The sequence below is a fragment of the Actinophytocola sp. genome (assembly GCF_050699935.1).
Taxonomy (GTDB): Bacteria; Actinomycetota; Actinomycetes; order Mycobacteriales; family Pseudonocardiaceae; genus Actinophytocola.
Map to the genome: position 1 here is coordinate 1 of NZ_JBOHGB010000031.1, position 57,125 is coordinate 57,125.

The 57,125-nt window shown below is 69.3% G+C and carries 51 protein-coding genes and 2 pseudogenes; 49 read left to right on the forward strand and 4 right to left on the reverse strand.

Annotated features, from left to right (window positions below; genetic code table 11):
* Nucleotides 1-1,840: BTAD domain-containing putative transcriptional regulator (locus ACRDTB_RS13250; protein WP_431430466.1), on the reverse strand; the 1,840-nt coding region annotated here is incomplete at its 3' end.
* Nucleotides 1,841-2,038: 198 nt separating this feature from the next.
* Here ACRDTB_RS13250 and ACRDTB_RS13255 point away from each other — a divergent pair.
* The 31 genes and pseudogenes from ACRDTB_RS13255 (at nucleotide 2,039) to ACRDTB_RS13405 (ending at nucleotide 31,619) form a co-directional block, all read left to right on the forward strand.
* On the forward strand, nucleotides 2,039-2,527 hold the full coding sequence (locus ACRDTB_RS13255) for a hypothetical protein (RefSeq protein WP_431430467.1): 489 nt from the start codon (nucleotides 2,039-2,041) through the stop codon (nucleotides 2,525-2,527).
* 49 nt (nucleotides 2,528-2,576) lie between these two features.
* Nucleotides 2,577-3,485: an AfsR/SARP family transcriptional regulator gene (locus tag ACRDTB_RS13260; protein ID WP_431430468.1), complete on the forward strand. Its 909-nt coding sequence runs from the start codon at nucleotides 2,577-2,579 to the stop codon at nucleotides 3,483-3,485.
* A 277-nt stretch (nucleotides 3,486-3,762) separates the two neighbouring features.
* Nucleotides 3,763-4,347, forward strand: coding sequence for a MauE/DoxX family redox-associated membrane protein (locus ACRDTB_RS13265; protein WP_431430469.1), 585 nt, complete (start codon nucleotides 3,763-3,765; stop codon nucleotides 4,345-4,347).
* A gap of 1 nt (nucleotide 4,348) precedes the next feature.
* Complete coding sequence (locus ACRDTB_RS13270) at nucleotides 4,349-4,891, forward strand: TlpA family protein disulfide reductase (protein WP_431430470.1); 543 nt, start codon at nucleotides 4,349-4,351, stop codon at nucleotides 4,889-4,891.
* 8 nt (nucleotides 4,892-4,899) lie between these two features.
* Complete coding sequence (locus tag ACRDTB_RS13275) at nucleotides 4,900-6,756, forward strand: ABC transporter ATP-binding protein (protein WP_431430472.1); 1,857 nt, start codon at nucleotides 4,900-4,902, stop codon at nucleotides 6,754-6,756.
* Nucleotides 6,753-7,199 carry a S26 family signal peptidase gene (locus tag ACRDTB_RS13280; RefSeq protein ID WP_431430473.1) on the forward strand — a complete coding sequence of 149 codons (447 nt, stop codon included), beginning with the start codon at nucleotides 6,753-6,755 and terminating at the stop codon, nucleotides 7,197-7,199. The genes ACRDTB_RS13275 and ACRDTB_RS13280 overlap by 4 nt, the downstream gene beginning before the upstream one ends.
* A gap of 301 nt (nucleotides 7,200-7,500) precedes the next feature.
* Nucleotides 7,501-7,611 (forward strand): annotated as a pseudogene (locus ACRDTB_RS13285) (alanine racemase); the annotation flags it as partial.
* A gap of 109 nt (nucleotides 7,612-7,720) precedes the next feature.
* Nucleotides 7,721-8,671, forward strand: coding sequence for a D-alanine--D-alanine ligase (locus tag ACRDTB_RS13290; protein ID WP_431430474.1), 951 nt, complete (start codon nucleotides 7,721-7,723; stop codon nucleotides 8,669-8,671).
* Nucleotides 8,668-8,790, forward strand: a complete 123-nt coding sequence (locus tag ACRDTB_RS13295; protein ID WP_431430476.1) for a hypothetical protein — start codon at nucleotides 8,668-8,670, stop codon at nucleotides 8,788-8,790. Before ACRDTB_RS13290 ends, ACRDTB_RS13295 begins: the two co-directional genes overlap by 4 nt.
* Nucleotides 8,787-9,035 (forward strand): hypothetical protein, encoded by a 249-nt coding sequence (locus ACRDTB_RS13300; RefSeq protein ID WP_431430477.1) that lies wholly within the window; start codon nucleotides 8,787-8,789, stop codon nucleotides 9,033-9,035. The genes ACRDTB_RS13295 and ACRDTB_RS13300 overlap by 4 nt, the downstream gene beginning before the upstream one ends.
* A 137-nt stretch (nucleotides 9,036-9,172) precedes the next feature.
* Nucleotides 9,173-9,367: a ferredoxin gene (locus tag ACRDTB_RS13305; RefSeq protein WP_431430478.1), complete on the forward strand. Its 195-nt coding sequence runs from the start codon at nucleotides 9,173-9,175 to the stop codon at nucleotides 9,365-9,367.
* 76 nt (nucleotides 9,368-9,443) lie between these two features.
* A complete protein-coding gene (locus ACRDTB_RS13310; RefSeq protein WP_431430479.1) occupies nucleotides 9,444-10,076 on the forward strand; it encodes a TetR/AcrR family transcriptional regulator in 633 nt (210 codons plus the stop codon).
* A gap of 416 nt (nucleotides 10,077-10,492) precedes the next feature.
* The gene (locus ACRDTB_RS13315) at nucleotides 10,493-11,608 is read left to right on the forward strand and encodes an FAS1-like dehydratase domain-containing protein (RefSeq protein WP_431430481.1); all 1,116 of its coding nucleotides are present in this window, start codon (nucleotides 10,493-10,495) and stop codon (nucleotides 11,606-11,608) included.
* A gap of 16 nt (nucleotides 11,609-11,624) precedes the next feature.
* On the forward strand, nucleotides 11,625-12,506 hold the full coding sequence (locus tag ACRDTB_RS13320) for an SDR family NAD(P)-dependent oxidoreductase (protein ID WP_431430483.1): 882 nt from the start codon (nucleotides 11,625-11,627) through the stop codon (nucleotides 12,504-12,506).
* Between the two features lie 3 nt (nucleotides 12,507-12,509).
* Nucleotides 12,510-13,493, forward strand: coding sequence for a TIGR03619 family F420-dependent LLM class oxidoreductase (locus ACRDTB_RS13325; protein ID WP_431430484.1), 984 nt, complete (start codon nucleotides 12,510-12,512; stop codon nucleotides 13,491-13,493).
* The gene (locus tag ACRDTB_RS13330; protein WP_431430485.1) at nucleotides 13,466-14,353 is read left to right on the forward strand and encodes a TIGR03620 family F420-dependent LLM class oxidoreductase; all 888 of its coding nucleotides are present in this window, start codon (nucleotides 13,466-13,468) and stop codon (nucleotides 14,351-14,353) included. The genes ACRDTB_RS13325 and ACRDTB_RS13330 overlap by 28 nt, the downstream gene beginning before the upstream one ends.
* A 321-nt stretch (nucleotides 14,354-14,674) precedes the next feature.
* Nucleotides 14,675-15,739, forward strand: a complete 1,065-nt coding sequence (locus ACRDTB_RS13335) for an extracellular solute-binding protein (RefSeq protein ID WP_431430486.1) — start codon at nucleotides 14,675-14,677, stop codon at nucleotides 15,737-15,739.
* A gap of 22 nt (nucleotides 15,740-15,761) precedes the next feature.
* Nucleotides 15,762-16,964 carry an ABC transporter ATP-binding protein gene (locus ACRDTB_RS13340; RefSeq protein ID WP_431430487.1) on the forward strand — a complete coding sequence of 401 codons (1,203 nt, stop codon included), beginning with the start codon at nucleotides 15,762-15,764 and terminating at the stop codon, nucleotides 16,962-16,964.
* A gap of 2 nt (nucleotides 16,965-16,966) precedes the next feature.
* Nucleotides 16,967-18,754: an ABC transporter permease gene (locus ACRDTB_RS13345; protein WP_431430489.1), complete on the forward strand. Its 1,788-nt coding sequence runs from the start codon at nucleotides 16,967-16,969 to the stop codon at nucleotides 18,752-18,754.
* Between the two features lie 16 nt (nucleotides 18,755-18,770).
* Nucleotides 18,771-19,778, forward strand: coding sequence for an LLM class flavin-dependent oxidoreductase (locus tag ACRDTB_RS13350; RefSeq protein WP_431430490.1), 1,008 nt, complete (start codon nucleotides 18,771-18,773; stop codon nucleotides 19,776-19,778).
* 196 nt (nucleotides 19,779-19,974) lie between these two features.
* On the forward strand, nucleotides 19,975-20,493 hold the full coding sequence (locus ACRDTB_RS13355) for a MaoC/PaaZ C-terminal domain-containing protein (protein WP_431430491.1): 519 nt from the start codon (nucleotides 19,975-19,977) through the stop codon (nucleotides 20,491-20,493).
* Complete coding sequence (locus ACRDTB_RS13360) at nucleotides 20,490-21,656, forward strand: thiolase family protein (RefSeq protein WP_431430492.1); 1,167 nt, start codon at nucleotides 20,490-20,492, stop codon at nucleotides 21,654-21,656. Before ACRDTB_RS13355 ends, ACRDTB_RS13360 begins: the two co-directional genes overlap by 4 nt.
* A complete protein-coding gene (locus tag ACRDTB_RS13365) occupies nucleotides 21,649-22,095 on the forward strand; it encodes a Zn-ribbon domain-containing OB-fold protein (protein ID WP_431430493.1) in 447 nt (148 codons plus the stop codon). Before ACRDTB_RS13360 ends, ACRDTB_RS13365 begins: the two co-directional genes overlap by 8 nt.
* Nucleotides 22,096-23,613, forward strand: a complete 1,518-nt coding sequence (locus tag ACRDTB_RS13370) for an acyl-CoA synthetase (protein ID WP_431430494.1) — start codon at nucleotides 22,096-22,098, stop codon at nucleotides 23,611-23,613.
* On the forward strand, nucleotides 23,610-24,056 hold the full coding sequence (locus tag ACRDTB_RS13375; RefSeq protein WP_431430495.1) for an FAS1-like dehydratase domain-containing protein: 447 nt from the start codon (nucleotides 23,610-23,612) through the stop codon (nucleotides 24,054-24,056). Before ACRDTB_RS13370 ends, ACRDTB_RS13375 begins: the two co-directional genes overlap by 4 nt.
* A gap of 210 nt (nucleotides 24,057-24,266) precedes the next feature.
* The gene (locus ACRDTB_RS13380; protein ID WP_431430496.1) at nucleotides 24,267-25,502 is read left to right on the forward strand and encodes a cytochrome P450; all 1,236 of its coding nucleotides are present in this window, start codon (nucleotides 24,267-24,269) and stop codon (nucleotides 25,500-25,502) included.
* 51 nt (nucleotides 25,503-25,553) lie between these two features.
* On the forward strand, nucleotides 25,554-26,813 hold the full coding sequence (locus tag ACRDTB_RS13385; protein ID WP_431430497.1) for a CaiB/BaiF CoA transferase family protein: 1,260 nt from the start codon (nucleotides 25,554-25,556) through the stop codon (nucleotides 26,811-26,813).
* Nucleotides 26,814-26,823: 10 nt separating this feature from the next.
* A complete protein-coding gene (locus tag ACRDTB_RS13390) occupies nucleotides 26,824-28,056 on the forward strand; it encodes an acetyl-CoA acetyltransferase (protein ID WP_431430498.1) in 1,233 nt (410 codons plus the stop codon).
* The gene (locus tag ACRDTB_RS13395) at nucleotides 28,053-29,000 is read left to right on the forward strand and encodes a cyclase family protein (RefSeq protein ID WP_431430499.1); all 948 of its coding nucleotides are present in this window, start codon (nucleotides 28,053-28,055) and stop codon (nucleotides 28,998-29,000) included. Before ACRDTB_RS13390 ends, ACRDTB_RS13395 begins: the two co-directional genes overlap by 4 nt.
* Before the next feature lie 22 nt (nucleotides 29,001-29,022).
* Nucleotides 29,023-30,828 (forward strand): flavin-containing monooxygenase, encoded by a 1,806-nt coding sequence (locus ACRDTB_RS13400; RefSeq protein ID WP_431430500.1) that lies wholly within the window; start codon nucleotides 29,023-29,025, stop codon nucleotides 30,826-30,828.
* A gap of 35 nt (nucleotides 30,829-30,863) precedes the next feature.
* Nucleotides 30,864-31,619 (forward strand): SDR family NAD(P)-dependent oxidoreductase, encoded by a 756-nt coding sequence (locus tag ACRDTB_RS13405; RefSeq protein ID WP_431430502.1) that lies wholly within the window; start codon nucleotides 30,864-30,866, stop codon nucleotides 31,617-31,619.
* Here the strand turns inward: ACRDTB_RS13405 and ACRDTB_RS13410 are convergent.
* Nucleotides 31,603-32,184: a hypothetical protein gene (locus tag ACRDTB_RS13410; protein ID WP_431430503.1), complete on the reverse strand. Its 582-nt coding sequence runs from the start codon at nucleotides 32,182-32,184 to the stop codon at nucleotides 31,603-31,605. The two genes, ACRDTB_RS13405 and ACRDTB_RS13410, sit on opposite strands and share 17 nt — an antisense overlap.
* 587 nt (nucleotides 32,185-32,771) lie before the next feature.
* Here ACRDTB_RS13410 and ACRDTB_RS13415 point away from each other — a divergent pair.
* From ACRDTB_RS13415 to ACRDTB_RS13500, 18 genes and pseudogenes are all read left to right on the forward strand, one after another.
* The gene (locus ACRDTB_RS13415; RefSeq protein ID WP_431430504.1) at nucleotides 32,772-33,707 is read left to right on the forward strand and encodes a methyltransferase; all 936 of its coding nucleotides are present in this window, start codon (nucleotides 32,772-32,774) and stop codon (nucleotides 33,705-33,707) included.
* A gap of 7 nt (nucleotides 33,708-33,714) precedes the next feature.
* The gene (locus ACRDTB_RS13420) at nucleotides 33,715-34,560 is read left to right on the forward strand and encodes a hypothetical protein (RefSeq protein ID WP_431430506.1); all 846 of its coding nucleotides are present in this window, start codon (nucleotides 33,715-33,717) and stop codon (nucleotides 34,558-34,560) included.
* Nucleotide 34,561: 1 nt separating this feature from the next.
* Complete coding sequence (locus ACRDTB_RS13425) at nucleotides 34,562-35,920, forward strand: aldehyde dehydrogenase family protein (protein WP_431430507.1); 1,359 nt, start codon at nucleotides 34,562-34,564, stop codon at nucleotides 35,918-35,920.
* Entirely contained in the window at nucleotides 35,917-41,667 is a 5,751-nt protein-coding gene (locus ACRDTB_RS13430; protein ID WP_431430509.1) for an amino acid adenylation domain-containing protein, read from the forward strand. Before ACRDTB_RS13425 ends, ACRDTB_RS13430 begins: the two co-directional genes overlap by 4 nt.
* A complete protein-coding gene (locus ACRDTB_RS13435; RefSeq protein ID WP_431430510.1) occupies nucleotides 41,660-41,875 on the forward strand; it encodes an MbtH family protein in 216 nt (71 codons plus the stop codon). Before ACRDTB_RS13430 ends, ACRDTB_RS13435 begins: the two co-directional genes overlap by 8 nt.
* Entirely contained in the window at nucleotides 41,872-43,158 is a 1,287-nt protein-coding gene (locus ACRDTB_RS13440; protein WP_431430512.1) for an MFS transporter, read from the forward strand. Before ACRDTB_RS13435 ends, ACRDTB_RS13440 begins: the two co-directional genes overlap by 4 nt.
* Before the next feature lie 19 nt (nucleotides 43,159-43,177).
* Complete coding sequence (locus ACRDTB_RS13445) at nucleotides 43,178-44,290, forward strand: PLP-dependent aminotransferase family protein (RefSeq protein WP_431430528.1); 1,113 nt, start codon at nucleotides 43,178-43,180, stop codon at nucleotides 44,288-44,290.
* Nucleotides 44,287-45,027: a thioesterase II family protein gene (locus ACRDTB_RS13450; RefSeq protein WP_431430513.1), complete on the forward strand. Its 741-nt coding sequence runs from the start codon at nucleotides 44,287-44,289 to the stop codon at nucleotides 45,025-45,027. Before ACRDTB_RS13445 ends, ACRDTB_RS13450 begins: the two co-directional genes overlap by 4 nt.
* Before the next feature lies 1 nt (nucleotide 45,028).
* Nucleotides 45,029-46,747 (forward strand): amino acid adenylation domain-containing protein, encoded by a 1,719-nt coding sequence (locus tag ACRDTB_RS13455; RefSeq protein WP_431430514.1) that lies wholly within the window; start codon nucleotides 45,029-45,031, stop codon nucleotides 46,745-46,747.
* On the forward strand, nucleotides 46,744-47,988 hold the full coding sequence (locus ACRDTB_RS13460) for a cytochrome P450 (RefSeq protein ID WP_431430515.1): 1,245 nt from the start codon (nucleotides 46,744-46,746) through the stop codon (nucleotides 47,986-47,988). Before ACRDTB_RS13455 ends, ACRDTB_RS13460 begins: the two co-directional genes overlap by 4 nt.
* Nucleotides 47,978-49,531, forward strand: coding sequence for a condensation domain-containing protein (locus ACRDTB_RS13465; protein ID WP_431430516.1), 1,554 nt, complete (start codon nucleotides 47,978-47,980; stop codon nucleotides 49,529-49,531). The genes ACRDTB_RS13460 and ACRDTB_RS13465 overlap by 11 nt, the downstream gene beginning before the upstream one ends.
* Complete coding sequence (locus ACRDTB_RS13470) at nucleotides 49,524-50,759, forward strand: ATP-grasp domain-containing protein (protein ID WP_431430517.1); 1,236 nt, start codon at nucleotides 49,524-49,526, stop codon at nucleotides 50,757-50,759. The genes ACRDTB_RS13465 and ACRDTB_RS13470 overlap by 8 nt, the downstream gene beginning before the upstream one ends.
* The gene (locus tag ACRDTB_RS13475; RefSeq protein ID WP_431430518.1) at nucleotides 50,756-51,130 is read left to right on the forward strand and encodes a nuclear transport factor 2 family protein; all 375 of its coding nucleotides are present in this window, start codon (nucleotides 50,756-50,758) and stop codon (nucleotides 51,128-51,130) included. The genes ACRDTB_RS13470 and ACRDTB_RS13475 overlap by 4 nt, the downstream gene beginning before the upstream one ends.
* 997 nt (nucleotides 51,131-52,127) lie before the next feature.
* Nucleotides 52,128-52,775: an ABC transporter permease gene (locus ACRDTB_RS13480; protein ID WP_431430519.1), complete on the forward strand. Its 648-nt coding sequence runs from the start codon at nucleotides 52,128-52,130 to the stop codon at nucleotides 52,773-52,775.
* A complete protein-coding gene (locus ACRDTB_RS13485) occupies nucleotides 52,768-53,766 on the forward strand; it encodes an ABC transporter ATP-binding protein (RefSeq protein ID WP_431430521.1) in 999 nt (332 codons plus the stop codon). Before ACRDTB_RS13480 ends, ACRDTB_RS13485 begins: the two co-directional genes overlap by 8 nt.
* The gene (locus tag ACRDTB_RS13490; RefSeq protein WP_431430522.1) at nucleotides 53,763-54,539 is read left to right on the forward strand and encodes an ABC transporter permease; all 777 of its coding nucleotides are present in this window, start codon (nucleotides 53,763-53,765) and stop codon (nucleotides 54,537-54,539) included. Before ACRDTB_RS13485 ends, ACRDTB_RS13490 begins: the two co-directional genes overlap by 4 nt.
* A 58-nt stretch (nucleotides 54,540-54,597) precedes the next feature.
* Nucleotides 54,598-55,560 carry a glycine betaine ABC transporter substrate-binding protein gene (locus tag ACRDTB_RS13495; RefSeq protein WP_431430524.1) on the forward strand — a complete coding sequence of 321 codons (963 nt, stop codon included), beginning with the start codon at nucleotides 54,598-54,600 and terminating at the stop codon, nucleotides 55,558-55,560.
* A 341-nt stretch (nucleotides 55,561-55,901) separates the two neighbouring features.
* Nucleotides 55,902-56,030: pseudogene (locus ACRDTB_RS13500) on the forward strand (hypothetical protein); the annotation flags it as partial.
* On the opposite strand, the gene ACRDTB_RS13505 reads toward ACRDTB_RS13500, so the two are convergent.
* Both ACRDTB_RS13505 and ACRDTB_RS13510 read right to left on the reverse strand, forming a co-directional pair.
* Nucleotides 56,024-56,881 carry a thioesterase II family protein gene (locus ACRDTB_RS13505; RefSeq protein ID WP_431430526.1) on the reverse strand — a complete coding sequence of 286 codons (858 nt, stop codon included), beginning with the start codon at nucleotides 56,879-56,881 and terminating at the stop codon, nucleotides 56,024-56,026. The pseudogene ACRDTB_RS13500 and the gene ACRDTB_RS13505 overlap by 7 nt on opposite strands.
* Before the next feature lie 40 nt (nucleotides 56,882-56,921).
* A partial coding sequence (locus tag ACRDTB_RS13510; RefSeq protein ID WP_431430527.1) for a phosphopantetheine-binding protein occupies nucleotides 56,922-57,125 on the reverse strand: 204 nt, incomplete at its 5' end.

The window sequence follows — 57,125 nt, forward strand, 5'->3', positions numbered from 1 at the left end:
CATCCTCGCGCCGCGCCCGGTCGGCGGCGTACCGGCGGAGCAGGTCGTGGCAGGCGTACCGGCCGTGCGCCACCTCGTCGACCAGGTGCGCGCCGGCGAGGGCCGCCAGCCGACGGCCGGCCTCCGTGGTCGTGGTGCCGGTGAGCGCCGCGGCGGCCGCGGTGCCGACATCGACGCCTGGCGCCAGGGCCAGCCGGCGGAACAGCCGCCGCGCGCCGCCGGGCAGGCGGTCGTAGGACAGGTCGAACGTCGCGGACACGGCGCTGCCGGGGTCACCGGGTACGGCCAGCGCCGCCAGCCGGTCGCTGTCTTGCAGCCGCACCACGTAGTCGGCGACGGGTTCCCGTGCGCGGCCGGACAGGTTGGCCGCGGCGATCCGCAGCGCCAACGGCAGGTACCCGCACAGCCGGGCGAGTTCGGTGACCTCCGCCGGCTCGGCCCGCACCCGCTCGACGCCCAGGGCAGCGCGGAGCAGCGCCTCGGCCTCCTCCGGTGTCAGGACCTCCAGGGGCAGCGACCGCGCACCGTCCCTGGCCACCAAGCCGCCGAGGTGGTCGCGGCTGGTCACCAGGACCAGCGACCCGCCACCGCCGGGCAGCAGCGGCCGCACCTGGTCGGCGGCGGCGGCGTTGTCGAGCAGCACCAGCACCCGCCGGTCGGCGAGCAGGCTGCGGTACAGCGCCGCCGCTTCGTCCACATCGGACGGAACGCGCTCGGCGGGCACGCCGAGCGCGTGCAGGAACCGGGCCAGCGCGTCGAGCGGCCGCAGCGGGGGAGCGCCCTGCGCGTAGCCGCGAAGGTTGACGTGCAGCTGGCCGTCTGGGAAGACCTCGCGGACCCGGTGCGCCCAGTGCACCGCGAGCGCGGTCTTGCCCACCCCGGCGGTGCCGTCGATCATCGAGAGCACCACGGCGGCCGGCGGTTCGGTCGTGGCCAGCAGTGAGTCCAGCCGGGCCAGGTCGGACTCGCGGCCGGCGAAGCCCGGCACGTCGGCCGGCAGCTGCGCTGGCGTCGTCACGGGCATGTCGCCGGTCTCCGTCCGGCCGGCGTGCGTGGGAGCCGGCCGGTCCAGTGCCGGATCGCGGCGCAGGACCTGCTCGTGCAGCTGCCTCAACGGGCCACCGGGCTCGTCGCCGAGCGCCTCGACGAGTTGGCGCCGCAGCCGTGCGTAGACTCCGAGGGCCTCGGCCTGGCGCCCGCAGCGGTACAGCGCGAGCATCAGCATGCCGGCGACCGGCTCGGCCATCGGACTGTCGGCGAGCAGGTCCGACAGCGGTCCGACTACCGAGGCGTGCTGGCCCAGCCGTAGCCGCGCGGCGTACCCGTCGGAGAGCAGCGCCAGCCGTTCGTGACCGAGCCCCTCCCGGGTCCGCTCCACCCAGCCGCCGCTCAGCCCGGCGAGTGGCACGCCGTGCCACTGCCGGCTGGCCTCGACCATTAGCTCCACGGCCCGCAGGTCGCCGTCCCAGTCCCGGCCGGCGAGCGCCCGCGCGCGGGCCGTGAGCCGACGGGCGCGGTACAGATCGATCGCATCCTCTTCGACGTCCAGCAGATACCCGCCGCTGACCCGCCGCAGCACGGATCGCCCACCATCTCGCCCGCCGTCCGGGTCGGCCGCGGCCAGCGCTCGCCGCAGCCGTGAGACGTGGGTGTAGAGCACGTTGCGCGGATCGCCGGGCAGCGCCTCGCCCCACACGCGGGACACGAGCTGATCCACCCCGACCGGCTCGCCGGGTGTCATGGCCAGCACGGCCAGAACGCACCGCTGCCGTGGCCGGCCGAGAGGAACCTCCCGGCCACGGTGCCACAGTCGCACCGCGCCCAGCAGCCGCAGTTCCATCGTCTGGCCAGTACGTTGAGGCGCCACGCTGCCCTCCCCTGGGCGTGGACATCGCCGCCACCGAGGTCGGCTGAGGTGGCGCTTCAGCCTAGCCGGATCCGTGACCGTACATCCCCATCCGTGTGCGCGGAATGTGCCCGCATGCCGTCAAGTTCTCGTCAAGGTTCCTGACCAGACCGACCCGGCACGCTCCACCCGATGAGGGATCGGATCGCGATCGGCAACCGCGCGGCGAAGCGGTGGCGGCCCGGGCGGGCCATGATCGGCGTGCTCGCGGTCTTGGTCGCCGTGGGTGTCACCGCCGGGATCCTCGTCACGAACCTCGCCGAAGACGACGACGATGCGCTGGTGGCCGCCGTCCGCGCGTACGTCGACGCCATCGCACGTGGCGATGCGTCACGCGCCAACGCCATGGTGGATCCGGTCGCGGCGGTCGCGGCCGTGTCGTCGATCGGTTCGGCGCTCGCCGCGCACGCGGAGGCCCGCGCCGTGCTCGCCGGGCTGAGCGATGCGTCCGCCCTCGGCGCGATCTGCGTGATCGCCGGCGTCGGCACCACCAGCGCCCCGGAGGACCGCGCCCCGATCGTCGGCCTGCTCCCTCCGGCCGTCGGTGGGGAGTTCGTCGCGCTGCTGCTCACCGCCGTCATCACCGATGCCCGCGCCGACACCCACGGCAGAGCTCGCTGAGACGACCCTCCATTGTGGACTCTGGTGGAGAGGGGACGGAACTCGGAACATGTCGCAACGACTGTATTTCTCGGTGCTGGGGACCGTGCGAGTGACCCGCGCCGGGCAACCGGTCCGGCTCGGCGGCCCCAGGCTGCGCACCTTGCTGGCCACTCTGCTGTTGTGCGCCGGCCGGCCGGTCTCGTTGGAGCGAATCGGCGACCGACTCTGGGAGCACACGCCGCCCGCGCAGGTTCGGCGCGTGATCCAGACCTACATTGTGCGGCTGCGCCAGGTCCTGGACGGGCACGACCTCATCCAGACCGACCCCGGCGGTTACCTGATCCGCGTCGACCCGGATCAGCTCGACGTGCTGAGGTTCGACACGCTGCTCGGCGTCGCCACCGCCACATCCGACGTTGCCCGGCGGGCCGCGCTGCTGAGCGAGGCGCTGAGCCTGTGGCGGGGCCCGGCCTGTGCCGACATCGTTTCGAGCGTGCTGCAGTCTCGCGACGTCGCACCGATCGGGGAGCGGCGGCTCGATGCCGAAGAGCGGCTCATCGACGCGGAACTGGCCCTCGGCCGGCATGTCGCGCGAGTACCCCACCTGCGCAGGCTCGTCGTCGAGTACCCGTTGCGGGAACGGTTCACCGCACAGCTGATGCTCGCGCTGTACCGGTCGGGTCGGCGGGCGGACGCGCTCACCGCGTATCTGCGTACCCGCGACGTCCTGGTCGAGGAGTTCGGCATCGAGCCCGGTGCCGAGCTGCAACAGGTGCATCGCCAGGTGCTCGGTGCCGGCCCCGGGACAGACCCGCCCGGCCCGGTGGCCGAACGACTGCACGTCTACGCGCTCCACATCGCCCGCGCGATCGGGGACCACGCCGTCGAACGCGTTGCGCTGGCCGGCCTCGCGGAGATCCGGCAGCTGCGGCAGGGCACCGCGACCGTCAACGGAACGGCGGTGAAGCAGATCTGAAGGCGGGGTTTGCCAGACTCCACCTTGGCGGCGAGCTGGACGTTCGGCCGGCTCGAGAACCTCCCGGAGGGAGTCGTGATGCGCGCAATCATCGGAAGTATGGCGGACCGCTTGGTGAGTTTCGTGGTCCCGAAGACGACGGCCGGGGCATGTCCGTGCGGTGACTGCGTGGTCCAGAGCTGCGGCACCTGCTCAGGTGGCCGTCGTAGGCGCCAGTGCTACAACTGCAACTGTCAGCCGACCGGGTCGTCGTGCGTCGCGTGCTAATGACACTGGCTTGTCCTACCTGCTGATCGGCCTGCTGGCCGTACCCACTGTCGTCTTTGGACTGTCCGCGTGGAGCAAGCTGGTGGCGCAGCGCGCCTTCGCGGCATCGCTGCGGCCGTTGCGGATGATGCCGCAGCGCCTCATCCGGCCGGTGGCCGTGGTGGTCACGGCCGCGGAGCTGGCCGTGGCGGTCGGACTCGGCTGGACCATTCTGGCCGGCATCGGCCTGGCACCGGCCGGGCCGGCTGTCGGCCTGGTGTCACTGATCATGGCTGGTGTGCTGCTCGCGGTCCTGACCGTGGGGATCGCCTTGGCGTTGCGGCGCGGCGCGCGGGCCACGTGCGCGTGCTTCGGAGCGACCGCGCGGCCGCTCGGCGGCCGTCACCTCGTCCGCAACGGGTTCCTGATCGCGGTGGTGCTCGCCGGGTTGGTGGTGCGCGCGCTGACCGGCGACGGGACCGCCGAGTTCGCCGGCGCTGTGGTCGGCCTGGCGGGCGGAGCCCTCGGTGCGCTGATCCTGGTCCGCCTCGACGACCTGGTCGAGCTGTTCGCGCCGACCCGTCCCACGCAACCGGTTTCGCCTACGAGGAGCTGAGATGGCAGCACTCACCGCCGCGGTCGTCCTGGTCGGTCTGCTCGGCGTGGTCAACCTGCTGTTTTCGTTCGGGATCATCCGCCGGCTGAGCGAACACACCGAACTGCTCGACGGGTTCGGCCGACGTCCGGCGAGCGAGCCGATCGTCCTCGAAGCGGGTCGCGCCGTCGCGGACTTCGACGCCCGCACGGTGGACGGCGCGCGGGTGAGCCGGGACGACCTCGCCGGCACCACCCTGGTCGGTGTGTTCTCGCCGGGTTGCGCGGCCTGCGAGGTTCAGTTGGACGAGTTCGTCGCCTATGCGCGGACGCATCCGGGCGGCCGGCGCCAGGCGCTGGCGGTCGTGGTCGGTTCCGAGGCGGAGTCCGCGTCGTACGTCGAGCGGCTCGCCGCGGCGGCACAGGTGGTGCGGGAGCCGGTGGACGGACCGGTGAGCGAATCGCTTGCGGTGCGAGGGTTTCCCGCGTTCGTATTGCTCGACGGCGACATCGCGCGGGTGAGCGGCTCCGCGGTCGGCGAGCTGCCCGCCGCGGTCGCCGGCTGACTCGCCTGATGAACGACGCTCCGGACGCCGGTGCAGGGAGGCTCGCCGCCAACGTGTGCTCGGCGGTCCGGCTGGCCTGGCGGGCTGCCCCGCTCTGGTTGGTCGGCTATGTCGCGGGGACCGTCGTGGCCGGTGCGCTGCCGGTGGCCGGTGTATGGCTGCTCAAGGACGTGCTGGATGCCCTGGCTGCCGGTGGCGGAGCCTGGCTGACCGGCGCGATCGGCTTGGCGGCGGCCGGTTTCGGCACCGCCGTGCTGCCGGCGATCACGACGTACGTCCACAACCAGGCTGGCCGCCGGATCGGCTGGCACGCGCAGTCGGACCTCTACCTGGCCACCGCCCGGCAGGTAGGGCTGGCGCGGTTGGAGGACCCGGCCTTCCAGGACCGGCTGCGGATGGCGCAGACGGCCGGCCGGTCCGTGCCGGCGCAGGTCGTCGATGGCCTGATCGCGATGACCCAGAGCACCATCACCCTCGTCGGGCTGGTCGGCGTGCTCGCGGTGATCAGCCCTCTCGCCGCGGCGTTCGCAATACTCGGCGGCGTACCGGCGCTGGTAGCGCAGATCCAACTCAGCCGCGCCCGCGCGCAGCTCCTGTGGCGGATCAGCCCGGTCGAGCGCCGCGAGCTGTTCTACATGGAGCTGCAGACCAGTCTCGCCGCGGCGAAGGAGCTGCGCTTGCTCGGACTGTTCGAGCTGTTCCGGATGCGGATGCTCGGAGAGCTGGCGGTCGCCGATCGGGAACGCCGGCGGCTGGACGGTCGGGAACTCCGGCTGCAGGTCGGTCTCAGCGTGCTGAGCGCGGCGGTGGGCGGCGGTGGTCTGGTCTGGGCGATCATCTCCGCCAGCCGAGGCGGTCTGACCCTCGGTGAGGTATCCGCGTTCGTCGCCGGGATGACCGGGCTGCTGGCCGGCATGGGCACCATCGTCGATCAGGTCGCCATGGTCCACCACGCGCTGCTGATGTACGGCCACTTCCGGACGGTGCTGGAGGCCGAGCCTGACCTCGCGCTCGCGGCGGACCCGGTGCCCGTGCCGGCGCTTGGCCGCGGGATCGAGCTGCGCGACGTGTGGTTCCGGTACGCCCCGGACCAGGACTGGGTGTTGCGCGGGGTCGACCTGGTGATCCCGCACGGCCAGGCGACGGCGCTGGTCGGACTCAACGGCGCGGGCAAGAGCACCCTGGTCAAGCTGCTGTGCCGGTTCTACGACCCCGAGCGAGGAGCGATCCTGTGGGACGGGGTCGACCTGCGGAAGCTGTCGGTGGTGCAGCTGCGGGAACACATCGGCGCGCTGTTCCAGGACTACATGAGCTACGACCTGTCGGCGGCGGAGAACATCGGCCTCGGAGACGTGACCGGCCTCGACGACGACACCCGAATCCGTGCCGCCGCCGGGCGCGCCGGCGTCCACCAGATCGTCAGGTCGCTGCCGCGCGGATACGGCACCCTGTTGTCCCGGCTGTTCGCCCCGGAGCCCGGTTCGGTTGAGGAAGGGTCGGGGACGGGCGTGTTGCTGTCGGGTGGGCAGTGGCAGCGGCTGGCGTTGGCTCGGGCGTTCATGCGGGACCGGAGAGACCTGCTCATCCTGGACGAGCCGAGCTCCGGTCTCGACGCGGCCGCCGAGTACGAGATTCATCGAGAGTTGCGGCGGCATCGGGCAGGCGCCACCAGCGTGCTGATCTCGCACCGCCTCGGCGCCATCCGCGATGCCGACCGGATCGTCGTGCTGTCCGGTGGACGGATCACCGAACACGGGTCGCACGACGCCCTGCTGACGGCCGGCGGCGAGTATGCCCGGTTGTTTCACATGCAGGCCGAGGGCTACCAACCCGGGACGGTTGATGCGCGGGTCGTCCCGGGATGATCGGGGCGACCATCGGCGCGGCACTGGCGGTCTCCCTGGCCGCCGCGGTGATCGCGTTGCGGCGCCGGTTCGTCTCCGTGCTCGTCGAGGGCACCAGCATGGAGCCGACGCTGAGCGCCGGTCAGCGCGTGCTGGTCCGCCGCACCGGTGCCGAGCGCATCCACTGCGGACAGTTGGTCGTACTGGCCCGCCCAACCGGAGCGGTCACCCGGCCCGAGCCGGGTGACCCACCCTGGCTGATCAAACGGGTCGCCGCCGTGGCTGGGGACCCGGTCCCCCGAGACACCGTGCCGGCGCTGCGGTACGCCAGCGAGCCGCGGGTCCCGGCCGGCCGGCTGGTTGTGCTCGGCGACAACCAGGCCGCCAGCTACGACTCACGCCGAGCCGGATACTTCACCGCAAGCACCGTGCTCGGCGTCGTCGTCCGCTTGCCGCGAGCCTGACCCGACGGTCTGAGGCGTCGGCCTGGCGGCCGGCAGGAGCGCCCAGACCTGAAGCCGATTACACGCCACCGCGCCAGCCGCCGACCCTTCCACGTTGATCTCGTCATGTTGTTGCTGCTCGTCGGCGGAGTCGGGTGCGGTGGTGGAACCTTCGGGCGCGGGCTTGGTGGCGGCGTCGCCGCCAGACTCAGTGCGGATGGTGGGCTTGGGACTGTTGGTGGCGGGTGGCCGGTAGGAACAAGTGTTGATCTCGGCGACGGTTAGGGCGATCAGCCCGGGATCGTCAGGTGGCTGCTCGTCGATGGACCAGGCCGTGGTGGATCTGGGGGACGAGCCGGTCGATCCGGGCGCCGAGGCGGTGGTGTTCGGCCCGGGCGACGGCGGTGAGCCGACCGTCGACGACTGGGCGGGCTGGGCAGGCACCATCCCGCACGAGATCGTGACTCGAATCGGTCCCCGCGTGCGGCGGAGCGTCCGGTGGCGAGCTTGCGAGCGAACCATTCAACACCGGGCGACTCCGGGTGGCGGTGATCGGCGGCGGACAGAACTGCGAGCACGCCGTCTCCCTCGCCTCCGCGGCCTCGGTGCGCGCGGCGCTCGACCCGGCCCGGTACGAGGTCGTGGCGCTGACCATCCGCCGCGACGGCAGGTGGCTGGGCCCGGACGAGCAGCCGCTCGGCTCCTCGACGGCCGGCAGCCTCGCTGCCGCGCTCGCGGTGATGGCCGAGTGCGACATGGTGATGCCTCTGGTGCACGGACCACGAGGTGAGGGACGGGACCCTCGCGGCATTGTGCGAGCTGGCGGGCATCCCCTGCGTCGGGGCGCCGGTGCACTCGCGATGGACAAGTGGGCGACCAAGCTGGTGGCCGAGGCCGTCGGCGTGCGCACCGCGCCGGGCCGGCTGGTCACCGAGGCCAACCTACCGACCGTGGTCTTCGACGGGCGAGTGGTGGTCAAGCCGGTCGCCGCGGGGTCGAGCTTCGGAGTGCGCCTGGTCGCCACCGAGGAGGAGCTCGAACCGGCACTGCGGGCGGCGCCGGCCCTGGACGACCGGGTGCTGGTGGAGCAGGTGGTGGTCGGCCGGGAGGTCGACGTCGCGGTGCTCGACGACCCGGACGGCGGGCGCCGGGGTAGGGCCGCCGCTGGAGATTCTCTCGTCGACGGGCACCTGTTCGACACCGCGACGAAGTACGACGGAAGCGCCGCATTCGTGATCCCGGCTCAGCTGACCGAAACCGAGGCCGAGGCGCTGACAGACTCGGCCCTGCGGGTGTACGACGCGCTCGGCTGCCGCCGCATCGCGAGGGTCGACTTCTTCCTGACCCCGGACGGGCTGGTGCTCAACGAGGTCAACACGATGCCGGGGATGACCGCCGAGTCCCAGGTGCCCAAGATGTTCGCCGCCGACGGGCTGACCTACCCGGAGTTCTTGGACCGGCTCGTCCGGTCGGTGCCGGGGATCGTCAGGTGAGTGTCTCAGGTGGACGGATCGTCGGCCTCGACGTGTCGCGGGGGATCACGATCCTGCTCGTGATGTTGCGTCACGCGTTCCCCGACACCTCCCCGGCGCCGGTGTCGTTGGTGTCGTGACGATCTTCGCGCTCAGCGGCTACCTGATCACGGGCGTGCTGACCACGGACCTGACCACGACCGGCCGGGTCGACTACCGGCGGTTCCATCTCCGCCGCGCCCGTAGGCTCTTGCCCGCACTGTCCACGGTGAACGGAGTGTCCAGGTCGACCACCCGTACGGCGAGCCCGACAACCCGGTCAGCGACCGTGACCTGGAACGGACGTTCCTCGGTTTCGCGAGCCCGGTCGTCGGCGCGCACCTGACGTCATCGCGCACGCACGAACCGTGAGCCGGCGCGGCCAACCCCCGCCCGCGACGGCTCGTCACCTGCCGGGCGCGCGTCGCGAAAGTTTAGGTCGACCGGTCGAACTGTAGCCTGTCCGCGTGGGAGAATACGACGATGCGAGTTGACGTGGCGCGGGACAGATGCTGCGGATACGGGGCGTGCGTGAGCGTCGCGCCCGAGGTGTTCGACATCGGTGACGACGAGATCGCGGTCGTGCTGATCGGTGGTGAGTTGAGGGCCGACCTGCATGGCCGGGTGACGGACGCGGCACATGCCTGCCCGAACGACGCGGTCCTCATCGAGGAATGAATGGTCCGAAGAAGCGATTTCCGTCCGAGTTGGACGGGTACGATGCGTACCTCGGGGCGTCATACAGGGAGACAGCATGGTGGGTCGCACGCGGAAGCAACGTCCGAGCAATACTCAGTACGCAATCCGCCGGAATGAGATAGTAGACCAGGCCGCAGAGTTGTTCGCTCGAAACGGCTACGCCGCCACGGGCATCCGCGAGATCGGTGACGCCGCACAGCTCGCCCGGGGAGCCCTCTACTACTACATCAACTCGAAAGAGGCGCTCCTGGAAGAGATCCACGACCGCGTCATGGATCCCCTGCTCGAAGAGGCCCGCAAAATCAAGGCCCTGGAGTGCAGCCCGTCCGCACGCCTGAGGATGATCTCCGAGGTCCTGCTGCGCGCGATCATCGAACGTCGGGACCACGTCTGGGTCTTCCTGCACGAGTACCGGTCGTTGACGGGGCAGCGGCGGGTCAACTTCAAACGCAAGCGGGCCGTATTCGAGAAAATCGTCGGTGACCTGCTGGCTGAGGGCGTCGACGAGGGGGAGTTCGAGATAGACGACCCGCCGATGACCTCGTTGGCCTTTCTCGGTATGCACCACTACACCTACCAGTGGGTGCAGCGCCACCCGGACATGGACCCGAAGATCGTGTCCGACATCTATTGCGGAATATTCTTCGACGGTATTCGGGTGGGTCGCGACAAGAAGGCCGGTTCGTAGTCCGGCGGTGACCGTACGGAGGCCGCGGGAGCCACGGCTCCCGCGGCCTCCGCGTGTCTCCCGGGAGTCCTCTGCGCCCACATGCGCGCCCACCCGCCCGTGACGGATGCGCATGTGGACGGTCACCGTATGCGAGGACGTCGCACGTCAACGCCGATATGAAGGGTTGGCACCCCTTGCGTTCTCGACGGGTGGCACCCATACTGTTGAGCAGTCAGTACAAAGCTCGTCGTCGAGATGGGAGTCCGCCATGGGCTTCGCGGCGCTGGACGCGACGTAGGGCGTCAGTGGCGACGGGGTGACCGCTCCGAAATGCCATGTCGCAGCCCATCCCGGGCTGTGTGATTCGTGCTGGAAATACGCGGGAATGAGCTGTTGGATCCGGCCGGTCGCGCACGTCATGAGAGGTGTCGTAATTGTTCCAGACGACCAGTGGAATCGAGGACGAGGAGCTGGCCGAGGCTCGCAAGCTGATTGGTGAGAAGGTCCGGCTCCCGGAGCTGTTCAACACGATCGCGACGCGGGAGTCGATCAGGCACTTCGCCTACGGGTGCGGCGATGACAACCCGCTCTGGTGCGACAAGGCGTACGCACGTGAGCACGGGCACGACCGGATCATGGCCCCGCCGACGTACCTGTACAGCGTGTTCCCCCCGGGCGTCTGTCCGGCTTTCCCTGGACTGCAAGGCTTTCACGCCGGAAGCCGATGGGAGTTCGAGACGCCCGTGCTCGAGGACGAGCAGATCGACGTCAGCGCGGAGCTGGACGACATCAAGGACGTCATGGGGAAGCGGTCGGGTCGGACGCTGATCATGTGCGGTCGCACCGAGTACCGGGACACGAACGGCCGGCTCCTCGCGGTGAACCACTCCAAGACGTTCCGAAAGCCGCGACCGGGCTCGCCTGGCGGGCTCAAGGTCGAACGGCCTCGCTTCCAGCCGAGCGAGTCGGAGATCGAGGCCATCGAGAACGAGATCGTGAGCTACCGGCGGCGCGGTGCCGAGCCGCGGTACGGCGACAGCGTCACCGTCGGCGAAGCCTTGCCGCGCAGGCTCAAGGGCCCACTGGTGATCGAGGACATCATCGCGTTCGCCATGGCCATCGGAAACGTGATGAGCGGGGAGCTGGCGGTCAAGAACCGGCACTTCTACCGCCAGCATCCCGAGCAGGCGCCCACCCACCGGCCGCTCGGCTGGCTGCTCGAGCGCGTGCCGCCGGCGGCCGGGCACATGAACCCCGACGTCGCCAAAGCCGTGGGCATGCCCGCCGTCTACGACAACGGCTGGTTGCGCATGTGCTGGATGGGGCAGTTCGTCACGGACTGGATGGGCGACGCCGGCCGGTTGCGGGTGCTGGACGTGCGGCTCAGGTTGCCGAACCTCGTCGGTGACCTGCTGAAGATCACCGGCGAGGTCGTGTCGGTCTCACCGGGGCAGGACAGCACCCGGGTCGAGTTGGCGATCCGGGCACACCGGCAGGACGACGAGCTCAGTTGCCACGGAACGGCGACTGTCGAGCTACCACATCGATGAGAAGGTAAGCCAGCCAATGAGTATTGATCTGACCGGAAAAGCCGCGGTGGTCACGGGAGCCGGGCGGGGGCTCGGCGCGGCGATCGCGAAGGCGCTGGCCGCGGCCGGCGCACGGGTGGTGGTCAACGACATCGGTGTGGAGGTCGACGGGTCCGGGCCGTCGGCGGGACCCGCCGAGGAGGTCGTGAAGGCGATCATCGATACCGGTGGTGAGGCGATCGTGTCCACGGACTCCGTCGCGACCATGGACGGCGGCCGGCGCATCATCGGCACCGCGGTCGAGGCGTTCGGCAGCCTCGACGTCGTCGCCTGTGCGGCCGGGATCATGCGGCCGGCGTCGATCTTCGAGATGTCCGAGGACGACTGGGACCTGGTGCTGACCACCAACCTCAAGGGCCACTTCACCGTGCTGCAGCCCGCGTGCGTTCAGATGCGGGAGCAGCAGTCCGGCTCGATCATGACGTTCAGCTCGTCCGGTGGCCTGGAAGGGAACCCGAACCAGCCGAACTACTCCGCGTCGAAGGAAGGCATTCTCGGGCTCACGCGCGCGGTGGCACTCTCGATCGCCCCCTACGCGAGGTGCAACGCCATCGTGCCGTCCGGCCGGAGCCGGATGACCGACCATCCCAAGCTGGCCACTCCGGGCCGCGTGGTGCCGGGCCCGGAACTCGTGGCTCCGCTCGCGCTGTTCCTCGCCAGCGACGCCAGCGCCCACATCACGGGGCAGGCGATCGCCATCGGCGGCGAGCGGTTGGCGACGTTCCCGCAGCCGAGGCCGAGCCGAGTCTCCTATCGCGACAGTGGGTGGACCGCCGAGACGGTGCGGGCGGCGTTCGCGGGGAACAACCTCGTCGCCGACGAGCTGGTGCGGTACCGCCGCTACTTCCCGCAGGGCTGACGCGTGCTGCCGCGGGTCGGGCTGAACATCGCGCCGCTGCCGGCGCACCTGATGCTGGCGGCGGGGCGCCGGGCCGAGGAGCTCGGGTTCGAGTCGCTCTGGCTCGGGGAGCACCTCGCCGTGCCGGTGGCGGCCGAGTCCGAGTACCCGGCCGGTGGGGGAGCACAGCCGTTCACCGTGACGACGGCGTGGCTGGATCCCATGCTGGTGCTGTCACACGTCGCCGCGGCGACCTCGACGATCCGGCTCGGCGTCGGCATCTACATCGCCCCGCTGCGCAGCCCGGTCATCACGGCCAAGGCGTTCACGACGCTCGACCACCTCTGCGGCGGTCGGCTGGAGTTCGCCTGGGGCGTGGGGTGGATGCGGGAGGAGTTCGACCTCGCCGGGGCGGACTTCACCACCCGAGGCCGGCGGATGGACGAGATCCTCGACATCTTCGAGGTGCTGTTCTCCGACGAGTCGTTCCCGTCGTATGGCGGCACGTACTACTCGTTCCCGCCGATCGGCTTCTATCCGAAGCCGGTCGTGGGTCCGCGGCGGTCACGAATCGTCGGCGGCGGGTACTCCGAGGCCGCGTTCCGCCGGTCCGCGCGCTGCGACGGCTGGTACGGGCACCTCGACCGGCTGGACACGTCTCCGCCGAGGCAGGGAATCTGCTCGCCGGAGGTGGCTCGGGAGTTCACGCACCGGTTCCGGACGATCCGGCGGGAACGGGGCGGAAACCCGGAGGACTTCGAGATCAGCGGTGCGGTGCGTGGGCTGGCGAGCCGCGACGAGCTCCACGACCTCGGCGAGGCGGGGATCGACCGGGTCGTGGTGAATCCGTGGGCTCATCGGGGTGAGCCGGAGGTCGGCAGTGCCACCTCCTTCGAACCGGCCGAGGAGTACGCGGCCGACATCGGCCTGCGACCGGTACTCACCCATGACGTGTGCCGGCCGAACGACGAGGAGCCGAAGTGGACAGTGACGAGCGGCCAGGCGTGATCACGTCGATGGCCGAACGGCTTGGCCGGACGGGCCTCTGGACGTCCATGCGCCACGTGCCCGACCGCGAGGCCGCCGTGAAGCTCGCGGTCGAGTGCGAGACGGCGAGCGTGCCGGCACTCTGGCTCCCCGGCAGCATCGACAACAGGTCGCTGCGCTACTTCGAGGACATGCTCGCGGCCACCGAGAACCTGGTCGTCGCGAGTGGCGTGGCGAACATCGCGGCCGAACCGCCCCGCGCGGTGGTCGACGTGCTGACCGGCGCGCTCGACCGGTTTCCGCAGCGGTTTCTACTCGGGCTCGGGGTGAGCCATGCGAAGCCGATCGCCGAGCACGGTCTCGGGTCCGCGAAGGCGCCGCTGCGGCGGATGCGGTCCTATCTGGACGGCCTGGCCGCCGCGGGAATGCCGAGCTCGTCGGTCGTGCTCGGCGCGCAGGGGCCGAAGATGCTCGGTATGGCGGCCGAGCGCTGTGCCGGGTGCCATCCCTACCTCGTGACTCCCGAGCACACGGGATTGGCGCGGCGGATCGTCGGTGCCGGGCTCGTCATGCCGGAGCAGACCGTCGCGGTTGGTAGCGATCCCGCCAGCGCCCGGGCCACGGCTCGAGCGTTCCTCACTCGGTACCTCCAGTTCCCGAACTACACGCGGAACTGGGAGAAACTCGGCTTGACGGAGGATCTTTCGGGGGCTCCGAGCGACCGGCTGGTCGATGCCATCGTGGTGTCGGGGTCGCCAGCCCGGGTCGCCGAGCGAATACGTCGGCACCATGACGCGGGGGCCGACCACGTCGCGATCCAGTTCCTCGGTGAGCCAGCTGCCGCGCTGGACGCATATCGTGAAATAGCCACACTCGTCTGAAAATGGTTGGTGCGGAACCGCCGCCGGAAATACCGTCAGCCACCGACTCGACCGTTTCCGTCGCGCCGGTTGTGAAATGGCGTTCAAATTCCAGAATAGCAACGAACGCGACTCGATTTACGAGCATCCAGAAGATTGGTAGTTGCTTTGTACAGAGTGGTCGATTAGGATTGCGCAATCGGTCGTCCATATGAGACGACGTGTCAGTTCCGGCGGAACCTGCGCGCCGCGCTGAGCTTAGTGAAGCATGAGTCGTCGAGCACTCGCATTGTAACAGCAGCTCGATTTCAAACACATCGACGTGATATTGGAGAAGGCTCGATGAGTGGCAGTATGGGCGCTCGAATCGGCAGTAGAATTCGATGGGTCGTCGTCCCCCTGGCCGCGGCTCTCGTTGCCGCGTGCGGTAGCAGTGCGGACGAGGCGGCCGGGACCGTGGGCAGCAGTTCGGCCGACATCGAGGAGTTGGCCAAGGAGGAGGGGCAACTCGTCTGGTACTCGGGTAGTGACCCGGGCGCGGCCGAGCAGATCGTGAAGGCTTTCACCGAGAAGTACGGGATCGAGGTCGAGAACGTACGCCTCTCGAGTGGTCCGCTCGTCCAGCGGTTCAAGTCCGAGGTCTCCGCCGGCGCGCCGAGCGCGGACGTCATTCTCACGGTGGACAAGGCGTTCTTCGACGAGGCGGACAAGGAAGGTTGGATCACTCCGCTGAAGACCGAAGAGGTCGTGCTTCCGGAGATCGCCGAGTGGTCCGACGACGAGATGGCGAACCCTTCCGCGATGATCGTCGCGTACAACGTCTTCGTCGGGTCGTACAACACGAAGGTGGTGGGCGACTTCGAGCCGAAGACGTGGAAGGACCTGCTCGATCCGAGGCTCAAGGACAAGCTCATCGTGAGCGATCCGCGGAACTCGACGGCATGGGCGAGCTTCTTCAACATGGTGCTGCACGACCCCGAGCTCGGGGAGTCCTATCTCGAGGGCATTGGCGCGCAGAACCCGCGGGTGACCGACACGCTCACCGGTGTGCAGCTGCTCGGCGCGGGTGAGGGCGGTGCGCTGATCGGCAGCCCGCAGGTGAGCCTTGCGCCACTGCTCGACAAGGGAGCGCCGATCAAGAGTTTCGTGTTCCAAGATCCGGCCATTCGCAGCCCGCACTTCCAGGCGGCCGTGACCGACGCCCAGCACCCGAACGCGGCTCGGCTGTTCATCGCCTTCATGGCGAGTGAGGAAGGCCAGCAGATCTACAACGCGGCACACAAGACCGCGTCGCCTCTCGGCCCTCTCGAAGGCGCGCTGGAAATGCCGTCCGGAACCGTCGACCCACCCGTCGACCAGGTGAAGGCCGAACTGCCGAAGATCCTCGACCTGCTGGGCATCACCTGAGGCGAACGTGCGGAGTATTGGGATGACACACGTGGCGACCGCGACGCCCACTGGGCACGTCGTCGAGGAGCGGGACGAACCTCCCGCACTCACCGTGCAGGGTCTGACGAAGTCCTTCAGGCGCGCCAACGGATCCGTCGTGACACCTGTCGACGACATCTCGCTGACGATCCGCGAGGGTGAGTTCGTCGTGCTCCTCGGCCCGAGTGGCTGTGGCAAGACGACGCTGCTCCGCTGCATCGCGGGCCTCGAGATCCCGGACCGCGGGAGCATCGCCCTGGGTGACACCGCGGTCTTCGACGCCTCGGCAGGGGTCAACCGGCCCCCCGAGCGTCGAGGGATCGCGATGATGTTCCAGTCCTACGCGTTGTTCCCGCACATGACCGTGGAGGACAACGTCGCCTATCCGCTGCGGGCCGCCCGGGTGCCGAAGGAGGAGCGGCGCCGGCGAGTGGACGACGCGCTGCGACTGGTCGGTGTGTCGGAGATCGCCACCCAGTTGCCGGGCAAGCTCAGCGGTGGCCAGCAGCAGCGGGTCTCGTTGGCCAGAGCACTGGTCGCCGAGCCGAAGATCATCCTGTTCGACGAGCCACTGTCCAATGTGGATGCGAAGGTTCGGGAGGAGCTGCGCGTCCAGCTCCTCGAGATGCAGAAGCGCGTCAACTTCACGGCGGTCTACGTCACCCACGACCAGGTCGAGGCGCTGGAGTTGGCGGACCGGATCGCGGTGCTCCGCGACGGCGTGGTCCAGCAGCTCGACTCGCCGAGTGAGGTCTACGACCGTCCGGTGTCCCGGTACGTCGCGAACTTCATCGGCTCGGTGAACGAGGTGCCCGGCACGATCATGTCTGTGGGCGAGCGGTCCGTGGACGTCAGGTTCGACGGTGACACGGGAGCCGGCGACGAGGTCCGGCTCCCGCTGCCCACCGGACAGGTACCCGAGCCGGGCTCGACCGTCCACCTGGCATGGCGCCCGGAGCGCACCGTCCTGCTCGCGGCGCCGACGGACGTGTCCGAGGACAGGAGCGTGTCCGGCCCCACGTTCGCGGGTGAGCTCCTGTTCAAGCGCTTCTTCGGCATCTACCACGACGCGATCTTCCGGCTCCCCAACGGGATCGAGATCCGCGCGCTGTCCTCGCGGGAGATCCCGCACCAGCCCGGTGAGGTCGTCCACCTCGGCACCGAGGTGGACGACGTCCGGCTGTTCGGGCAGGGTGGGGACTGAGCATGGTTCAGGCTGAGTTGGTGCCGGCCCGGGTCGCCATCCCCGGGGCGGCGTCGCGCCTGTGGCGGCGGGTGCGGCCCAAGAGCTTTCTGGGCGGGCTCGTGTTCGTCATGTGGGCGCTGCTGGCCGCCCTGCTGGTGCTCCCGCTGGGCCAGACCGTCATCGAAGTGCTGACCGGGACGTCGAGCACCGGCCAGAACGCCTTCGAGCAGGTGCTGGCCCTGCCGGGGGTTGGGAGGACGATCCTCAACACGGTCGTCGTCGTCGCGTTGTCGACGGTCCTGGCCACCTCGATCGCGGTCGTCTTCGCATGGCTGAACGAGCGGACGAACGCACGTCTCGGCTTCGTCGCCGAGATCCTCCCGCTGACCACCCTGCTCGTGCCGGCGCTGGCCGGGACGGTCGGGTGGGTGTTCCTGACCTCACCGTCCTCGGGGATGCTGAACATCGCCCTGCGGGACCTGCTGGGCGCGTTCGGGATCTCCCTCGCCGACGGCCCGCTGGACATCTTCACCATGCCCGGGCTGGTGTTCCTGTACGCGCTGAACATCGTGCCCTACGTCTACCTCCCCGTCTCGGCCGCGATGTCCCAACTGGACTCGTCGCTGGAGGAGGCGTCCAGGGTCTGCGGGTACGGCCCGCTGCGCAGCTTCTTCAAGGTGACCCTTCCCGCGGTGCGGCCCGCGGTCGTGAGCGGCGCGTTCCTCGGTTCGATCATCGGCTTCGCGACCTTCTCCATCGCCGTCATCGTCGGCACGGGTGCGGGGATCGACATCGTCTCCGTGCGGGTCTACACCCTGCTCACCGCCCAGTATCCGCCACGCACGGACCCGGCCGTGTTGCTCAGCCTGATGCTGCTCGCGGCGATCCTGCTGCTGTCCCTGCTCCAACGGCGGATCCTGCGCTCGGGCGGGTTCGCCACGATCGGCGGGCGCGGCATCCGTCCGTCCAAGGTGGACCTCGGCCGGATGGTCCTGCCCGCTCGGGTGCTGATGATCGGGTTCGTGGTCTGCTCGTCGGCCGTGCCCCTGATCGGGCTCGTCTACATCGCACTGCGTGGCTTCTGGTCTCCCGAGCTCACGCTGTCGGGACTCAGCCTGGAGAACTTCAGAAAGGTGCTGTTCGACGGCTCGGCGCTGGGTGAGGCGCTGACGAACAGCATTCTGCTGGCCGTGGTCGGGATGCTGATCACGCTGGCGGTGGCGATGGTGTTCGCGCTGTACACCGGTCGTGCGCGAGGTCAGCTCGGCCGCTGGGTCGACGCCCTCGCGAAGGCGCCGGGCGGTTTGTCGCACCTGTTGCTGGCGATCGCGTTCCTGACGGTGCTGGCCGCCCCGCCGTTCCGGATGAGCGGGACGATCACGATCCTGCTCCTGGCGTACGTGGTGTTCTTCCTGCCGCAGGCCTACGTCTCCGCGTCGGCCGCGCACGCCCAGCTCGGGTCGGAGCTCGGCGAGGCCTCCGCGATGTGTGGCGCCGGGCCCGTGCGCACGCTTCGCGCGGTGACGCTGCCGCTGATGGCGCCCGGAATGGTGGGTGGCGCGATCCTCGTGTTCGTGCTCATCATGAGCGAGGTGACGGGGTCGGCACTGCTGTCGGGGTCGAGCACCCCGGTCGTCGGCTTCCTGATGCTCGACCTGTGGTCGAACGGCACCTTCCCGGAGATCGCGGCGCTCGGGGCGATCATGGCGGTGATCACGGCGACCTTCACGATCGTGGCGCTGTACTTCGGACGGCGTCGGACTCGTGCGCTCGGTGCGGCGTCCGCGCCCATCGCACGGGCGAACTAGCGCCTGAGGAGTTCGTATGGTGGTGAAGTTCGGCGCAGGACCGTTCAACTGTCAGAGCGACGACGGCGGACCCGCGGCGGGGCGCCTGCAGTCGGCGATCCCGGAGTGGGCCGAGGTCGCGGAGGCCGAGGGGCTCGACGGATTCTGGTTGGCCGAGCACCACTTCTCACCGGACGGGTACTCCTCGTCGATCTTCCCGCTGCTCGGTGCCGTCGCCGCGCGCACGTCGAGGATCACGATCGGGACGAAGGTACTGCTCGCCCCGCTGTACCACCCCCTGCGGCTGGCGGAGGACGCGGCTCAGGTCGCCGGACTGAGTGCTGGCCGGTTCATCCTGGGCGTCGCGCTCGGATACCGGCCGGAGGAGTATGCGGCGTTCGGTGTGGACCGCCGCCGCCGGGCCGCCCTGCTCGAGGACGCGGTCGCGGTGTGCCGTGCGGCGTGGCGGGGTGAGAGGTTCGACTACCGGAGCCGGCTGATCGACCTCCGTGACATCGTCTGTCGCCCGGCCCCAGAGGTGGCGCCGCCGATATTTCTCGGCGGCAAGGCACGCGCGGCACTCGTCCGCGCGGCGCGGATCGCGGATGGTTACATCCCGTCCTCCGGCGCCGATGCGGAGATCCTCGACCGGGTCGGGACCGTCGACCGGGAGGCGGGGGACCGCGGCCCGCTGCCGCTCGTGACAGGTGTCATGGCCGCCGTCTCGACCGACGCGGTCGAGTCAAGCTCCCTTGTGGACGGTGTGCGGCAGGTGCTGTCCACCTACGAGAAGTGGCTCGAGTCCGCCGGCGACACTTACACGGGGTCGGCCGGGTTGGACCCGGCGAGCAGCTACGTCGCCAACGGCGGCCCGGACGACGTGGCGCGGGTCGTGGCGCGAATCGCCGCGTCGTTTCCCGGCCGGACACAGCACCTGACCGCTCGCCTCGACTATCCGGGAATGAGCAGGGACGACGTCACCCGGCATATCCGGCGATACGCGCGGGAGGTGGTTCCGCGAGTTCGGGAAATGATCGCGGTGTGAAGGGGAGACGATGAGGTTGATGACGCCGGGTTTGCAGCGTGCGCCACGGAAACGGGCGCCGCTTGTCACCGCACGAACACAGCCGGAATCGCCGGGGTCAGGTTTCGATCCGAGGCGGCGAAGTGTGATGTCGAACAATTTCAGAGGAACGTCACGACTATTCCGTAGAGCGGTCGGTACAGGTATTGTTTCTGTTATGGGCGACATTCACGAGACGAGGCGTGCGGGCGCGCGGCTCGACGGAACACTGCTCCGCCGAGCAACGGTCTCCGACCCCGCGACGTCTCGATACGTCTCGGGTCGTGACGTGTGCGTCCGCTCGGTCACGGTCGACGAGGTCGACCTGTTCCTGTTCAGTGCGGCGTGCTGGCTGCCGCACCGCATCCATTACGACCGTTCGTTCGCGCTGGGCGAGGGCCTGGCCGACGTGCCCGTGCACGGGCCGCTGCAGGCGACGTGGCTGAGCGACATGGTGGCGGGCTGGGCCGACGGCGAGGGCGGCCGGCTGCGCGGCATGACCACGCGCAACCTCCTGTCCACCTTCCCGGGTGACCGGCTGACGTGCGTGGCGACGATCGCGTCTGCAGAACCGTCCGGAGAGGACTCCGGCGCGGTGGTGAGCCTGGACCTCGCGGTCCGGCGGGACGACGTGGAGCTCGTCACGGCGGGGACGGCCGTCGTGGAGGTCCCCGGGCCGTCGCGGGACGGCAGATGACGTCGCCGGGCACGGTGATGGTGGTCGGCACCGGGGAGACGGAGTTCACCCGGCGCAGCAACCGCTCGGTCCGCGAGCTCACCGTCGACGCGATGAGCCGGGCGCTGGCGGACGCCGGTCTGACCATCGGTGACATCGACGCCGTCATCCCCCTCGGCGGTGACGTCTCCGCCGACGACCTGGTCTCGAACATGGGCGCGAGCCGGTGCGTCGTGGACGCGCACCCGCCGATGGGTGGGAACTCCGGTGTCGCCGCACTCGCCCTGGCCGAGGCGATCATGATCTCCGGGCGTGCGGACACGGTCGCCATCGTGTTCGCACGCAACGGGAGCTCGGCGCGCCGGGTCGACAGCCGGGTGGGCTCGCTGCCCGGGCAACACCTGCGGACCTACCTGGAACGCCCACACGGCTGGATCACGCCCGCGCAGTGGTACTCGGTCATCGCCAAGCGGCACGAGATCGAGTTCGGCTCGAGCAAGGCGGCGATGGCGGAGGTCGCCGTGACCGCACGCCGGCACGCGCAGCTCAACCCGAACGCCATGATGCACCGCCGGACGTTGACCCACGACGAGTACTACGCCGCGCCGATGATCACCGATCCGTACCAGCGCTACGACTGCTGCCTGGAGACCGACGGCGCGGTCGCCCTGATCCTCGCGATCGCCGACCGGGCCGAGCGGCTGCCGGAGAGCCGCCCGGTGCGGTTGCTGTCGGCGGCGGCCGCCCGGCCGGAGAGCCCCGACGACCTCACCAACCGGGAGGACTGGTTCGACATCGGGCTCACCCTGGCAGCGCCGCTGGCCTATGCGGCCGCCGGTCTCGGTCCCGAGGACGTCGACGTCGCCATGGTCTACGACTGCTTCACCTTCGAGGTCCTCCACCAGCTCGAGGAGGCCGGGTTCTGCGAGCGCGGCGGGTCCGCGGAGCTCGTCCTGTCCGGCGCGACCCGGCTCGGTGGCCGGCTGCCGGTGAACACGCACGGCGGGTTGCTCGCCGAGGGGCACCTCGGTGGGGTCTCCCACGTGACCGAGGCCGTCCGGCAGCTGCGCGGCGAGGCCGGCCGGCGCCAGGTGGACGGCGCGCGGATCGCCGCCGTCACCGGGTGGGGCGACTGGGGCGACGGGTCGCTCGCCCTGCTGGGGTCGGTGGGGCACCATGGCTGAGCGTCCCGCCGCGGCGGACACCGCGCCTGAGCTCGTCCCGTTCTTCGAGTCGTGCTCGGTCGGCCGGCTGACGATCCCCAGGTGTGTGGCGTGCGGCGAGTACCGGTGGCCACCGCGGCCGCTGTGCCTGCTCTGTGGCTCGTCGCTGTTCGAGTGGCACGAGGTGGCGTCGTACGGGCGGGTGTACTCGTGGACGACGACACACCGGTCGCCGAGCGTGGACTTCGCGGGGACCGTCCCGTTCACGATCGTCGTGGTCACCCTCGAGAGTGCGGCCAACGTCCGCATGGTCGGGCGGTTGGTCTCGCCGAGCCCGGGTGTGGAGACCGACCTGTCGGGACTGTCGGCGGGTGCCCGCGTGCGTGCCCGGTTCGAGCGACTGGAGAGCCCGCACGTCAACGTCGCGTGGGAGCTCGTCCGGCCGGACACGGAGGGGTAGGTGAGTCTCGTGTACAACGTCGCTCGCGTGCTGGAGCGCAACGCGTGGCGGCACGGGGACCGGCTCGCGGTGAGTACCCAGGACGAGTCGTTGACGCACGCGGACCTGGCCGCGCTGGTCCGGCGGCTCGTGAGCGGGCTGCGCGAGGTCGGACTGGAACGCGGTGACGTCGTCGCCCTGTTGCTCGACAACGGCGTGGACTTCCTGGCTTCGACGTTCGCCGTCAACGGGGTCGGCGCGGTGTTCCTGCCGCTGAACCTCCGGCTCGCGTACGACGAGTGGCGCTACATCGTGGCGCACTCCGGTGCCCGGTTCCTGATCGCCGAGGAACGGTTCGCGGACGACTCCCGCCGCCTGTCGGGCGACTGCCCCGACCTCGAGCAGGTGATCGTGACCGGGACGGTCGCCGATGGGCCGCCGTCCCTGCGTGACGTGGTCGATCGAGGCACCGGCACCGATGTGTCTTTTGTGGACACCAGCGCCGACGACGTGAGCAGGCTGATGTACACGTCGGGGACCACCTCGCGTCCCAAGGGAGTGCCGCTGACGTACGGGAACGTCCTGTGGAAGACCTTCGACCACGTGGTCGAGTTCGGCATGACGTCGGGTGACCGGACGCTGGTGTCCGGGCCGATGTACCACGTCGGCGCCTACGACCTGCCGGGGGTCAGCGCGCTGTACGTCGGCGGGAGCGTGGTCATCCTCCCCAGGTTCGACGCCGTCGCCGTGCTGGAGGCGATCCAGAAGCACTCGGTGACCAACCTGTGGCTGGCGCCGGCGATGGTGAACGCCATCCTCGCGCTGCCCGAGCCGCAGGCCTACGACACCGCGACGGTTCGGTTCGTGACCAACGGCGGCGAGAAGATGCCCACCCCGCTGATCAAGCGCTTCTTCGAGATCTTCCCCAACGCCTGGCTCGCGGACTCCTACGGGCTGACCGAGACGGTGTCTGGCGACACGTTCCTCGACCCGGAGCACGTCTTCAGCAAGCTGGGCTCGGTGGGCCGGCCGCTGCTCCACGTCGACCTGCGCGTGGTCGACGACGACGGCGACGACGTGCCGAGGGGGACCTCCGGCGAGGTGCTCCTGCGCGGTCCGAAGGTCTTCTCCGGCTACTGGAAGGACCCGGAGGCGACGGCGCGGGCGTTCACCGACGACTGGTTCCACACCGGCGATGTCGCGCACCTCGACGAGGACGGGTACCTGTTCATCGATGACCGGAAGAACGACCTGATCATCTCCGGTGGCGAGAACATCGCCTCTCCCGAAGTGGAGCGGGTCCTCTACCAGCATCCCGCCGTTCACGAGGCGGCCGTGGTCGGTGTGCCGGACGAGAAGTGGGGCGAGGTGCCGAAGGCGGTGGTGGTGCTACGGCCGGGTGCCACGGCGACCGCTGCGGAGCTTGTGGAGTTCTGCCGCGAACACCTCGCCCGGTTCAAGGTGCCCAAGCACGTCGAGTTCGTCGGCTCGCTGCCGCGGACCGCCACCGGCAAGGTGCTCAAGCGGGAGCTGCGATGAGCGGCGAGACTCGCTCCGAGGTGCGGCTGGTGTCGCGAGAGGACATTCGCAAGTTCGCCGTGGCCACCCGGGTCACCGGTCCGCACCACCACGACGTCGACGCGGCACGGGCCCGGGGGTATCGGGACGTCGTGGCGCCGCCGTACTACTTCACCGCGCTGGGGCTCTCGTTCGGGCGCATCGTGCCGCGCGACGAGCTGGCGGAGAGCGGCCTGCCGGTCGCCGACCCGTTGAGCACGCGGAGGCCGGTCGCCGGGGAGTGTTCGGTCGAATGGTTCGGCGACATCATCGCCGGTGACGAAATCGTCGTGTCGGAAAGACTCGTGGATATCGTGGCAAAGCAGGGTCAGAGTGGACGAATGGAGCTCTACCACTATGAGAGACAATACCGTCGTGGGCTGAAACTGCTCGTGCGAGAGCGCTTCATCCGTATCGCGCGCTGAGTTTCGAGTACGCCGCCGCCACGCGCGCGAGGCCGACGCGCGGCGTGGCCGACGCGTGCCCAATTCTGAGAAATACGACTCGAAAAGTGTTCGTTGTATATTAGTCGAATGGTCGGTACAATATTCTTGGCGAGCGGTTGACGATTATCCCGAAATACCTCCGAGTGATGGTCGGATACACCGTCGGCCACCATCGGGAGAGGAGCTGTGGTGGCCAGTCCTGATGCGACATCGTTGTCGGCGACGTTCGGTATCGAGCCCTACGCCTTCTACGACCAGGTCCGGGACCGGCGTCCCGTCGACTGGGACGAGGAGCTCGGCGCCTGGGTCATCTACGACTACGCGACCAACCGCACCCTGCTGCGCAAGGACATCGAGTCGATGCGCATGCCCGAGATGGACAACCTGGACCTGTTCGTCCCGATCACCGGTGCTCCGCGCGGCGTCGTCTACCTCACCGGCGAGGCGCAGCGCCGCATCCACCGGTGGTTCGTCCTCTCCTTCAACGCTCCGTTCGTGGAGGGCCTTCGAGGTGACGTCGTCGGCCCGCTCGTCGAGCGGGTGCTCAAGCCGCTGGTGTCCGCCGGGCGAGCGGACCTTGCCGGCGACTTCGCCGAGCAGATCCCGGTCCGGGTCGCCGCGGCGTCGATGGACCTGCCGTGGCAAGACGACGAGTGGATCATGCGCGCCAAGAACGCCCTCCGCACGGTCGGCGTGTTCTTCGGCCGCCGGCTGATGCTCGACGACGAGATCGTCGACAATGCACGGGAGGCGTCGAAGACGCTCAACGCGATGCTCCTGCCGTTCGTGGAGGAGCGCCGGGCCGGTACGGGCGACGACCTCATCAGCAAGCTGTGGCGCGAGGGACCGTCCCTTCTGGATGACTGGGGTCCGAGCGACGTGCTCGGGCAGGTGCGCACGACGCTCCTCGCGGGTACCGACACCACGACGCACTCGATCTGCAACACGCTGTACATGCTGGCGCTGCAGGACGACGAGGTACGCCGGCAGCTGCGCGACGGCGGGCCGCAGATCCAGGCCAACTTCGTCGAGGAGGCGTTGCGCCTGTACGGAACCGTCCACTTCCGGGTACGGCACGCCAACGAGGACATCCGGGTCGGCGACTCGGTGATCAAGAAGGACGACGCGGTGGTCCCGATGCTGGCCGCGGCGAACCGCGATCCCGAGCGCTACGCGTGCCCGCACGCCCTGGACCTCCAGCGGGACCGTCCCCGCGACCACGTCGCCTTCAACTTCGGCCCGCGTGCGTGTGCCGGCCAGGCGCTGGCCCGGACCGAGCTGCAGGAGGTGGTGCGGGCGATGCTCGATCTCGCCCCGAACATGCGGCTCGACCCGCAGGCGCCGCCACCTGAGCTGGTCGGCTTCACGAACCGGTCGTTCCAGCCCCTGAACGTGGTGTTCGATCCGGCGCCGACGGCCCGGTGAGTCACCGTCCCCATTGAACCTGCTGGATCTGCGATCTTGAGGAGCGCTAGCGTGAGTGTGACCGTGCCGGACGAGACCACCGTTCGTCTGCAACGAACCGGGCCCCTGACGGGAATCCGGGTTCTGTCTCTGGAGAACTACCTGGCGGGCAACCACACGACGTTCTTCCTAACGCTCTTCGGCGCCGAGATCATCAAGGTGGAGCGGCCGGGGGTCGGGGACGCCCTGCGCGGCCCGGAGAGCCAGTCCGGCCACCTGGACAACAAGCAGCAGAACAAGCGCAGCGTCGCCATCGACCTGCAGTCGAAAGCCGGCGTGGACCTGTTCATGAGCCTGGTGCCGGAGGCCGACGTCGTGTTCTCGAACATGAAGGTCTCCAGCCTGCACGGCTACGGGATCACGTTCGAGTCCCTGATCGCCCGCAAGCCCGACATCGTGTACACGACCCTCACCGGCTTCGGGCACGGCGACGTGCTGCCGGCCGGTCCGAGCGCCGGGTGGCCCGCGTTCGACGTGATCGCGCAGGGCATGTCGGGGATGCAGTTCCGCTGTCTCGGCCCGGACGACGACGTGCCGGGCTACAACGGCCTGCCGATCGGCGACGACGGCACCGCGATCTTCGCCGCGTTCGGCACGGTGCTGGCGTTGCGGGCGCGGGACGAGACCGGCAAGCCGCAGCGGGTGGACGTGTCCATGCACGACTCGATGGTCTACCTCAACGCGAGCACACTGAACCGCTGGAAGACCCAGCAGAAGGAGGCCGGTCGCGGCCGGTCCATCGGCGGCAGCGCACCCTACGGCGCCTACCGTACGAAGGACGGCTGGGTGAACCTGGCCGTGTGGGGCGAGCGCCTGTGGCGCCGTTTCTGTATCGCGCTGGACCGTCTCGACGTGGTCGACGACCCGCGGTTCGACTGTGCGGCGAACCGGCTGGCGAACCTGGACGCGCTCAACCGGGAGATGGTCACCGACTTCATCGCCGGCCGGACCACCGCCGAGGTGCTCGAGACGTTGCACGGGGAGGGCATCCCCTGCGCCCCCATCTACACCACCCAGCAGGTGGTGGAGAGCGAGCAGGTCGCGGCGCGCCGGATGTTCACCAAGTACCACCTTCGGGACGGCGGGATGCACGAGACCATCGGCAGCCCGATCAAGCTCAGCTCCGTCGACGAGGACGTTCCCCTTGCCGCACCGCCGCTGCTCGGTGGTGACACGCGGGACGTGCTCGCGTCGCTGCTGCACCTTCCCGGCGAGGAGATCGAGAAACTGGACGCCCAGGGCGTGATCGCGATAGCGGACAACGCTCGTTAGGAGTGCGGACGTGGCCAACCCGGTATACGTGCTCGGCGGGGCACAGACGGACTTCGCGCGCAACTTCGGCCGGGAAGGGCTGGAGCTGCACCAGATCGTCGGCGAGACGGTGGACGTCGTGTTGGCGTCCGCCGAGGTCGAGCCCGCCGCGATCGGATCGATCCACGTGGGCAACGCTTTCGGCGAGCTGTTCTCCGCCCAGTCACAGCTCGGTGCCATGCCGGCGACCGGGGACGACCGCTTCTGGGGCAAGCCGGCCACCCGGCACGAGGCCGCGTGCGCGTCCGGGAGCGTGGCGGTGCTCTCGGCCATGGCGGAGATCGAGGCCGGCCGGCACGACTGCGTACTCGTGCTGGGCGTCGAGCAGCAGCGCAACGTGTCGGGCGACGTCGCCGGTGCCCACCAGGCCACCGCGGCCTGGGTCGGGCACGACGCGGTCGGCCAGCGATACGTATGGGCGCACGAGTTCAACCGGCTCGCCGAGGAGTACGACCGCAGGTTCGGGCTGCGCTACGAGCACATCGCCCGGATCGCCGAGGTGAACCTGGAGAACGCGCGGCGCAACCCGAACGCGCAGACACGCAAGTGGACCTTCGACGAGCGGAGCTTCACCGAGGACGACACGGCGAACCCGGTGGTGCACGGCAGGCTGCGGCGGCAGGACTGCGGCCAGGTCACCGACGGGGCGGCCGGGTTCCTGCTCGCCTCGGCCGAGTTCGCGGCCGAGCACGCCGCGCGTGTGGGCGTGCCGGTGACCGAGCTGCCCCGGATCGCGGGGTGGGGCCACCGGGTGGCCAGCCTGTCCCTGGAGGCGAAGCTGGCACGCAGCGCGGACGAGCCCTACATCCTCCCGCACCTGCGCGGTGCGATCACCGATGCCTACGCGCGGGCGGGGATCTCCGGACCGTCCGATGTGGACGCGATCGAGACGCACGACTGCTTCTCCATCAACGAGTACATGGCGATCGACCACTTCGGCATCACCGAGCCGGGCGAGAGCTGGAAGGCGGTCGAGGGTGGATGGATCGAGCTGGGCGGGCGGATTCCGGTCAACCCGAGCGGCGGGCTGATCGGCTCCGGGCACCCCGTCGGGGCGACCGGCATCCGGATGGTGGTCGACGCGGCGAAGCAGGTGTCCGGCAACGCGGGGGACTACCAGGTAGCGGAGTGCCGTCGCGCGGCGACGCTGAACGTCGGGGGGAGTGCGACAACGGTCGTGAGCTTCGTCGTCGAGGCCGGATGACGTCCACGGTGGCCGGCCAGGCGGTCGACGAGGCGAGCCTCCGGGCGTTGTTCGCGCAGGTGAGCAACTGGGGCCGGTGGGGGAGCGAGGACCAGCGCGGCACGCTGAACCTGATCGGCGGGAAGGAGGCCTTGGCCGGGCTCGCCGCGGCCGAGGCCGGCGTGGCCATCTCGTGCGGCCGCGAGGTCAGGACCGCCGCCCCCTCGCCGGCGGTGGAGGCGGCCACCTGGAGCGCCGTGCTCGCGGGAGACGTGTGCCCGACGAGTGGCTACGGGCAGACCAGGGACCGCATCACGGTCGCGCCGCATGGTCCACTGCAGACACACATGGACGCGCTGTGCCACGTCCTGCTGGACGGCGTGATGTACAACGGAAAACTGGCGAACGCGGTCAAGTCCACCGGGGCGACCGTGAACGACATCGGGATACTGGCGGGCGGCGTGGTCACCCGGGGGGTGCTGCTCGACATCCCGCGGGTGCTCGGCGTCGACCACCTGACGCTGGACCGGCCGGTGCTCAACAAGGATCTGCTCGCGGCCGAACGCCGCGCGGGCGTGGAGGTTCGGCCAGGTGACGCCGTACTGGTACGCGTCGGCCGGGACGCGCGCCGGTCCGCGGAAGGACCGGAGTGTGAGCGGATCGACGGCCGCACCGCGCTGCCCGGCATGGCCGCGGAGTGCCTGCGTTGGCTGCGGGAACGGGACGTGGGTCTGCTGGTCTCGGACGCCGGGCACGACCTGATTCCGTCGGATGCGGGTTTCGCCGCGCCGATCCACATCGGAGCCCTCGTCTTCCTCGGCCTGCCCCTCATCGACAACGCCGCGCTGGACGACCTCGCGGACGCGTGCGCCGAGCTGCGCCGGTGGACGTTCACGTGGACCGTGAGTCCGTTGCGGATCCAGGGTGGCACGGGCTCGCTGGTCAACCCGATCGCCGTTCTCTAGTGATGCCAGGGAGGTGCCACCGGTGAGTGCCGGAGACAGCGCCAACGACACCGGTATCGACGCCGACTACCTGGCCGCACGCTATCGCGAGGAGCGCGATCGGCGGCTGCGTGCGAGCCGCGACGACATCGTGGAGCTCACCGGCGACCTGGCCCGCTACCTCGACGACCCGTACTCGCAGGCGACGCCGCGCGAACCGGTTCACGACACGGTGGACGTCGTGGTCGTCGGCGCCGGGTTCGGTGGCCTCATGGCCGCGGCCCGGGCCCGGGAGAACGGCGCGGAACGAGTTCGCCTCGTCGACAAGGCCGGCGACGTCGGTGGCGTGTGGTATTGGAACCGGTATCCCGGCGCGATGTGCGACGTGGAGTCCTACATCTACCTGCCGCTGCTGGAGGAGATGGGCTACGTCCCGAAGCACAAGTACTCCAGCGCCACCGAGATATTCGAGTACACCAGGACGCTCGCGGAGCGGTACGGGTTGTACGAGCACGCGCTGTTCCACACGGCGGTGGCCGGCATGCGGTGGGACTCCGACGCGGCGTGCTGGCTGGTCGAGACCGACCGCAAGGACACGTTCCGCGCGCGGTTCGCGGTGCTCGCCAACGGTGCCCTGAGCGCGCTGAAGATCCCGGACATCCCGGACATCGACGTCTTCGGTGGCCGCTCCTTCCACACCAGCCGCTGGGACTACGACTACACCCGGGGCGGTCCGCACGAGGAGCTGGACGGCCTCGCCGACAAGGTCGTCGGCATCGTCGGCACGGGCGCGACAGCGATCCAGTGCGTTCCCCCGGTCGGCCGGGCCGCCCGCCACCTGTACGTGTTCCAGCGGACCCCGTCCACCATCGCGGTGCGCGCGAACCGGGAGACCGATCCGGAGTGGGCGGCGACGCTACGCCCCGGCTGGCAGCCGGAGCGCATGCGGAACTTCACCTCGATCGTCACCGGCGGCGGGGCCGACGTCGACCACGTCGCCGACGGGTGGACCGTGCTGTACCGGGACCTCGTGGGCGACCCGAACTTCTCCGGCCTGCCTCCCGGGGCCGCCGCCGAGCGGATCCTCGAGGCGGACCACCGGTGGATGGAGCGCATCAGGTCGCGGATCGCCGACACGGTCGAGGATTCCGGGACCGCCGAGGCGCTCAAGCCGTACTACCGCTACCTGTGCAAGCGGCCGTGCTTCCACGACGAGTACCTCGCGACGTTCAACCGGACCAACGTGACGCTGGTGGACACCCAAGGGGCCGGGATCGAGCGGTTCTACGAGTCCGGTGTGGTCGTTGACGACGTCAAGTACGAGCTGGACTGCGTGATCTTCGCGACCGGCTTCGAGATCGACACCCCGTACACCCGGCGGATCGGGTTCGACGTCGCCGGACGGGACGGGGTGACGCTGTCCGAGCGTTGGTCGGCCGGCGTGCGGACGCTGCACGGCCTGTTCACACACGGCTTCCCGAACATGTTCGTCGTGCCCGGGGTCAACTCGCAGTCCGCGGTCACCGTGAACTTCTCCCATTCGCTGCAGGAGAACGGCCGGCACATCGGCTACGTGATCGGGGAGTGCCTGCGGCGTCGGGTACGGACGTTCGAGGTCCGGCCCGAGGCCGAGGCCGAGTGGGTCCGGACGGTCGTGGCGACCGCCAAGGACAACCGGAAGTTCCTCGCCGAGTGCACGCCGGGGCGGAACAACAACGAGGGCCGGATCGAGGACCGGCCGGCGCAGAACGTCAACTACGGCCCCGGGGCGCTGGAGTTCTTCGACCTGCTCGCCGCGTGGCGCGCCGCGGGCGACCTCGACGGTCTCGAGCTGACCGGCGGCGCATGAGCCGGCGAACAGGACGAAGTGGAGGGATCGTGGACGTGACGGACAATCCAGCCGGCAAGCTGGCCGGCAAGGTCGCCGTGGTCACCGGTGGAGCTCGCGGAATCGGTGAGTGGACCGTGCGGGCTCTGCTCCAGGAAGGTGCCTCGGTGGTGATCGCCGACGTCGACCGTGCCGTGGGGGACAAGCTCGCCGGAGAACTCAGCGAGCGGTGTCGCTTCAAGGAGCTGGACGTCGGCGACCCGGAGTCCTGGCGCACCTTCCTCGCCGACGTGGAGGCCGAGAGCGGGCACATCGACCTGCTCCACCTCAATGCCGGCGTCACTACGCGGCCGCCGGGAGCGGAGATGAACAACGACCCACTCCCGTGGATCACGGAGAAGGCCTACCGGCGGGTGATGCGGGTCAACGTCGACGGGGTGCTGTTCGGGCTGCTGGAGGGCATCCCCTACCTGGAACGTGGCGACGGCGGATCCGTCGTGGTCACTTCGTCCACCGGCGGCCTGAACCCGGTCGTCGTGGACCCGGTCTACTCGTGCTCGAAGCACGCGGTGGTCGGCCTCGCGCTGTCGTTCGCACCGAGCCTGATCGAGCGGAAGATCTCCATCAACGTCGTCTGTCCTCCCGCCGTGGACACCCCGCTGGTGGCGCCAGACCGCCGCGGCCTCGCCCGAGTCCACCCGTCCTACATCGCCGACCTCGTGGTCGACCTGTTCGGGAGCGGCCGAACAGGCGAGGTGTGGACCGGACGCGTTGATGGAAGCCCGCCCTACCAGGTCACGACGCCGGCGTAGCCCAGCGGCCCCATGTCGCCGCCGACCGGGGAGCCTGTGTGCGTGATGGATCTTGCCGCCGGGTTCTTCGGCAGCGCGTCGGCGAGCACGACGTATTCGGGCGCTTGTAGCCGGCCAGCCGTTCGTGGGCGTGCGCGTGCTCCTCGGTCAGCGCCGCACCGGTTTGTTCGCAAAACTGATAGGTCGCGATAGCCTGCTCGCGGTGGGCTTCGGCGAGGTCACCTTGGGCGATCAGGAGCCGAACCAGACGTTCGGGGGCCTGGAGGTCGTCCCGATGCTCCCGGGTTCTGATGCCGAGCTCAGCCACGGCGTGGCGGTCGGCGCGGGCACGTAGCTCGTCGAGCTCGTCGAGGTCAACGAGAATGTTCGCCAGTTTGGCGGCGGCGATAGCTTTTCCCTGGACGGAATCGTCAACACTATCGCAGTCGATGAGAGGCTCGCCCCAGGCGGATGTTCGGCGGCAGGGAACGGACTCACCTGCGCCGTTCACGCCAGTATCACGCTGTGCCGCCATCGCCGAAGACCTCGCGTGCGTCTCTGGCCAGCCCGGATGGTCGTCGGACACCGCGCACACAGCACAGGTTGGACGGAATTGGACGAAATTGGACGAAGGTAGTCGCTAATACCTCGCTAATCTCCGCCGTCCCGCGCGGAATCCGGGGAAGTACGGTGAGAAATTGTTTTGACCCATTCGTGTTGATCTGGTACGGTCCGCGCGCCTCATATCTATCCGAACGGCTAAGCGTCAGATTCACTCGAATGGGTGCTGCATCAGTACGGACCGCTAGGCAAGATGGCTGTGTGCGCCCGGACCGTGATGGTCAGGCGGGGTGATCGTACATTCTGGTCGTTCGGGGGTTTTGCCGTTGCTTGTGTTGATGCGGTCCAGTGCTGTGTCGCACATGGACGCTGTGCTAATCGTCGCTGCCGGGGGGCGCGATCCGCGTCATCGGCGAACCGGCTCTGAGCAGTTTCTTCACTGGGTAGCAGGATCTTGATCGTCCTGGCTCGACCTCGCTCATCTTGGGCTCTTTAGCCCGATGTCAAGCGCGCGAGCATGCCAATTCCGATCAGATTGGTCCAATAATGACTTATGCTGTCGAATCCTGCGAGCGAGCTGCCGATTTAGCCGCCGTCGCCGCGCTGCTTGAGATGGCCGATCGGCTGGGCATTCTTTCCACGTTACGGGGTACGGGTTTCGCCGCCGCTCAGATAGCCGCGGTCGCAGGAATCCCCGAGCGCAGTGCGGCCGATTTCTTGGCTGCCGCATCCGCGGCGGGGATCATCGTCGAGAACCCGCAACCGGGCACATTCCGGGCCGCCGATGATCTCGACGAATGGATCTACGAGTCGGGATACCTGTCCTGGGCACTCAACGCGAATCGTCCGTTCATCGAACACGTGACCGAGTTCTTACGGCGTCCGGAACAGGCGGGAACCGAGTACCGGCGCGATGGTCGACAGGTTGCGGTGAGCTCGCAGTGGATGGGCTCGCGTGCCTTCTACCCGCTGGCGCTGTCCACGATCGTGGAGGCCAAGCCGCGCCGCGCGGTCGATCTCGGCGCTGGCACGGCGCGCCTGCTCATCGAGGTCCTACAACAGGTCCCGGGTAGCACCGCGGTTGCTCTCGACATCGATGCGGGCGCCTGCCGCGAGGCCGACGCCGCCGCACGGGCGGCCGGGTTGGACGACCGACTGACCGTCGTCGAACGCTCGATCCAGTCCGTCGCCGACGATCCGGAACCGCTGCGCGACGCGGACATCATCCACGCCGGCTTCGTCTTCCACGACCTCATGCCGGACGAGGAGGACGTGGCCGACGCCGTGCTGGCCAACTGTAGGCGGGCCCTGCGGCCAGGCGGGATTCTGGCGATCACCGAGGCCGTGCCCTACGTACCGGATGAGCGAGAGCGCCGCTTCAGCACGATCGTGACCTACTTCCACCAGCAGTTCATGCTTCGACGGCTGCTCACTGAGCAGGAGTGGATCGACAAGTTGTCCGCGGCCGGCTTCAGCACCGTCACCGCGGCCAGGCACCGCTTTCCGACCGGACGACTGTTCGTGGCTACCAACGGATCGGCTGAGTGAGGACACGATGACGCAGAACACCACGGCACCGCTGCGCGGTTGGCAGGGCGACTCGGACTACTTCACGTTCCGGGAGCTCACACGGTTCGAGCCGGAGCAGGTCATCGACGTCCTCGAGGGCAAGGTCGCCGGCGTGGTCTTCCGGGGCATGGTGAGCTCGCGGACGTGCGCCGAGTTGTGCGAACGCTTCTGGAACAGCATGGCGCGGAAGGAGCGGCCGTCCGAGGAGCTGAACTACTACCTGGGCGCCTACCACTACCACAAGACGACCGAGCAGTACCTGGACGAGTCGGCCGACGTCGCCGAGGAACTGGCCTCGGTGCTCGATGTTGCGGGCAACCCGATCGACGTGTTCCGGCAGGGCCTGACGCGGGCACTGGCCCCGGTGACCGTGCGCCAGGCCGGCCACGGCGACCGGCAGTCGTGTGCCGCCCTGCTGCGGACCTGGCGCGGGCGTGGCGAGTTCGCCCTGAAACCGCACGAAGACCTTTCCCAGTGCAGCGAGCCGCAGCAGGCCGACTTCGAGATCCAGCGGGTGGGCGAGCACAGCGTCTGCGCCCTGAACATCTGCCTGGAGAACGGGACCGGGGGACGGCTGCGATACTGGAACGTGCGGCCCGACGAGGCGAGCAAGCGGGAACTCGGCCTGCATTACAGCGGGTGGCCCTACCCAGTGGAACTGCTTTCCGGCTACGACAGCATCTCGTTGGACGTCGGGCCGGGTGACGTCTACGTCTTCAACGGCGCGCACGTCCATGCCGTGGAACCCAACACCGATCCGGAGTCGCGGCGCACGACGCTGTCCGGTCTGTTCGGCTTCGTGGACGACCAGACCGTCGTGTTCTGGACCTGACATGGTGCGCGCGGTTGTCGATGTCGTCGCACCGGGCACCGGTCAGCTCGTCGACCAGGTAGGCCTCCTTGCCGAGGAACACGTCCCGGACGTCGTGAGCATGGCCGACCGGGCGTTCCGCACGTGGTCGGCGACGCCGCTCCGGCACCGGCAAGAGGTGCTGCACGCCATGGCCGACGCGCTGACCGAGCGGATCGCGTTGCTGGCCAAGGACTACAGCGAACAGCACGGCAAACTCGTTCACGAGGCGCAGATCGAACTCGAACGGGCCGTGGACACGATCCACTGGGTCGCCACGTCCGCCGGGTCTGCCACGCGGCCCCGCGACCTGCCGCCGCGGCCGGGGCTCGCCCATCGCGAGGTCCGGGTGGACCCGGCGGGGCCGGTCCTGGCGATGGTGCCGTGGAACTATGCGGCCGTCATTCTCGCCCGCAAGGTGGCACCCGCACTGGCCATGGGGTGCTCGGTCATCGTCAAGGGACCGGAGGAGACGCCGTGCGTAGCGCGGGCGTTCCAGGCCGCCGCCGAGGACGCCGGGTGCTCGCCCGGCACGCTGCAGACGGTCTTCGCCGAACCGGCCGTCGTGCAGGCGCTGGTTCGCTCCCCGCGGCTGCGCCAGATCAGCTTCACCGGTTCGACACGGGTCGGCCGGATCATCGCCACGCTCGCGGCCGAGCACCTGACCCCGTGCGTACTGGAACTCGGCGGCCACGCCCCGGTGATCGTCACCGCGGACGCCGACCTGGACCTGGCGGTGCGGACCCTCGTGGCCGCCAAGTTCGCCGCAACCGGGCAGAGCTGTGGCTCACCGAGCCGGTTCCTCCTGGACCGCCGGATTCACGACGAGTTCGTCGAGCGCTTCTGCGACCGTCTCGACGACCACCCGATGGGACCGCTGAACTCGGCCAGACGCCGTGAGCACGTGCATGGCCTGGTGTCTGACGCGGTCCGGCGCTCGGCCGTGCTCCGTCGCGGGGGGACACTGCCGTCCACTCCGGGATTCTATTACCCCGCAACGGTTCTCACCGACATACCGGCGGATGCGGCGATCCTCACCGAGGAGCCGTTCGGCCCGGTCGCACCGATGCTGCGCTACGACGATGACGACACGGCCGTCGACATGGCCAACAGCACGACCCTCGCGTTGTCGGCCTACGTGTTCGGCGACATCGACCATGCCGCCGCGCTCGCGGCACGGATCGACGCGGGCGGCGTGACGCTCAACGCCGTGCCGACCGCGTTCCCGGACGCCCCGCTCGGGGGCCGGCATGACAGCGGATACGGCTACGAGGGCGGGGACGAGGGCCTGCTCGCCTTCGGCAGATTGAAGATTCTGCAGACCGGAGGAGACCACGGATGACGACGGTGCCCGAGGCCTTCGCGCGGCAGGTGGCGCGCACCCCGGACTCGATCGCCCTGACCTGTGCCGGCGTGGGCCTGACCTACCGGCAGCTCAACGCCTACGCCAACCGGGTCGCCCACCAGTTGCGCGACCTCGGGGTCGGCGTGGGTGATCGGGTCGGGGTGTTCCTCGAACGGGACCTGGGCATGGTGCCGGCGCTGCTGGGGGTGCTCAAGGCCGGCGCGGCGTTCGTACCGGTGGATCCGAGCCAGCCGGCCGACCGGCTCACCTTCATGCTGACCGACGCCACGGTCCGGGTTCTGGTGACCACGAGCGCTCTCGCGCCCCGGCTCGGCAAGCTCCACACCGGACGGAAGCTGTTGCTGGACCTTCCGACACCGGCGCCGGACACCGACCTGCCGGCGCTGGCGGGCCCACGAGACCCGATGTACGTGATCTACACCTCCGGGTCCACCGGCCGGCCCAAGGGGGTCGTCCTCACTCACCACAACGCACTGCGCCTGTTCGCTACGACCCGTTCGCAGCTCGCCTTCGATGAGCGGGACGTGTGGTCGCTGTTCCACTCCTACGCCTTCGACGTGGCGGTGTGGGAGATGTGGGGTGCGTTGCTGCACGGCGGCCGCCTGGTCGTCGTGCCGGCCTCGGCCACCCGGTCCCCGGACGACTTCGTCGATCTGCTCGTCAGCGAGGGAGTCACCGTCCTGAGCCAGACCCCGTCGGCGTTCCGCGGCCTGGTCGGACTCGCCGAGGCCGGTGACCCGCGCCTGGACGAACTGGCACTGCGGGCGGTGGTGTTCGCGGGCGAGAAACTGGTGCCCTACGAGCTGCGCCCGTGGGTGGACCGCTTCGGTCTCGACCGGCCGGCGCTGGTCAACATGTACGGCATCACCGAGACCACGGTGCACGCCAGCTACCACCGCCTTGTGCCGGACGACATCGGCCACCCGCAACGCAGTCCGATCGGGGGGCCACTGGGCGATCTCGAGTTCCGGTTGCTCGGCACTGACTTCCGGTCGGTTCCGGACGGCACGGCGGGGGAGATCTACGTTGCCGGGCCGGGTACCGCCGTCGGCTACCTGGATCGGCCAGCGCTGACGGCGGAACGCTTCCTCGCCGACCCGTACGGCCCCGCCGGAGCTCGCATGTACCGCTCCGGCGACCTGGCGGTTCGCCGACCGGACGGCTCCTTTGAGTACGTGGGCCGGGCCGACAACCAGGTCAAGATCCGCGGTTTCCGGGTCGAGCTCGGGGAGATCGAGACCGCCTTGCTCACCCATCCCACGGTTCGGCACGCGGCGGTGGTGGCACACGACCACCATGACGGGGGTGACGTGGTGCTTCGCGCCTATGTCGTGCCCGCGGTAGGGGCGGCCGGCCAGGCGCCGCCGACCGCCGAGCTTCGCTCTCACCTCCTGGACATGCTTCCGGACTACATGATCCCGGCCGCGTTCGTGGCCCTGGACAGATTGCCGGTGACAGTCAACGGCAAGCTCGACCGCGCCCGGCTGCCCGGCCCGCGCGGCGTGGCCGCTCCGGCCGGGCCCGACACCGCCCGTACCCCGCAGGAGCAGATCCTCCGGGAGCTGTTCGCCCAGGTACTCGACCTGCCGTCGGTGACGGCCGAGGACGACTTCTTCGAGCTCGGCGGCCACTCACTGTCCGCCATCCGCCTGATCAACCGGGTCCGGGCGACCCTGGGCGTGGCCATCCCGATCGAGACGCTGTTCGAGGCCCGCACACCGGCCAAGCTGATCGCCCAGATCATGGACGGCCCGCGGCGAGCGGGGCCGATCCGCGCCCGCCGTCCGCGGCGGGTGCCGATGTCCCCGGCCCAGCAGCGGTTGTGGTTCATGTACCAGATCGAGGACGCCAACCCCGGCTACCACATCCCGCTCGCCGTGCACCTGTCCGGCCCGATCGACGCCGATGCGCTGCGTGCCGCACTCACCGACCTGGTGGGGCGGCACGAGATTCTGCGGACGGTGTACCGCGACACCGACGGCATGCCCCACCAGGTCGTACTCGACCCGCCCGCCGAGGTACTCCGGGTTCGGGACTGCGCTCCCGATGACCTGCCCGACGTGCTGCGGATCGCTGTGCGGGAGCCCTTCGACCTGACCAGGGACCTGGCCCTGCGGGCGCAGTTGCTGCGGACCGGACCCGAGCAGGGCGTGCTTCTCCTCGTGCTGCACCACATCGCGGGCGACGGCTGGTCGCTGGGTCCGCTGGCACGGGATCTGTCCACGGCGTACACGGCACGCTGCCATCACACCGAGCCGTCCTGGGGCGAGTTGCCCGTGCAGTACGCGGACTACGCCCTGTGGCAGCAGGAGACCGCCGGCGAGGTCGACGACCAGCTCGACTACTGGCGTGGCCAGCTGGCCGACCTGCCCGACGAGCTCAACCTGCCCACCGACCGGCCCCGCCCCGAACGGCCTGAGCGCACCGGCGGGCTGGTCAGCGTGGACATCGAGGCGGAGACACACCGGATGGTCGCCGCCATCGCCCGCCGCGGCGGCGCCACTGTCCACATGGTACTGCAGGCGGCCCTTGCCGTCCTTCTCACCCGGCTCACCGCGAGCACCGACATCCCGCTCGGCACCGCCATCGCCGGGCGCAACGACGACGCGCTCGAGAATCTCGTCGGCTACTTCGTCAACAGCCTCGTGGTCCGCGTCGACACTAGCGGTGATCCGACATTCGCCGAACTGGTCGGAAAGGTCCGTAGTACCGGTCTTGCCGCCTACACCCGCCAGGACGTGCCCTTCGAGCGGGTCGTCGAGGCCGTCAACCCCTCGCGCTCGGCCGCCCGGCACCCGCTGTTCCAGGTGATGACCGCCTCGCAGAACAACCCGCCGATGGACCTCGTGATGCCGGAGCTGTCCACGCGGGTCGAGCCGGTCCGGATGGGTACGTCCAAGTTCGACCTGTCGATCAAGTTCGACGAACGGCGTGGTGTGGCTGGGGAGCCGGAGGGCGTTACCGGCGAGTTGGAGTACAGCGCCGAGCTGTTCGACCGCGGCACGGTCGAGCGCATCGCCGCGATGTTCGCCAGGGTGCTCGACGCGGTGTGCGCCGATCCCGGGCTTCGCCTCAGCGACATCGACGTCGTGGGCGCCGACCAACGGTCGCGGCTCGCGGCGTGGAACGACACCGCGCGGTCGTTCCCCGACGAGCTGACCATCGCGGAGCTGTTCGAGCGGCAGGCCGACCAGACACCAGACGCACCGGCACTGCGGCAGCTGGACGTGACGTGGACGTTTCGTGAACTCGACGAGCGCGCCAACCAGATCGCGCACGTCCTTCGGGATCTCGGTGTCGGGCCGGAGATCCAGGTCGGCATCTCGGTCTATCGCAGCCCGGAGCTGATCGCGACGATGCTCGGCGTGTGGAAGGCCGGTGGCGCCTACATTCCCACTGACCCGGACGACCCGACCGACCGGCTGAACTACATGTTCTCCGATGGCGCTGCCTCAGTCGTGGTCGTCGCGCCGGAGGTCCTAACGCGGATGCGGCCCCCGGCACGGACAGCGGTCCTCGCGCTGGACGACACCCGGCTCGCCGTGGCGCCCACCCGCCGCCCCACGAAAACGGCGACGGGTCGGAGCCTGGCCTACGCGATCTACACCTCGGGTTCCACCGGCCGGCCCAAGAGCGTGCTCATCGAACACCGCAGCGCCGTCAACCGGCTGTGCGACGTGGCCGAGCAGTTCGCCCTGACCGCGACCGACGTCAGCGTGCCGGTCATCTCGATCTCCTTCGAAGCACTGGTGCGGGAGACGTTCGCGCCCATGTTGGCCGGTGGCTCGGTCGCCCTGCTGCCGCCGGAAGGAGCACGGGATCCGGGACTGGTCGTCGAGACCATTCGCCGACACCGCGCCACGGTGATCATGGTGATCGTCCCGTCGCTGCTGGAGGCCGTGGCGGCGGCCCAACCGGACGCGACCGCCTTCGCTTCGCTGCGTCTGGTCGGCACCGGGGGTGAGCCACTGCCACCGGCGCTTGCCGCAACCGTGATAAGCGACTGGAAGTGCGTTCTGGTCAACCAGTACGGGCCGACCGAGACGACCATGATGGCTTGCATGCACACCGTGCGCTCGGCGGATCTCACCGGGCGGATCCCGGTGGGCCGCCCACTGGCCAACGCCGTGGTGCACGTGCTCGGCCCGCGGCTGGAGCAGCTTCCGGTCGGGGTGACCGGCGAGGTCTACCTCACCGGCGTCGGGCTCGCCCGCGGCTACCGCGGCCAGCCCGGGTTGACCGCGATGAAGTTCGTGGCAAACCCGTACGGGCCGCCGGGCGACCGGCTCTACCGCTCGGGCGATCTCGGCCGCTGGCGGCCCGACGGCGGCATCGACTTCGTCGGCCGGGTCGACGACCAGGTCAAGATCCGCGGGTTCCGGGTCGAGCTGGGCGAGATCGAGTCCACGCTCACCACCCATCCCGAGGTAGCACGCGCGGTGGTCGTCATGCGCGTTGATGAACGGGGTGATCGGCGCCTCGTCGCCTACGTCGTACCGGTCGCCGGTGCTGACCCGACCACTCGGGTCCTGCGTGACCATCTGACCCGCACGCTGCCGGATCACATGATCCCGACCGCATTCGTGACCCTTGACGAGTTTCCGCTACGCGGCAACGGAAAACTCGATCGCAGCAGGCTGCCCGAGCCGGACTTGTCCGGGATGGCGGTCGGCGGCACCCCGCGCTCACCACGCGAGGAGCTCCTGTGTGGCCTCTTCGCCGAGGTATTGGGCCTGCCGGAGGTAGGCATCCACGACGACTTCTTCGTCCTGGGTGGACACTCACTGCTGGCCGCCCGGCTGATTTCCCGGATCAAGGCCATGCTCGGTGAACGACTGTCCATGCGCAGCCTGTTGGAGGCACCGACCGTCGCCACTCTGGTGGAGCGCTTCGGCCTGGACAGTGACGTCGACTCGATGCAGGTCGTGCTGCCGCTCCGGTCGAGCGGGACCGAGGCGCCGCTGTTCTGTGTCCACCCCGGCGGCGGGTTGAGTTGGGGATACGCGGGTCTGCTGGCGCACCTCGCGGCCGACGTCCCGGTGTACGCCATCCAGTCGCGCGGCCTGACCGATCCCGCCAAGGCACCCGCCACCGTCGACGAGGCCGCCGCCGACTACGTCGGTGAGTTGCGCGCCATCGCACCCCACGGCCCGTACCGACTGCTCGGCTGGTCGTTCGGCGGTCTGGTCGCTCACGAGATGGCGGTGCAACTACGAGCGGCCGGTGAGCGGGTCGAGCTGCTGGCCATGTTGGACAGCTATCCCGACCTGCCGGCGATCTTCCGTCTCGATGACCGGCAGGCGCTGTCGGCGTTCCTGGACCCGAACCACCCCGAACTGGTGCCCGCCAAGGGGTCGGTGGAGCTCGCGGAGGCCACCGCGCTGGTCCAGCGCGGTAGCGGGGCACTCGCGAGCTTGTCCGAGGAGCGGGTCGAGGCCGTGCTGCGGGCGATGGCGCACAACCGAACGCTGGCCCAGTCCTTCACACCCCGACGGTTCGACGGCGACCTGCTCTTCTTCGCCGCCACCGAAGGCAGGCCCGCTGACGCCCCCACCGCGGACGACTGGCGGCCCTACATCGGTGGGCGGATCGACGGCCATCCGATCGTCGCGACACACAGCGCGATGACGCAACCCGAACCCCTGCGGCAGATCGGGCGGATTCTCGCCAACCGTCTGTCCACAGCGTACCGATCAGAAAGGACACCGGCGCGGCATGAGTAATCCGTTCGACGACCCGGATGGCCGATTCGTGGTGCTGTGCAACGAGGAGGAGCAATACTCGCTGTGGCCGACGTTCGCCGGGATACCCGACGGCTGGACGGTGGCCTACACCGAGCACAGCCGCCAGGAGTGCCTGGATTTCGTGGAGGCCACCTGGACCGACCTGCGTCCGGCAAGCCTGCGCCGTGAGATGGGTGTGACGCCTTGATCAAGGACCTGGCGGTCCTGCGAGAGCGCGCGTTTCGCACGCTGTTCGCCGCCAGAACGGTGTCGCTGCTCGGCGATGCGATGGCCCCCGTGGCCCTGGCCTTCGCAGTGTTGGCCCTGCCCAACGGCACCGCGACAACGCTGGGCATCGTGATCGCGGCCCGGATCGTCACCCAGGTCGCGTTCCTGTTGCTCGGTGGGATGATCGCCGACCGGCTGCCGCGGCTGAGGGTGATGGTCGTGGCCGACCTGATCGCGTTCGTCTCGCAGGGCGGGGTCGCCGCGCTGTTCATCTCCGGTTCCAGCGCGATCCCGCTGATCGCCGCCCTGGCCGCGGTCAGCGGCGGGGCGACCGCCTTGTTCCGCCCGGCCGCCCGCGCCGTGGTGCCGCAGGTCGTCGACGAGGAGTCGTTGCAGCCGGCCAACGCCTTGCTACGACTGTCGATGAACGCGGGCAGCGTGCTCGGCGCGGCGATGGCGGGGGTGCTGGTCGCACTGGTCGGCCCGGGCTGGGCGCTCGGTGTCGACGCACTGACCTTCCTCGCCTCGGCGATCCTGCTCAGCGCCGTGCGCACCCGCCACACGGTCGCTGCGGCGAGTGGGCGACCGCTCACCCAGCTGCGGGAAGGGTGGCACGAGTTCACCTCCCGAACCTGGGTCTGGGCCATGGTGGCGCAACTCGCCTTCGCCAACGTGTGCATCGCGGGCGGGATCGTCGTGCTGGGGCCGGTCGTGGCGAAGGACCACCTCGGCGGAGCACCGGCGTGGGCCCTCGCGGTCGCGGCCCAGTCCGCCGGTCTCGTGGTTGGCAGTCTGGTAGCGATCCGCATCCGACCGCGCCACCCGGTCCGGGTCGCGGCACTCATGACGATCGGCTTCGCGCCGCCGCTGCTCGCGCTCGGCACCTACGTCCCGCTCTATGCGGTAGTGGCCGGCATGTTCGTCATCGGCTTCTGCATCGACATCTACGAAGTCCTTTTCCAGACCGCGTTGCAGAGGCATGTGCCGCCGCAGGCGCTGGCCCGGGTGATGTCCTATGACTCGTTCGGGTCCTACGCCCTGATCCCGGTCGGACTGGTCGTGGCCGGTCCGATCTCGGCCCTGGTCGGTGTGCGAGCGACCCTCGTCGGTGCCGCCGCACTCGTCCTGGTCAGCGGCGCACTCGTCCTGCTGTCCACGTCCGTCCGGAACCTGCGAGGAGAACCCGATGCCAGCCAGACAGACGTATCCGACGACTCGTCCACCCTCGTCCGCAGTCCCACCACATCCGGATCCGATCACTGAGATTCTTGCGGTGACGGCAATGCCGGGGATGCTCTCCATGGCGGGCGGACTGCCGGCCCCCGACCTCTTCCCGGTCGCGGAGCTGACCGACGCCGTGGACGCGGTGCTGCGGGAGGAGGCCGCGGCTGCCCTGCAGTACGGCCCGGTGGCCGGCGTACCCGCGATGCGGGAGTGGATCGCCCAGCGTTCGGGCGAGACCGGCGCGCGGACGGACCCGAGCCGGGTGCTCGTCACCAGCGGCAGCCAGCAGGGCCTTGACCTGCTGGCCAGATCCCTGCTGACGCTCGGTGACGTGGTGGCCCTCGATGACCCCAGCTATCTCGGCGCGGTCCAGATCTTCCGCACGGCCGGCGCCGAACTCGCCGCGGTGCCCAGTGACGAAGACGGCATGGACACCGACGCGTTGGCGGCACTGCTGCGCGGCGGGATGCGGTGCCGGCTCGTGTATGTCGTCCCGCACTTCCACAACCCAACCGGCGGTGTGCTCAGCCTGCGCCGCCGCCGGCATCTCGCCGAACTCGCCGAGCGGTACGGCTTCCTGATCGTCGAGGACGATCCGTACGCCGACCTCTCGTTCGACGGGGTGCGGTTGCCGTCCATCGACCAGCACACCGACCAGGTGGTCAGGTTGCTGAGTCTGTCCAAGACGCTGTGCCCCGGCTTCCGGGTCGCCGGCCTGTGCGGCCCGGCAACCGTGGTGGCGAGCGTGACCTCGGCCAAACAGCGGGCGGATCTGCAGACGAACACGTTCGGCCAACATGTCCTGGCCCGGTTGCTGGCTCGCCCTGGATTCCTCGCGGCGCACCTGGACCGGCTTCAACGCCACTATCAGGCCCGAGCACGGCGGCTGGCGCGGCTGCTGATGGACCGGGTGCCATGGCTCGCTTTCCCGGAGCCGACGGGTGGCCTGTTCTTCTGGTGCACGATCACCTCCGGGGTGCACGCGACCGAGTTGTGGCGCGCTTGTGCGGCCGCCGGGGTCGCGGTGGTACCCGGCGAGCCGTTCCGCGTCGAGCGCGACAGCGGCACCAACCTCAGACTGTCCTACGCCACTCTGACCGCGGACGAGGCGAGCACGGCGGTCGACCGTCTGGCGGCGGCCCACACCCAACTCGCCAGGGCGGCCGGATGAGTAAGAACCCATGGCTGCTGCGACTGGTGTCCGAGGAAGCGAAGGGACGAGTCTTCTGCTTCCCGTACTCCGGCGTCGGCGGTTCCATGTACAACCGGTGGCCGCGGTGGATCGGGCAGATCGAGGTGTGCCCACTTCAACTGCCCGCTCGCGAGAACCGGATCCGCGAACCGCACTTCGGCACCTACGAGGAACTCGCCGGCTGCCTGGCCGATTCCCTGACGCCCGTCCTCGACCGGCCATTCGTCCTTTTCGGCCACTGTGCCGGGGCACTGCCGGCCTTCGAGGTGGCACGGCGGCTCGCCGAGCTGGATCTGCCCACCGCGCGACTCGTGGTCTCGGCTCAGGTCGCACCCCACGACTGCCCGCACGACAGGCTGCTCGGCTACACCGACGGCGAGCTGCTCGACGAGCTCGCCAAGCTCGTGGTCACGCTCGGTGGCGAGCCACAACCGGCGTTGCTGGAGCTGGCACTGCGGGTGCTGCGCCAGGACCTCGGGGCGAGCCGCCGCTACGGGCTCGTCGAGCCGGCACCCATCGGGATGGGAATCACGGTCCTGCACTGGTCCCATGACCCCGAGGTGACAGAAGAGGAACTGGCCGGCTGGCGGCACTACGGCTCGGACGTGCGGTTCGACGTCCTGCCCGGCGGCCACTTCGACTTCCTGTCCGCGCCGAGCGATCTGCTCGGCGCGTTCGAGCAGATCATGTCGACGGGGGACCTCGATGATCGGTGAGATGTTCCGTAGGCGGGCGGTTCTGCATCCCGACCGGGCCGCGATCCGCGGCTGGGACGCCGAACTCAGCTACGGCGCGCTACTCGAGCGGTCGGACCGCCTGGCCACCCGGCTGTGGGAGGCGGGTGTACGACCGGGGACCGTGGTCGGCGTGCACCACCGGCGTTCCGCCGCGACCGTGGTGGCGCTGCTGGGGATTCTCCGAGTCGGCGCCGCCTACCTCGCCCTCGACCACCGTGATCCGACCGCGCGGCGGCAGGCGATTCTGCGTGATGCCGGTGTGCGGACCGTGGTGAGCGTGGGCGATGCGGCCACCGACCTCCAGGCTGGCACGGTGGTTCGCCTCGACGAGGACGTGACCGGGACCGCCACGCCGCTACCAGTGCGGGTCCGCGGTGAACACGTTGCCTATGTCGCCTACACGTCCGGCTCCACCGGGCCACCGAAAGGCGTATGCGTCCCGCACCGTGCGGTGACCCGGCTGGTCGTGGACAACGAGGCGTTGCCGATCGGGGAACAGGACGTGTTCCTGCACTACGCCCCCGTCGCCTTTGACGCATCCACCTTGGAGATCTGGGGTCCGCTGCTCAACGGTGGCCACCTCGTCGTGCCGCCGGACGACCTCACGCCCGCGCGGCTGTGCTCGACCGTTGCCGGTGAGCGGGTCACCGTGCTGTGGCTGACATCCGGTTTGTTCCACCAGGTCGCGGCCGGTGATCTGGCCGGCCTGAACGGTGTGCGGCTGCTGCTGGCCGGCGGCGACGTGCTGTCCGTGGAACACGTCAACCGGGTGGTGGCGGCCGTTCCCGACACGACCGTCACCAACGGGTACGGGCCGACCGAGAACACCACGTTCACCTGCTGCCACCCGGTGTCCGACCCGGTCACCGGGGACAGCGTGCCGATCGGCCGCCCGGTCGGAGGGACCTCCGTCCACGTGCTCGACTCGCGACTCAACCCCGTCGCGCCGGGAGAGACCGGGGAGCTCTACTGCGGCGGACAGGGCGTCGCGCACGGCTACCTCGGCGCCGCCGGGCTCACCGCGGCGCGTTTCGTGCCAGATCCGTTCGCCGGGCGGCCGGGGGAGCGGATGTACCGCACGGGGGACCTGGTTCGGGAGCTGCCGGACGGTGTGCTGGAATTCGTCGGACGCATCGACGACCAGGTCAAGATCCGCGGTTTCCGGGTCGAGATCACCGAGGTGGAGGCGGCGATCGCCGCACTTCCGGAAGTCCGGGCCGCTGCGGTGGTCGCCCAGCGAGACCCTTCCGGAAACCGCCGGCTGGCCGCATTCGTGGTGACCCAGCTGTCTGTGATGGACATTCGCAAGTTCCTCGCCGACGTCCTGCCCGAGTACGCGATACCGGCGATCGTGTCCACGGTGGGCCAACTTCCCTTGAACACCAACGGCAAGGTCGACCGGGCCGCGTTGGCGGCGCAGATCCCGACCGATCGGCCCGAACTGAGCACCACGTACCGTGCCCCGGAGACTCCACTGGAGACGGTCGTCGTGCAGGTGTGGACCGACCTGCTCGGAATGGACGGCATCGGCGCCGACGACGATTTCTTCGAGCTGGGCGGCCACTCCCTGCTCGGAGTCCGCATCCTGACTGAGTTGTGCGCCAGCACCGGCGTGGAACTGACCCCACTGGCGTTCTACCTCGATCCGACTCCGGCCGGGCTTGCCCGGACCCTAGCCGAGTCCGGAGCGCGGTCATGAGGATCAGCGCCTCGACCGCGGCACCCGGCCTGAACCCCTGCGACGTCGACCTGTTCTCGCCCGAGTTCTACGCAACCGGCGATCCGCATCCGGTGTGGGCGGTCATGCGCGCCTCCGCGCCGTTGCACCGCCAGGAGTTGCCGGACGGCCGAAGCTTCCTGTCCATTACGCGCTATCACGACGCCTGCCGGGTGCTGGGCGACGCCGCCGACTTCACCTCCGAACGCGGCAGCCTGCTGCATCAGCTCGGCCAGGGCGATGCGGCGGCCGGGCAGATGCTGGTCTCCACCGACCCACCCCGGCACAGCGAACTGCGGCGTCCGCTGAATCGCCCGATGAGCGCGAAATCCGCCGCGGCACTCGAGGACACCGCGCGTCGGGCGGTGGCCACGGTGCTGGCGCCGGCCATGGACGGGGAGGTCTGGGAGGTCGCCGGCCTGGCCGACCACCTGCCGGTCGCGCTCGCGGGTGCGCTGCTGGGACTGCCCGAGCGGGACTGGCCGGACCTGGCGCGCTGGACTGCCATGGCCGCCGCTCCGGACGAGCCATCCTGGCGAATCCGGAGCGGGTCACAGACCCTCGCCATCGCCCACCACAGCCTGTTCGACTATTTCGCCCGCCAGCTGCGCCGGCGGCGGGACAGCGCTGCCGACGACCTCATCAGCCACCTGATGACCATGTCGGCTGGCGCTGAGCGGCTCAGCGACGACGAGGTGATCTACAACTGCTACAGCCTGCTGCTCGGGGCCAATGCCACGACACCGCACGCGGTGGCGGGAACGATCCTGGCGCTCATCGAGCACCCCGATCAGTGGCGGCTCGCCCCCGATGCGGTGGGCACCCTGGTGGAGGAGGGCCTGCGCTGGACATCGCCGGCGAGCAGCTTCCTGCGGCACGCGGTGACCGATGTCGAGTTGAGCGGCGGTGTGGTGCGCCGCGGCGAGGCGGTCGCGGTCTGGATCGGCGCGGCCAACCGGGACGAGCGGGTCTTCCCCGAGCCCTACCGGTTCGACATCACCCGCGCCAACAACCGGCACATCGCGTTCGGTTTCGGCCCGCACTACTGCCTCGGCGCCTCGGTGGCCCGGATGACCCTGCGGGTGTTCTTCGACGAACTGATCCGGCGCTTCGACACCATCGAGCTGGCCGGCCCGGTCGAGCACCTGGCCTCCGCTTTCATCGCCGGGTACATCCGGCTACCGGTCCGCACGCGCACGAAGGGGAAACGCCGTGACCGCTGATCTCGAAGCGACCCTGCTCGGCATCCTGCGGACGCAGCTCGACGACGACGCGGTAGGCCCGGACGACGACTTCTACGCCAGTGGCGGCGACTCGATCATCGCGCTCCGGGTGGTCGCCGCGGCCACCCGGCAAGGCGTCCCGGTCGAGTTGATCGATCTGCTCTACTACCCGACGGTGAACGAGTTGGCGGCCGAACTGGCGCACCGCTTGCCCGGGCCGGCGACCGTCTCCGCTGCCGAGCCGTTCGCCTTGCTCGACACGTTCGACCGGGCGCTCGTGCCGGTTGGGGTTGCCGACGCCTGGCCGGCGTCCGCGCTCCAGGTCGGCCTCATCTATCTGTGCGAGCAGTCCGGCGATCCGGCCCTTTACCATGACCTGATCGGGGTGGAGGTGGTCGGACGGTTCGACGAGGACCGCTTCGGTGCGGCACTGACCGAGCTGTGCCGACGGCATCCGGCATTGCGATCCTGCTTCGACCTCGGGACCTTCGCCGAACCGGTCCAGCTGGTGTGGCCGAGCACGCCCGTGCCGCTGACCGTCGTGGCAGGCACCGAAACTGATCCGGCCACCTGGCGCGCCGCCGAACTGTCCCGCGCGATCGACTGGCACGCCGCGCCACTGTTTCGCTGTCACGTGGCCGTACTCGACGGCTCGTTCCACGTGATGCTGGCCATCCACCACGCCGTCATCGACGGCTGGAGCTTCGCCACCGCCGTCACCGAACTGCTGACCATCTACGACGGACTCGTCGAGCAACGGCCGCCCGTACTGCCCGCCGAGCCACCCGGCGGCCACCAGATGTTCGTCCAGGCCGAGCGCTCGGCCGCCGCCTCCGCGGACGCGGCGCGGTTCTGGCGTGCCGAGGCCGACGCACCGGTCATGCTGCTGGACCGCAAGCGCTTCGGGGGCGCGGCCAACCCGGCCGAGATGTTGTCCTTTCCCATCGATCCGGTGGTGTTCGGCAGGCTCCGCACGGCGGCCAACCGCATCGGAGTACCGCTGAAGAGCCTCGCCCTGGGCTGCCACGCCTGGGCGCTCGGCCGGTTGACCGAGCGCGAGCAGGGCGTGGTGACGGGTCTGACCGTGAACGGCCGGCCCGAGATCGACGACGCGGACCGGATGATCGGCTTGTACCTGAACAACGTCCCGCTCCGGCTGGACTCCGTTGCCGGCGACTGCCTGGCAGTGGCCAGGGAGGCGATGCGAGCCGAGCAGCGCATCATGCCGTTTCGTCGCTACCCGCTCAACCACATCGAGGCCATGCTCGGTCGCCCGGCGTTCGACGTGCTGTTCAACTTCACGCACTTCCACCCGTATCGCGACCTCGACCGGTTGGACGCCATGAAGGTCGCGTCCTGGTGGAGCTACGACAAGGCCAGCCTGCCGTTGACCGTCGACTTCATGATCGAGTCGCGCCGCTTCGGTACCGCGGTGGCAGCCTCCTACGACCCTGACCTGCTGCCCTCCGATCGGGTGCGGCGGTTTCTCCGGCTTTACCAGGACGCGCTGCACGTGGCGGCGGAGTTCGGCACTGATGAATGACACGTTGCTCGTGCTCTACGACCACGGCGCCGCCTCACCCGGTGACATCGCGCTGGGACTGCGTGAGCTCGGTTCGGTGGTGTTCGCGGTGCCCGACTCCGACCATGTCCGGGAGCTGAGGCCGATCCTGGCCAGGCTCGGCGAGGTCATCTCGCTCGACGACGCGTCCACCAGGCAGGTGTCGGCCGTTCTGACCTTCAGCGAACCCTTGTTGCCGGCCGCGGCCGAGCTGGCCGGCGCACTCGGACTGCCCTTCCACTCGCCGGCCACCACCCGGATGCTTACCGACAAGGTCGCCCAGCGCGACCGGCTGCGCGCCCGACGAGTGGACCACACCCGGAGCGCCGCCATCGTCTCGCTCGACCAGTGGCCGGCGGTTCGGGACCACGTCCGCCTGCCCGCAGTGGTGAAGCCGCTCCGCGGAATCGGCAGTCGGGACACCTATCTCGTGCCCGACGACGAGACCGCGCTCGACGTGCTCCCGGCCGTTCTGGGTGCGGCCCCGGTGGTGGTCGAGGAGTTCCTGCGGGGCAAGGACTGTGCTCCGTTCGGGGACTATGTCTCAGTGGAGAGCGTGTGCTTTCCGCAGGGCGTGCGGCATCTCGCCATCACCGGCAAGTTCCCCTTGGTGTCGCCGTTTCGTGAGTGTGGCCGATTTTGGCCGACCACACTGTCTGATGAGGACAGTTCGGCCGTCCTGGCACTCACCACCGGTGCGCTGCGAGCCCTGGAGGTCCGCACCGGCCTGACGCACACCGAGATCAAGCTGACCGATCAGGGTCCAAGGGTGATCGAGGTGAACGGCCGCCTCGGCGGCCACACCAACCTGCTCGCCAAGCAGTCCTGCGGGGTGGACCTGATCACCCTGGCCGGCCGTCTGGCCCTGGGCGCGACGTCGACCGACCCGTTGCCGTCCATCGACGGCGTCCACTTCCAGGTCAGTACGCCCGCGCCCGTCGAGCCCTTCCGACTGAACGCGGTGCACGGCGCGGCCGACGTTCGCCGGGTGAACGGTGTGACCGGGTACCGGTCCTATCACCGGCCGGGGAACTGGTTCGCCGGAAGCGTGCAGACCCGCTACCTCGATCTGTTGTGGGGTAATGCCGCAGACCATCACACGATGATCGCGACGGTCGACGAGGCCATGGCGAAACTGTCGTTCGACTTCGAGTTCGCCGGAGGACTCCGACGGATGTCCGCGACCACACTGCGAGGGAGGAACGCATGACGACCACCGAGCTCAACCAAGTAGCCGAACAACGCGCCCGCGAGTACTACCGGAAAGTTGATCTCGCGGATCTCGACGCCGTTGTCGAGCTGTTCAGTTCCGCCGTTACCTATCAGCGGCCCGGTTATCCGACCATTCACGGCCACGGCGAGCTGCTGCAGTTCTACCGGGACACTCGGATCATTGACGACGGTGAACACACGGTCGACACCGTTGTCGTCGACTACCCGAGAGTGGCGGTGAATGGCCGGTTCGAGGGCAGACTCCGCTCCGGTGAGCTGGTGTCACTCCGGTTCGCCGACTTCTTCGAAGTAGGCTCGGACGGTCGGTTCACCCGGCGGGACACCTTCTTCTTCGCCCCCCTCGTGTAGATCAGCAGGGACTGCCCACGCTGGCCGGTTTCGGTGCGCTCTGTGTGCGCGGCGGCTGTGGTAGGTCGTCAGCCACCCGCGACGTTTTCGCCGACGCGGCGATCGAGGCCATGGCCGCTGACAGCGAGTTCACACCGGTTGCGCGGCGGCTGAGCTGCCTGCGTGGTGTCTCGCCGTTGACCGGGTTCGCCCTGGCGGTCGAGGTCGGTGACTGGCACCGGTTCACCGGCAAGGCCGTCGGCTCGTTCGTAGGCTGCTCGGCACCACCGCGCCCGCCACGTGGCCGGCAAGACCCTGCGCGACCGACGGGAGCTCACGCCGCCAGCCGCACGAGCCCGCGGCGACGCCGGCAACCGACGGCTGCACAACCGCTGGATCAACTTCAACCTCCGCCGCAGACGCCACGTGATCGCCGACGTCGCCGTTACCCGCGAACTGGCCGGCTGGCGCTGGTCCCTGGGTCGTCATGCAGCAGTAACAGCCCCCACGACCTGGCTTTCGTCGACCACCACACCGGGGTAGCAGCGCGTGGAGCGACCCGCGACACAGCTATGAGCAGCACTATCCACCACAGGTTCCAAAATGGACAGTGTGCGATCCTGGACAAGCGGCCCGCTCCTGCCGAGCATCCCGTCCTGAGGTACCCGACCCGCGCATATCAGCCTGACCGCGCGTCGCCAACGACACGCTCACCCCATGCCTCATCAACGAAGCCACGAGGCGCCCGCCTCGAGCAACCAGGGGCGGGCACCTCACGGCCGGCGATCTCGTCGTTCGCCGGCCGGGCGACCGGCGGTTTGAGGAGCAGGCAACGTTCGCCCTGTAGGTCGTGACGCGCGACGAACGGAGCAGTGAACTCCTTGAACTCCGCGCCTTCCGGCCAGATCGGCTTCGCCCGTGTCGAAGGTCGCTGTCGGCAGTTCGACCTGACGACGGACCCGTTCGGCCTGGCTCGCTGCTAGTGTTCGATCACCTGCGTGACGGTGAGGAGGCGGTGGTGACCTTTGCGGAGTACGTGCGCGAGAACTGGATCACGATCGTCAACGACACGATCCTGCACGTCGATGTGACACTGGCCGCGGTGGCGATCGCCGTGGTCATCGGCGTGGGGCTCGGTATGCTCACCTACCGGCGCTCGACGCTCGCGGCTCTGGCCACGACGACCACCGGCGCCTTCCTGACCATCCCGTCGGTCGCGCTGCTCGGCGTGCTCATCGCACCGTTCGGTCTTGGCGTGCTACCGGTGCTCGTGGCGCTGGTGGTCTACGCGTTGCTGCCGATCACGCGGAACACGATCGTGGGCCTGCAGGAGGTGGACCCGGCCGTGGTGGAGGCGGGGCGCGGCATGGGCCTGAGTAGGACCCGGGTGCTCTGGGACCTTCGGCTCCCGCTGGCCTGGCCGGTGATCTTCGCCGGGGTTCGGGTGTCCACGCAGATCATCATCGGGATCGCGGCCATCGGCGCTTGGGTGAAAGGCCCCGGACTGGGCAACCAGATCTTCAACGGGCTCGGCCGGTTCGGCGGCGCCAACTCACTCAACCAGGTGCTCACCGGCACATTCGGCATCGTCGTGCTCGCTCTCCTGTTCGACCTGGCACTGGCCGGCGTCGCCAGATTCACGACCTCACGGGGGCTACGTGCCTGAATCCACCGGCCGCCCTGGCGAGACCATCGAGCTCACCGACGTCACGAAGCTCTATCCCGGTCAGGCAGAGCCCGCCGTCGAGGCGGTGTCGATAGTCATTCCCGCCGGCGAAGTCGTCGTCCTGGTCGGTCCGTCGGGCTGCGGCAAGACCACGACGATGAAGATGATCAACCGGCTGATCGAGCCGACCTCGGGCACGATCACGATCGGCGGCACTGACGTGCTCACGCTCGATCCCGACCAGCACCGGCGCGACATCGGCTACGTCATCCAGCAGATCGGCCTGTTCCCGCACAAGCGGATCGAGGACAACATCGGTCTGATGCCCAAGGTGCTCGGCTGGAGCAGGTCCCGGATCCGGGCCAGGGTCGCCGAGTTGCTGGAACTGGTCGGCCTTCCCACGGACTACGCACGGCGCTACCCCCGCGAGCTGTCCGGCGGTCAGCAGCAGCGGGTCGGTGTCGCCAGGGCGCTCGCGGCCGATCCGTCCGTGATGCTGATGGACGAGCCGTTCGGCGCCACCGACCCGATCACCAGGGACCACCTGCAGAACGAATTCCTGCGGCTCCAGCGTGAGGTCCGCAAGACCATCGTGTTCGTCACCCATGACTTCGACGAGGCGCTCAAGATGGGTGACCGGATCGCCGTACTCCGGCCGCGGTCGGTGATTGCCCAATACGACACGCCGGAGGCGATCCTGGCTGCCCCTGCCGACGACTACGTCGCCAGCTTCATCGGCGCCGGGGGACAGCTGAAGAAGCTGGCGCTGCTGCGGCTGCGCGACGTCGAGCTGGCCCCGGCACCGCGAGCCGAGGGACTGCCGCGAATCGCGGTCGAGGCAACGGCGCGCGACGCGCTCGACCTGATGCTCGGCGAGGGCAGCGACGTCGTACTGGTCACCGACGACTTCGGAGACGACGCCAAGGTGCTCGGGTCGCTGCACCTGCAGACGGTGATGGGTACGGCCGTGGGGAAAGCCGAAAACCCATGACGGCACCGGTCAAGGCTGCGCGCCCGGCCAGGGCCGCACGCGGAACGGGACGGCCACGCCGGGCAGGCCTGCTGGCGCGACCCGTGCTGATCGCGGCCGGCCTGCTGGTGTTGTGGTTGTGGACGCGGGGACAGCGCCTCGACTCGATCGAAGCGCGCAACGTCAACGGCGAGGTGATCGGGTCCCAGGTGCTCGAGCACATCGAGTTGACGTTGATCTGTACAGCGCTCACGATCGCCATCGCGATTCCGCTCGGTATCGCTGTCTCGCTCTCGCGCAGCCGGGCCGGGCGGCTGGTGGTGATAAGCCTGGGAAACCTCGGCCAGGCCATCCCGTCCGTCGGTCTGATCGTCCTGCTCGCTCTCGTGATCAGCATCGGCGTCGGCACCGCGGTGATAGCTCTGGTCGCCTACGCTGTGCTGCCGGTACTCCGCAACACCATGGTCGGCATCGAGGGCGTCGACCCGGTGCTGACCGAGGCAGCTCGCGGGATGGGGCTGTCGCGGCTCGCGGTGCTGTTCACGGTGGAACTGCCGCTCGCCGTGCCGGTCATCCTCGCCGGCGTCCGCACCGCCCTGGTACTGACCGTCGCGAGCGCACCCCTGGCCGCCCTCATCGACGGCGGCGGGCTCGGGGAGGGCCTGTTCACCGGCCTCACCTTGAACCGGCCGGTCATCAGCGTCACCTTCGGGGTGCTGGTGGCCGCGCTCGCCCTGTTCACCGACTGGCTCGGCCTGCTGGCCGAGATGTTCTTGCGACCCAAGGGAATCTGACCCGCGACTGTGTCTGATGATCGTTCCGCAAGCTCCACGAACCCGAGGAGGAACTCCCATGCGCGGCTTTTCCGTCGTCGCCGTCGTCGCCAGCCTTGCGGTGCTGGCCGCCGGCTGCACGCTGGAGGACGAATCCACCAAAGCCGAGACCGGAGCCGGTTCCATCGAGAAGATCGATGAGCTCGGCGGGGTCACGATCACCGTCGGGTCGAAGGAGTTCGACGAGCAGCTGGTGCTCGGCCAGATCGCGATCCTCGCTCTGCAGGCCGCCGGTGCCGATCCGGTTGACAAGACGAACATCACCGGGACGGACGCGGTCCGTCGGTCGCTCACCAGTGGTCAGATCGACCTGTACTGGGAGTACACGGGCACGGCCTGGGTCTCCTTCCTGAAGCAGACCGAACGGGTGACCGACCCGGAGCAGCTGTTCGACAAGGTCAAGACGCTCGACGCCGAGAACGACGTCATCTGGTGGGCGCGCGCTCCAGGCAACGACACCTACGCCATCGCCGCCAACCGCGAGGCCGCCGAGGAACATGGCATCGAGACGATCTCGGACTACGCGGAGCTGGCGAACTCCAACCCGGAGGCGGCATCGACATGCATGGGCCCGGAGTTCAACAGCCGTGACGACGGGCTCCCCGGCTTGAGTGCGATGTATGGCTTCACGCTGCCCAAAGCGCAGCGGCATGAGGTCAACGACGCCGTCGTCTACACCGAGGTCGGCTCGGGAAAGACCTGTGACTTCGGCTCCGTGGCGTCGACCGACGGCCGGATCCCCGCGCAGGACCTGGTAGTGCTGAAGGACGACAAGTCGTTCTTCCCGATCTACAACCCGGCGATCACGATCCGCTCCGAACTCGCGACGAAGTACCCCGACCTCGAAGATGTCTTCACCCCGATCGCCGACGCACTCGACGACAAGACGCTGCTCGCCCTGAACGAACGAGTCAGTGTCGAGGGCGCCGCACCGGACAAGGTCGCGGCAGACTGGCTGCGGGACAAGGGCTTCATCGGCTGAGATCGTGGATCACGGGGTTCAAACCCCGTCGGCTCCACCGAGACCGTCTTCGACGCTCACGCCCGGCCGAACCGAGAAGTAGACGAGCCGGGAGCCGGACATGCATCTCGCGGCCGGCGGGCTGCCGGTGTCCGCGGACGACCTGGCCGATCGCTTGCTACGCCTGTCGGATCGCCGCGTACGGCGACGGGATCGACCGCGCGCCGACCGCCTTGACCCGGCGGCAGGAAGTGGCGCAACGGCTCAGCGCGGCGATTCCCCGCGTCAATCGCGCGGGCCGGCGGCCGCATTGATCGGCTCACTGGTCGCGTTCGAGGCGATGCGGTACCTGACCGCCGATCATCTTCGTTGGCTCCGAGGCGGTCGACCTCGCACCACCACGCACCCGCCTCGGCGATCGAGTCCTACGCCGCCGCCCGCTCGGCAGGACCGGTGCCCCGCAGGACGTGGCCGCCGCGGCCGCCTACCTCGCCTCACCCGGCGGGCGGTTCGTCACCGGCGAACGACTCGCCGTCAACGGCGGCCACACGCCAGGCCCACCAGCCGCGGTCCCGATGTTGGACGTCACGCTATCCCCCCGCAGCGCGCCAAGCTGCTGGACCAGCACGTCGGTCAGCGGGGCGAGCTGGTGGTTGAGGTAGAAGTGGTCGCCGGGGAAGACGTGCAGGTCGAACGATCCTGTGGTCTGGGTGGCCCACGACGCGGCGTCGTCGATCGAGACGCGGTTGTCGGAGTCGCCGGTCAGGGCGACCACCGGGCAGGCGACCATGCTCTTCGGGTCGTGGTGGTAGGTCTCGATCGCGCGGTAGTCGGCGCGCAGGGCGAGCAGGAACAACGGGCGCATGTCCTCGTTCTCCAGCAGCCGGTCCTCCGTGCCGTTCAGCTCCGCGATCTCGGCCACCAGGTCGTCGTCGCTGGCGCGGTGGTCGGGCTCGGGTTGCGGCCTCCCCGGCGCGCGGCGGCCGGACGCGAACAGCACCACCGGTACCACCCCGTCCGCCTCGAGCCGCTTCGCCACCTCGAACGCCAGCAGCGTCCCCATGCTGTGCCCGAACAACGCGACCGGACGGTCCAACTCGGGCCGCACCGCTGCCACCACCTGGTCGGTCAGGTCGGCGAAGTTCTCCACGCACGGCTCGTTGGCGCGGTTCTGCCGGCCCGGGTACTGCACGGCCAGCACCTCGACGTCCGGCCACAGGCGCAGTGCCATCGGTCGGTAGTAGCTCGCCGCGCCGCCCGCGTGGGGCAGACACACCAGCTGCGTGCGCGCGTCCGGCGCCGACCGGAATCGGCGGATCCACCTGTTCTGGTCGTCTGCCATGGCTCCTCGCTCCAAGGTCTCGGGTGACGCGATCGGTGCGTCACGTCGTCGTGTCCAGTTGGGACTCGATCCTGGCCGCCAGGTCGGCGATCGACGCCGTGGCGAACATGTCCCTGATCGTCAGCGACACGCGGTAGCGCTCGCTGAGCCTGCTCATGGCCTTGATCGCCAGCAGCGAGTCGCCGCCGAGGTCGAAGAAGTTCTCGCCGAGGTCCGGCTGGCCGATGCCGAGCAACTCGCCCAG

Excerpts from the sequence above, each read along its gene's own strand:
- ACRDTB_RS13470 (WP_431430517.1), top strand. The coding sequence starts at position 49,524 with ATGAATGACACGTTGCTCGTGCTCTACGACCACGGCGCCGCCTCACCC.
- ACRDTB_RS13395 (WP_431430499.1), top strand. The coding sequence starts at position 28,053 with ATGACGTCCACGGTGGCCGGCCAGGCGGTCGACGAGGCGAGCCTCCGG.
- ACRDTB_RS13335 (WP_431430486.1), top strand. The coding sequence starts at position 14,675 with ATGAGTGGCAGTATGGGCGCTCGAATCGGCAGTAGAATTCGATGGGTC.
- ACRDTB_RS13450 (WP_431430513.1), top strand. The coding sequence starts at position 44,287 with ATGAGTAAGAACCCATGGCTGCTGCGACTGGTGTCCGAGGAAGCGAAG.
- ACRDTB_RS13320 (WP_431430483.1), top strand. The coding sequence starts at position 11,625 with ATGAGTATTGATCTGACCGGAAAAGCCGCGGTGGTCACGGGAGCCGGG.
- ACRDTB_RS13280 (WP_431430473.1), top strand. The coding sequence starts at position 6,753 with ATGATCGGGGCGACCATCGGCGCGGCACTGGCGGTCTCCCTGGCCGCC.
- ACRDTB_RS13505 (WP_431430526.1), bottom strand. The coding sequence starts at position 56,881 with ATGGCAGACGACCAGAACAGGTGGATCCGCCGATTCCGGTCGGCGCCG.
- ACRDTB_RS13260 (WP_431430468.1), top strand. The coding sequence starts at position 2,577 with ATGTCGCAACGACTGTATTTCTCGGTGCTGGGGACCGTGCGAGTGACC.
- ACRDTB_RS13455 (WP_431430514.1), top strand. The coding sequence starts at position 45,029 with ATGTTCCGTAGGCGGGCGGTTCTGCATCCCGACCGGGCCGCGATCCGC.
- ACRDTB_RS13270 (WP_431430470.1), top strand. The coding sequence starts at position 4,349 with ATGGCAGCACTCACCGCCGCGGTCGTCCTGGTCGGTCTGCTCGGCGTG.
- ACRDTB_RS13355 (WP_431430491.1), top strand. The coding sequence starts at position 19,975 with ATGGGCGACATTCACGAGACGAGGCGTGCGGGCGCGCGGCTCGACGGA.
- ACRDTB_RS13490 (WP_431430522.1), top strand. The coding sequence starts at position 53,763 with ATGACGGCACCGGTCAAGGCTGCGCGCCCGGCCAGGGCCGCACGCGGA.
- ACRDTB_RS13495 (WP_431430524.1), top strand. The coding sequence starts at position 54,598 with ATGCGCGGCTTTTCCGTCGTCGCCGTCGTCGCCAGCCTTGCGGTGCTG.
- ACRDTB_RS13310 (WP_431430479.1), top strand. The coding sequence starts at position 9,444 with ATGGTGGGTCGCACGCGGAAGCAACGTCCGAGCAATACTCAGTACGCA.
- ACRDTB_RS13340 (WP_431430487.1), top strand. The coding sequence starts at position 15,762 with ATGACACACGTGGCGACCGCGACGCCCACTGGGCACGTCGTCGAGGAG.
- ACRDTB_RS13435 (WP_431430510.1), top strand. The coding sequence starts at position 41,660 with ATGAGTAATCCGTTCGACGACCCGGATGGCCGATTCGTGGTGCTGTGC.
- ACRDTB_RS13255 (WP_431430467.1), top strand. The coding sequence starts at position 2,039 with ATGAGGGATCGGATCGCGATCGGCAACCGCGCGGCGAAGCGGTGGCGG.
- ACRDTB_RS13430 (WP_431430509.1), top strand. The coding sequence starts at position 35,917 with ATGACGACGGTGCCCGAGGCCTTCGCGCGGCAGGTGGCGCGCACCCCG.
- ACRDTB_RS13415 (WP_431430504.1), top strand. The coding sequence starts at position 32,772 with ATGGCCGATCGGCTGGGCATTCTTTCCACGTTACGGGGTACGGGTTTC.
- ACRDTB_RS13460 (WP_431430515.1), top strand. The coding sequence starts at position 46,744 with ATGAGGATCAGCGCCTCGACCGCGGCACCCGGCCTGAACCCCTGCGAC.
- ACRDTB_RS13365 (WP_431430493.1), top strand. The coding sequence starts at position 21,649 with ATGGCTGAGCGTCCCGCCGCGGCGGACACCGCGCCTGAGCTCGTCCCG.
- ACRDTB_RS13425 (WP_431430507.1), top strand. The coding sequence starts at position 34,562 with ATGGTGCGCGCGGTTGTCGATGTCGTCGCACCGGGCACCGGTCAGCTC.
- ACRDTB_RS13350 (WP_431430490.1), top strand. The coding sequence starts at position 18,771 with ATGGTGGTGAAGTTCGGCGCAGGACCGTTCAACTGTCAGAGCGACGAC.
- ACRDTB_RS13420 (WP_431430506.1), top strand. The coding sequence starts at position 33,715 with ATGACGCAGAACACCACGGCACCGCTGCGCGGTTGGCAGGGCGACTCG.
- ACRDTB_RS13375 (WP_431430495.1), top strand. The coding sequence starts at position 23,610 with ATGAGCGGCGAGACTCGCTCCGAGGTGCGGCTGGTGTCGCGAGAGGAC.
- ACRDTB_RS13275 (WP_431430472.1), top strand. The coding sequence starts at position 4,900 with ATGAACGACGCTCCGGACGCCGGTGCAGGGAGGCTCGCCGCCAACGTG.
- ACRDTB_RS13305 (WP_431430478.1), top strand. The coding sequence starts at position 9,173 with ATGCGAGTTGACGTGGCGCGGGACAGATGCTGCGGATACGGGGCGTGC.
- ACRDTB_RS13475 (WP_431430518.1), top strand. The coding sequence starts at position 50,756 with ATGACGACCACCGAGCTCAACCAAGTAGCCGAACAACGCGCCCGCGAG.
- ACRDTB_RS13345 (WP_431430489.1), top strand. The coding sequence starts at position 16,967 with ATGGTTCAGGCTGAGTTGGTGCCGGCCCGGGTCGCCATCCCCGGGGCG.
- ACRDTB_RS13445 (WP_431430528.1), top strand. The coding sequence starts at position 43,178 with ATGCCGGGGATGCTCTCCATGGCGGGCGGACTGCCGGCCCCCGACCTC.
- ACRDTB_RS13360 (WP_431430492.1), top strand. The coding sequence starts at position 20,490 with ATGACGTCGCCGGGCACGGTGATGGTGGTCGGCACCGGGGAGACGGAG.